53 protein-coding genes, 1 pseudogene and 2 riboswitches (1 of these 56 running past the window's edge) are annotated in these 57,671 nt (G+C 37.7%); of the genes and pseudogenes, 31 read left to right on the plus strand and 23 right to left on the minus strand.

Annotated elements, in window-relative coordinates:
• Nucleotides 1–248 precede the first annotated feature (248 nt).
• Complete coding sequence (helD, locus tag V7122_RS05090; protein WP_335525976.1) at nucleotides 249–2,513, plus strand: RNA polymerase recycling motor HelD; 2,265 nt, start codon at nucleotides 249–251, stop codon at nucleotides 2,511–2,513.
• A gap of 110 nt (nucleotides 2,514–2,623) precedes the next feature.
• Here the strand turns inward: helD and V7122_RS05095 are convergent, their stop codons facing one another.
• The 7 genes from V7122_RS05095 to V7122_RS05125 all read right to left on the minus strand — a co-directional run bounded on the left by V7122_RS05095 (nucleotide 2,624) and on the right by V7122_RS05125 (nucleotide 6,021).
• A complete protein-coding gene (locus tag V7122_RS05095) occupies nucleotides 2,624–3,016 on the minus strand; it encodes a VOC family protein (RefSeq protein ID WP_335525977.1) in 393 nt (130 codons plus the stop codon).
• 18 nt (nucleotides 3,017–3,034) lie between these two features.
• Complete coding sequence (locus V7122_RS05100) at nucleotides 3,035–3,208, minus strand: hypothetical protein (protein ID WP_335348446.1); 174 nt, start codon at nucleotides 3,206–3,208, stop codon at nucleotides 3,035–3,037.
• A 36-nt stretch (nucleotides 3,209–3,244) separates the two neighbouring features.
• The gene (locus tag V7122_RS05105; protein WP_335525978.1) at nucleotides 3,245–3,478 is read right to left on the minus strand and encodes a hypothetical protein; all 234 of its coding nucleotides are present in this window, start codon (nucleotides 3,476–3,478) and stop codon (nucleotides 3,245–3,247) included.
• A gap of 4 nt (nucleotides 3,479–3,482) precedes the next feature.
• Nucleotides 3,483–3,839, minus strand: coding sequence for a VOC family protein (locus V7122_RS05110; protein WP_335525979.1), 357 nt, complete (start codon nucleotides 3,837–3,839; stop codon nucleotides 3,483–3,485).
• Nucleotides 3,840–3,886: 47 nt separating this feature from the next.
• Complete coding sequence (locus V7122_RS05115) at nucleotides 3,887–4,660, minus strand: helix-turn-helix transcriptional regulator (RefSeq protein ID WP_335486125.1); 774 nt, start codon at nucleotides 4,658–4,660, stop codon at nucleotides 3,887–3,889.
• A gap of 20 nt (nucleotides 4,661–4,680) precedes the next feature.
• The gene (gene fosM / locus V7122_RS05120) at nucleotides 4,681–5,097 is read right to left on the minus strand and encodes a FosM family fosfomycin resistance protein (protein ID WP_438824767.1); all 417 of its coding nucleotides are present in this window, start codon (nucleotides 5,095–5,097) and stop codon (nucleotides 4,681–4,683) included.
• Between the two features lie 171 nt (nucleotides 5,098–5,268).
• Nucleotides 5,269–6,021: a vWA domain-containing protein gene (locus V7122_RS05125; RefSeq protein ID WP_335348025.1), complete on the minus strand. Its 753-nt coding sequence runs from the start codon at nucleotides 6,019–6,021 to the stop codon at nucleotides 5,269–5,271.
• 189 nt (nucleotides 6,022–6,210) lie between these two features.
• Between V7122_RS05125 and V7122_RS05130 the strand changes: the two genes are divergently transcribed.
• On the plus strand, nucleotides 6,211–7,368 hold the full coding sequence (locus V7122_RS05130) for a pyridoxal-phosphate-dependent aminotransferase family protein (RefSeq protein ID WP_335348026.1): 1,158 nt from the start codon (nucleotides 6,211–6,213) through the stop codon (nucleotides 7,366–7,368).
• A gap of 46 nt (nucleotides 7,369–7,414) precedes the next feature.
• Here V7122_RS05130 and V7122_RS05135 read toward each other — a convergent pair whose 3' ends face one another.
• Nucleotides 7,415–8,131, minus strand: coding sequence for a mechanosensitive ion channel family protein (locus V7122_RS05135; protein ID WP_335348027.1), 717 nt, complete (start codon nucleotides 8,129–8,131; stop codon nucleotides 7,415–7,417).
• A 487-nt stretch (nucleotides 8,132–8,618) separates the two neighbouring features.
• Between V7122_RS05135 and V7122_RS05140 the strand changes: the two genes are divergently transcribed.
• From V7122_RS05140 to V7122_RS05150, 3 genes are all read left to right on the plus strand, one after another.
• A complete protein-coding gene (locus V7122_RS05140; protein ID WP_335346231.1) occupies nucleotides 8,619–9,494 on the plus strand; it encodes a CAP domain-containing protein in 876 nt (291 codons plus the stop codon).
• 224 nt (nucleotides 9,495–9,718) lie between these two features.
• The gene (locus V7122_RS05145; RefSeq protein WP_335346232.1) at nucleotides 9,719–10,939 is read left to right on the plus strand and encodes an ATP-grasp domain-containing protein; all 1,221 of its coding nucleotides are present in this window, start codon (nucleotides 9,719–9,721) and stop codon (nucleotides 10,937–10,939) included.
• 204 nt (nucleotides 10,940–11,143) lie between these two features.
• The gene (locus V7122_RS05150; protein WP_335346233.1) at nucleotides 11,144–11,599 is read left to right on the plus strand and encodes a CotY/CotZ family spore coat protein; all 456 of its coding nucleotides are present in this window, start codon (nucleotides 11,144–11,146) and stop codon (nucleotides 11,597–11,599) included.
• Nucleotides 11,600–11,861: 262 nt separating this feature from the next.
• Here V7122_RS05150 and V7122_RS05155 read toward each other — a convergent pair whose 3' ends face one another.
• Nucleotides 11,862–12,623, minus strand: a complete 762-nt coding sequence (locus V7122_RS05155) for a YheC/YheD family protein (protein ID WP_335354380.1) — start codon at nucleotides 12,621–12,623, stop codon at nucleotides 11,862–11,864.
• 243 nt (nucleotides 12,624–12,866) lie between these two features.
• Between V7122_RS05155 and V7122_RS05160 the strand changes: the two genes are divergently transcribed.
• Nucleotides 12,867–15,041 carry a YheC/YheD family protein gene (locus V7122_RS05160; RefSeq protein ID WP_335346235.1) on the plus strand — a complete coding sequence of 725 codons (2,175 nt, stop codon included), beginning with the start codon at nucleotides 12,867–12,869 and terminating at the stop codon, nucleotides 15,039–15,041.
• A 79-nt stretch (nucleotides 15,042–15,120) separates the two neighbouring features.
• Here the strand turns inward: V7122_RS05160 and V7122_RS05165 are convergent, their stop codons facing one another.
• Nucleotides 15,121–16,338, minus strand: a complete 1,218-nt coding sequence (locus tag V7122_RS05165) for an ATP-grasp domain-containing protein (protein WP_438824719.1) — start codon at nucleotides 16,336–16,338, stop codon at nucleotides 15,121–15,123.
• Between the two features lie 752 nt (nucleotides 16,339–17,090).
• Here V7122_RS05165 and V7122_RS25710 point away from each other — a divergent pair.
• The 4 genes from V7122_RS25710 to V7122_RS05185 all read left to right on the plus strand — a co-directional run bounded on the left by V7122_RS25710 (nucleotide 17,091) and on the right by V7122_RS05185 (nucleotide 20,405).
• A complete protein-coding gene (locus tag V7122_RS25710) occupies nucleotides 17,091–17,465 on the plus strand; it encodes a glutamate ligase domain-containing protein (protein WP_438824162.1) in 375 nt (124 codons plus the stop codon).
• Nucleotides 17,466–17,560: 95 nt separating this feature from the next.
• Nucleotides 17,561–18,037 (plus strand): hypothetical protein, encoded by a 477-nt coding sequence (locus V7122_RS05175; RefSeq protein WP_335348328.1) that lies wholly within the window; start codon nucleotides 17,561–17,563, stop codon nucleotides 18,035–18,037.
• Nucleotides 18,038–18,211: 174 nt separating this feature from the next.
• Nucleotides 18,212–19,534 (plus strand): YheC/YheD family protein, encoded by a 1,323-nt coding sequence (locus V7122_RS05180; RefSeq protein ID WP_335354382.1) that lies wholly within the window; start codon nucleotides 18,212–18,214, stop codon nucleotides 19,532–19,534.
• Between the two features lie 94 nt (nucleotides 19,535–19,628).
• Entirely contained in the window at nucleotides 19,629–20,405 is a 777-nt protein-coding gene (locus V7122_RS05185; protein ID WP_335348190.1) for a YheC/YheD family protein, read from the plus strand.
• 143 nt (nucleotides 20,406–20,548) lie between these two features.
• On the opposite strand, the gene V7122_RS05190 is transcribed toward V7122_RS05185, so the two are convergent.
• Both V7122_RS05190 and V7122_RS05195 read right to left on the minus strand, forming a co-directional pair.
• On the minus strand, nucleotides 20,549–21,973 hold the full coding sequence (locus V7122_RS05190) for a C40 family peptidase (RefSeq protein WP_335348191.1): 1,425 nt from the start codon (nucleotides 21,971–21,973) through the stop codon (nucleotides 20,549–20,551).
• Between the two features lie 325 nt (nucleotides 21,974–22,298).
• Complete coding sequence (locus tag V7122_RS05195) at nucleotides 22,299–23,639, minus strand: YheC/YheD family endospore coat-associated protein (RefSeq protein WP_335486162.1); 1,341 nt, start codon at nucleotides 23,637–23,639, stop codon at nucleotides 22,299–22,301.
• Between the two features lie 310 nt (nucleotides 23,640–23,949).
• On the opposite strand from V7122_RS05195, the gene V7122_RS05200 reads away from it, so the two are divergent.
• Nucleotides 23,950–24,723 (plus strand): YheC/YheD family protein, encoded by a 774-nt coding sequence (locus tag V7122_RS05200; protein WP_335525999.1) that lies wholly within the window; start codon nucleotides 23,950–23,952, stop codon nucleotides 24,721–24,723.
• Between the two features lie 130 nt (nucleotides 24,724–24,853).
• On the opposite strand, the gene V7122_RS05205 is transcribed toward V7122_RS05200, so the two are convergent.
• Nucleotides 24,854–25,840: a C40 family peptidase gene (locus V7122_RS05205; RefSeq protein WP_335353379.1), complete on the minus strand. Its 987-nt coding sequence runs from the start codon at nucleotides 25,838–25,840 to the stop codon at nucleotides 24,854–24,856.
• Between the two features lie 763 nt (nucleotides 25,841–26,603).
• On the opposite strand from V7122_RS05205, the gene V7122_RS05210 reads away from it, so the two are divergent.
• Together V7122_RS05210 and V7122_RS05215 are read left to right on the plus strand one after the other, a co-directional pair.
• Nucleotides 26,604–27,554 carry a dimethylarginine dimethylaminohydrolase family protein gene (locus V7122_RS05210; RefSeq protein ID WP_335346617.1) on the plus strand — a complete coding sequence of 317 codons (951 nt, stop codon included), beginning with the start codon at nucleotides 26,604–26,606 and terminating at the stop codon, nucleotides 27,552–27,554.
• On the plus strand, nucleotides 27,551–28,513 hold the full coding sequence (locus V7122_RS05215; RefSeq protein ID WP_335346616.1) for a glycosyltransferase: 963 nt from the start codon (nucleotides 27,551–27,553) through the stop codon (nucleotides 28,511–28,513). The genes V7122_RS05210 and V7122_RS05215 overlap by 4 nt, the downstream gene beginning before the upstream one ends.
• 303 nt (nucleotides 28,514–28,816) lie before the next feature.
• Here the strand turns inward: V7122_RS05215 and V7122_RS05220 are convergent, their stop codons facing one another.
• On the minus strand, nucleotides 28,817–30,223 hold the full coding sequence (locus V7122_RS05220) for a UDP-N-acetylmuramoyl-tripeptide--D-alanyl-D-alanine ligase (protein ID WP_335353377.1): 1,407 nt from the start codon (nucleotides 30,221–30,223) through the stop codon (nucleotides 28,817–28,819).
• A 180-nt stretch (nucleotides 30,224–30,403) separates the two neighbouring features.
• Between V7122_RS05220 and V7122_RS05225 the strand changes: the two genes are divergently transcribed.
• From V7122_RS05225 to V7122_RS05240, 4 genes and pseudogenes are all read left to right on the plus strand, one after another.
• Complete coding sequence (locus V7122_RS05225) at nucleotides 30,404–30,889, plus strand: low molecular weight protein-tyrosine-phosphatase (RefSeq protein WP_335346614.1); 486 nt, start codon at nucleotides 30,404–30,406, stop codon at nucleotides 30,887–30,889.
• A gap of 17 nt (nucleotides 30,890–30,906) precedes the next feature.
• Nucleotides 30,907–31,845 carry a glycosyltransferase family protein gene (locus V7122_RS05230; protein WP_335353376.1) on the plus strand — a complete coding sequence of 313 codons (939 nt, stop codon included), beginning with the start codon at nucleotides 30,907–30,909 and terminating at the stop codon, nucleotides 31,843–31,845.
• Nucleotides 31,846–32,465: 620 nt separating this feature from the next.
• A pseudogene (locus tag V7122_RS05235) lies at nucleotides 32,466–32,636 on the plus strand (isocitrate lyase/phosphoenolpyruvate mutase family protein); the annotation flags it as partial.
• Nucleotides 32,637–32,649: 13 nt separating this feature from the next.
• A complete protein-coding gene (locus V7122_RS05240; RefSeq protein ID WP_335346612.1) occupies nucleotides 32,650–33,402 on the plus strand; it encodes a YheC/YheD family protein in 753 nt (250 codons plus the stop codon).
• Between the two features lie 112 nt (nucleotides 33,403–33,514).
• Here V7122_RS05240 and V7122_RS05245 read toward each other — a convergent pair whose 3' ends face one another.
• A complete protein-coding gene (locus V7122_RS05245) occupies nucleotides 33,515–34,036 on the minus strand; it encodes a YbaK/EbsC family protein (RefSeq protein ID WP_335346611.1) in 522 nt (173 codons plus the stop codon).
• Between the two features lie 526 nt (nucleotides 34,037–34,562).
• On the minus strand, nucleotides 34,563–35,711 hold the full coding sequence (locus V7122_RS05250) for an acyl-CoA dehydrogenase family protein (protein WP_335346610.1): 1,149 nt from the start codon (nucleotides 35,709–35,711) through the stop codon (nucleotides 34,563–34,565).
• A gap of 365 nt (nucleotides 35,712–36,076) precedes the next feature.
• Here V7122_RS05250 and V7122_RS05255 point away from each other — a divergent pair, with 365 nt between their 5' ends.
• From V7122_RS05255 to V7122_RS05270, 4 genes are all read left to right on the plus strand, one after another.
• Nucleotides 36,077–36,829: an amino acid ABC transporter ATP-binding protein gene (locus V7122_RS05255; protein ID WP_335353375.1), complete on the plus strand. Its 753-nt coding sequence runs from the start codon at nucleotides 36,077–36,079 to the stop codon at nucleotides 36,827–36,829.
• Between the two features lie 17 nt (nucleotides 36,830–36,846).
• Nucleotides 36,847–37,692, plus strand: coding sequence for a transporter substrate-binding domain-containing protein (locus V7122_RS05260; protein ID WP_335525981.1), 846 nt, complete (start codon nucleotides 36,847–36,849; stop codon nucleotides 37,690–37,692).
• A 71-nt stretch (nucleotides 37,693–37,763) separates the two neighbouring features.
• Nucleotides 37,764–38,465, plus strand: a complete 702-nt coding sequence (locus V7122_RS05265) for an amino acid ABC transporter permease (RefSeq protein WP_335353373.1) — start codon at nucleotides 37,764–37,766, stop codon at nucleotides 38,463–38,465.
• A 23-nt stretch (nucleotides 38,466–38,488) separates the two neighbouring features.
• Nucleotides 38,489–39,214: an amino acid ABC transporter permease gene (locus V7122_RS05270; RefSeq protein WP_335525982.1), complete on the plus strand. Its 726-nt coding sequence runs from the start codon at nucleotides 38,489–38,491 to the stop codon at nucleotides 39,212–39,214.
• Nucleotides 39,215–39,545: 331 nt separating this feature from the next.
• Here V7122_RS05270 and V7122_RS05275 read toward each other — a convergent pair whose 3' ends face one another.
• The 6 genes from V7122_RS05275 to mtnK all read right to left on the minus strand — a co-directional run bounded on the left by V7122_RS05275 (nucleotide 39,546) and on the right by mtnK (nucleotide 46,523).
• Complete coding sequence (locus V7122_RS05275) at nucleotides 39,546–40,388, minus strand: YitT family protein (protein ID WP_335525983.1); 843 nt, start codon at nucleotides 40,386–40,388, stop codon at nucleotides 39,546–39,548.
• A gap of 132 nt (nucleotides 40,389–40,520) precedes the next feature.
• Nucleotides 40,521–41,510, minus strand: a complete 990-nt coding sequence (locus V7122_RS05280; protein WP_335347549.1) for an ABC transporter permease — start codon at nucleotides 41,508–41,510, stop codon at nucleotides 40,521–40,523.
• Nucleotides 41,479–43,017: a sugar ABC transporter ATP-binding protein gene (locus V7122_RS05285; protein ID WP_335525984.1), complete on the minus strand. Its 1,539-nt coding sequence runs from the start codon at nucleotides 43,015–43,017 to the stop codon at nucleotides 41,479–41,481. Before V7122_RS05285 ends, V7122_RS05280 begins: the two co-directional genes overlap by 32 nt.
• Nucleotides 43,018–43,180: 163 nt before the next feature.
• Complete coding sequence (locus V7122_RS05290; protein ID WP_335347547.1) at nucleotides 43,181–44,278, minus strand: sugar ABC transporter substrate-binding protein; 1,098 nt, start codon at nucleotides 44,276–44,278, stop codon at nucleotides 43,181–43,183.
• On the minus strand, nucleotides 44,278–45,336 hold the full coding sequence (gene mtnA, locus V7122_RS05295; protein WP_335486202.1) for an S-methyl-5-thioribose-1-phosphate isomerase: 1,059 nt from the start codon (nucleotides 45,334–45,336) through the stop codon (nucleotides 44,278–44,280). Before mtnA ends, V7122_RS05290 begins: the two co-directional genes overlap by 1 nt.
• The gene (mtnK, locus tag V7122_RS05300; RefSeq protein ID WP_335525985.1) at nucleotides 45,333–46,523 is read right to left on the minus strand and encodes an S-methyl-5-thioribose kinase; all 1,191 of its coding nucleotides are present in this window, start codon (nucleotides 46,521–46,523) and stop codon (nucleotides 45,333–45,335) included. The genes mtnA and mtnK overlap by 4 nt, the downstream gene beginning before the upstream one ends.
• Before the next feature lie 78 nt (nucleotides 46,524–46,601).
• A riboswitch (SAM riboswitch) is annotated at nucleotides 46,602–46,754 on the minus strand.
• A gap of 615 nt (nucleotides 46,755–47,369) precedes the next feature.
• Nucleotides 47,370–47,475, plus strand: a riboswitch (SAM riboswitch).
• Nucleotides 47,476–47,562: 87 nt separating this feature from the next.
• On the opposite strand from mtnK, the gene mtnW reads away from it, so the two are divergent.
• The 5 genes from mtnW (at nucleotide 47,563) to V7122_RS05325 (ending at nucleotide 52,024) form a co-directional block, all read left to right on the plus strand.
• On the plus strand, nucleotides 47,563–48,786 hold the full coding sequence (mtnW, locus tag V7122_RS05305; RefSeq protein WP_335354763.1) for a 2,3-diketo-5-methylthiopentyl-1-phosphate enolase: 1,224 nt from the start codon (nucleotides 47,563–47,565) through the stop codon (nucleotides 48,784–48,786).
• Nucleotides 48,783–49,448 carry a 2-hydroxy-3-keto-5-methylthiopentenyl-1-phosphate phosphatase gene (locus V7122_RS05310; protein ID WP_335354764.1) on the plus strand — a complete coding sequence of 222 codons (666 nt, stop codon included), beginning with the start codon at nucleotides 48,783–48,785 and terminating at the stop codon, nucleotides 49,446–49,448. The genes mtnW and V7122_RS05310 overlap by 4 nt, the downstream gene beginning before the upstream one ends.
• A complete protein-coding gene (locus tag V7122_RS05315; RefSeq protein ID WP_335354765.1) occupies nucleotides 49,445–50,068 on the plus strand; it encodes a methylthioribulose 1-phosphate dehydratase in 624 nt (207 codons plus the stop codon). Before V7122_RS05310 ends, V7122_RS05315 begins: the two co-directional genes overlap by 4 nt.
• A 16-nt stretch (nucleotides 50,069–50,084) precedes the next feature.
• Nucleotides 50,085–50,618 (plus strand): 1,2-dihydroxy-3-keto-5-methylthiopentene dioxygenase, encoded by a 534-nt coding sequence (locus V7122_RS05320; protein WP_335525986.1) that lies wholly within the window; start codon nucleotides 50,085–50,087, stop codon nucleotides 50,616–50,618.
• 179 nt (nucleotides 50,619–50,797) lie between these two features.
• Entirely contained in the window at nucleotides 50,798–52,024 is a 1,227-nt protein-coding gene (locus V7122_RS05325; protein ID WP_335354767.1) for a TraB/GumN family protein, read from the plus strand.
• A gap of 123 nt (nucleotides 52,025–52,147) precedes the next feature.
• Here V7122_RS05325 and V7122_RS05330 read toward each other — a convergent pair whose 3' ends face one another.
• Nucleotides 52,148–53,728, minus strand: coding sequence for a bifunctional metallophosphatase/5'-nucleotidase (locus V7122_RS05330; RefSeq protein WP_335354772.1), 1,581 nt, complete (start codon nucleotides 53,726–53,728; stop codon nucleotides 52,148–52,150).
• 189 nt (nucleotides 53,729–53,917) lie between these two features.
• On the opposite strand from V7122_RS05330, the gene V7122_RS05335 reads away from it, so the two are divergent.
• The 5 genes from V7122_RS05335 to V7122_RS05355 form a co-directional block, all read left to right on the plus strand.
• A complete protein-coding gene (locus V7122_RS05335) occupies nucleotides 53,918–54,835 on the plus strand; it encodes a phosphate/phosphite/phosphonate ABC transporter substrate-binding protein (RefSeq protein WP_335354768.1) in 918 nt (305 codons plus the stop codon).
• 84 nt (nucleotides 54,836–54,919) lie between these two features.
• Nucleotides 54,920–55,693 (plus strand): phosphonate ABC transporter ATP-binding protein, encoded by a 774-nt coding sequence (gene phnC / locus V7122_RS05340; protein WP_335525987.1) that lies wholly within the window; start codon nucleotides 54,920–54,922, stop codon nucleotides 55,691–55,693.
• A complete protein-coding gene (gene phnE / locus V7122_RS05345) occupies nucleotides 55,687–56,481 on the plus strand; it encodes a phosphonate ABC transporter, permease protein PhnE (RefSeq protein ID WP_335525988.1) in 795 nt (264 codons plus the stop codon). The genes phnC and phnE (V7122_RS05345) overlap by 7 nt, the downstream gene beginning before the upstream one ends.
• Nucleotides 56,478–57,281 (plus strand): phosphonate ABC transporter, permease protein PhnE, encoded by an 804-nt coding sequence (phnE, locus tag V7122_RS05350; protein WP_335347009.1) that lies wholly within the window; start codon nucleotides 56,478–56,480, stop codon nucleotides 57,279–57,281. Before phnE (V7122_RS05345) ends, phnE (V7122_RS05350) begins: the two co-directional genes overlap by 4 nt.
• A gap of 96 nt (nucleotides 57,282–57,377) precedes the next feature.
• Nucleotides 57,378–57,671 carry the 5' portion of a putative ABC transporter permease gene (locus tag V7122_RS05355; protein WP_335347010.1) on the plus strand. It continues 264 nt past the right edge of the window, so the window shows 294 of its 558 coding nt (coding positions 1–294); it begins with the start codon at nucleotides 57,378–57,380; the stop codon falls past the right edge of the window.

Raw genomic sequence — 57,671 nt, forward strand, 5'->3', positions numbered from 1 at the left:
CTTTTTCGGTAAATGAACAGCTCTTTCTTTTACCGCGGGATTCTTCTTTTTCTTTCTTCGGTAAATGAACAACCTTTTCTTTTTACGTAATTCCGTTATTTGTTACTGTGATCTTTCCAATTACGATCATCGCAATCATTGGAAAAATATTGCTTCCTATGGATTTTTCTGATAATATAAATTTCTTATCACTCATGCTCCAACGTACTTCCCCATTGCGGCTGAAAATGAAATGGGAGGAAGATTGAATGTCATCTCAACAACACCCCGATTTTCTAGCAGAAATTCAACGATTAGATTTTACGAAAAAGTATATGGATGTCGTCATCAAGACCGCTGAATCAAGTAAAGACCAGTTTCAAGAAAACATGAAGGAGGCTTTCCAAGATGTAGATTGGCTGGAATCGAGCTTAAGCTATTCTTCGCTATTAACGAATGCCAGATTTTTCGAAATGTCTCGTGATGAATTAAAAAGCTTAAAAAACGCTCGAAACAAACCTTATTTTTCCAGAATTGATTTTCAAAGACAGGATCTTAAAGACGAGGAAATTCTCTACATCGGAAAGACTTCCTTATATTCAAGGGAAAATCAGGAGCAAATCATTGTGGATTGGAGATCACCGATTGCCAATCTTTATTATGAAGGCAGACTTGGCGAGGTGCATTACGATTCTTACGAGGAAAGCTTTAACGGCTATTTATCTTTAAAGCGGCAATTTATGATTGAGGAAGGAAAGCTCGAAGAAATTCGTGATATTGATTTAACGACAACTGATGAATTGCTTCAAGAATCGCTTTCCAAAAGCTCAAGCAACCGCCTTACAGAAATTATCTCAACGATACAGGAAGAGCAAAATCGAATTATCCGGGCCGACTTAAACAAGCCCATTATTGTTCAAGGGGCTGCCGGCAGCGGAAAAACAACGATTGCCCTCCACCGGATCAGTTATTTTATTTATCAGTACAAGGAAAACTTTGCACCTGAGCAGCTGATGATCTTAGCGCCAAGCCGCTTGTTTATAGATTACATATCTGAAGCGCTGCCCGAGCTGGGTGTTGAGAGAGTTCGGCAAACTACTTATCAGGAATATGTGCAAGTATGCCTTGGTCAAAAGCTTAATATGGTCAATAATAATAAATTGGTTCGGCTGCTGGAAGAGCCCGAAAGCAAAGATTGCCAAATTTCAGCATGGATTTCATCAGCAAAGGGATCTCCAGTTTTTCATGTAATTCTATCCAATTACCTAACAAGCATTTATAAAACATTTTTTCCTACAGAAGATTTCATGGTCGATAAATTTCGCCTATTCAGCTACAAGAAGTTTATTCATCTCTTTAAGACCGACTATAACTATCTTCCACTTTTTAAAAGGCTGGATAAACTAAAGGCCGTCTTGCAAAATGACGTGGCGAAAAAGAAGAAAAATTTAATTAGCAAAATCGAAACCTTTTATGATGAACGAATAGAAAGTGCTCTTTATCGTGGAAAGGATCCGGAGAGAAGGAGACAGTATGTTTCTTATGCACTAGACAAAAAAGCGCTAAGGCTTGAGGAAATTAAAAAGGCCATTCGTAATGCTGTCCCTGCATATATGAAACAGTTCCCGAAAAAAACGCTCCTGCAGTATTATCACGAGCTTTTTAGTGATCCTATTAAGCTTTGCCAATGGGCCGAGGGCGGTCTCTCCGAACAGGAAGCAGAATTGTTATGTGAATATAGCCAGACCCTTTTTGCAAAAAAGAAATATGAAAGAGAAGATCTTGCTCTGTTGCTTTATTTGCAGGTAAACCTTTTTGGCATTCCAAAAGAGTTTAAAGCCAAAAATATTGTCATTGACGAAGCACAGGATTACAGCTTCATGGAGCTGCTATCCCTTAAGAAAGCACTTGATACTGATATGTTTACGCTAGTGGGTGATCTTGCACAAGGAATTCATTCCTATAGAGGCTTAACATCGTGGAATGGAGTTTTAGAGGACATTTTTCCGCGAGCTACCTACACAGAATTGCAAAAAAGCTACCGAACAACCGTTGAGATTATGGAGAAAGCAAACGAGCTGTTAAAGCTTCTTCCCTACTCTTTTCCGAAAGTTGAACCCGTTGTCCGGCATGGAGAACAGCCTAGGATTATAAAAAGAAAAAACGGAAAAGAACTTGTTCAGCAAATTGAAGAGCAAGTAACTAGTCTGAAAGAGGAAAACTATAAAACTTTCGCGGTCATCGGCAAAACCATGAAAGATTGTCAGCTTCTTTATTCGCTTTTCGAGGAGCATTCAGATGAACCTGTCACACTGCTCGCAGAACAAACAAAGATCCCGAAAGATGAAATTGTGATTGTTCCTTCTTTTTTGGCAAAGGGGTTGGAGTTTGACGTTGTTATCATAATTTCACTTGAAGAATCATTCTGTCGCGACTCTGAACTAGATATTAAGCTTCTTTATGTGGCCATGACAAGACCACTGCATCGGTTGTATTTTTATGGAGAAAGGGATGGGGATTTTATTATTGCGTAAATTAATCTGAACTTTTTTCAAAATTGAACAAAATTTAGAACAGGAAAAATCAGGACTTCTATTGATTGGAGTCCTGACTTTTAGCTTTCCCTTCGTTTTTTGCTCATTTTCTAAACATCACCTAAGATCGATTTTATCTTTTCTTGCTTCTCATTCTCATCCAAATACTCAAATAAGCCCAATTGGTTTCCCCATGAGTCTTTAAAGGTCCCCCATTTAGCAGGAACACCTTCCCTTTCGAATATCTCAAATTCCTCTATTTTTAATTCCTTCACTAATCTATCTCTTTCTTTTTCCAGATTTGAAACACCTAATCGGATCGGGCCGCTCCCCTCTGCAGGAAATCCTTCTGCCACTTGCAGCCAACAGCCGGGAATGACCTCCCATTCGGCAAAGCCTTGATGAGGACTAAAATCAGGTTGCCTATTTAATAATGTTTGGTACCATGTTTGGCCTTTTTCGAAATCATTCACTCTGATTTGAATCGTTATTTCATAAACCAATCTACTAGCCCCCTCAACCTAAAAGCGATAATCCTCTTTGCACACAATACCATACTCAAGGTACATCTTTAACAAAGCCAGTGCTTCTCCCCATCCAACTGCACAGCCTATACAAGCTGAAAGATCGGTGGAAGATGTGGAATAGCCAGCCTCTTCTAAAAGTAAAAGTGTTCCTTCTTGATAAGGCTGCATTTCAAACTTTACAGTAGTTGGATTTTTGCCAGGGGACTATTGAAAAGAAAACAATCTATTCGGAACGGCAGCCAAAATATCCCCGCCGTCTTCAATATCCTCTTTATTTACACCGTAGTTGGACCATCTTAAGGTTATTATCCCTTCCCCATTCTCATCCAAGTGTAAAACTGTATGATCTGTAAACCATGCATTCCAGCCCTCTGCCGTAGTTAAAGTTTCATAAACCTTATCTAAGGAAGCCTTTATGTATGTTTGATGATTAATCATTATCTCACTCGGAAAATTCTACAATTTCAATTTGGTTCCCCACAGGGTCTTCAATGATCGTGTAACGGCCAGGGGGGCAAGGTCTTGGTTCATCAAACAAAATTTTCATACCTTTAGATTTAAAATCAGCGATATCCTTGTCAAGATCCTTTGACAGTACACCTAATAGTACATTTTGCTTTGGCTCCTGATAAGCCTCCTCGTCTTCCTCTAACACAACTGGTATTTCATCATGTTTAAGACTAACAATCTTATCTCCATAATATTTTGAAACTTCGAAACCTAATACATTAGTATAAAAATCAACGGACTCTTGAAGATTTTTGACACGAACAGTAAGCACACAAACTTTATTTAACATGACATCTCCTCCTTCTTTAAACACCATTTTACCGAAAAATTAATCATTTAATTTCTTCTAGATTGCTCATTTTCAAATAAAAGCATTGGCAAATTAATTAAAATAGGCGGGTCATAAGGCATTGGTTCTCTTAAATTAATAGTTACTTCCGCTATCGTTTCTTTTTTAACTTTAATTGCATGATCAAATTTCCCTCGCAGTGATTTATTCAGTACGAAATAATCTTTCGGGTTTTTGCTCCAATGAATGGCAGCAGCCAATATGTAAAAGGTGCCTTCCGGAACTTTGGAAAAAATATATGTTCCTCCATTATTCAAAACACCTCCCAAAATCGGCCTTTGGTCAGGTATTGGGCGTGGAAACAGTCCAACAAAAATTAATCCTTTAAATGTTGGGGGTGAGTTTATATGACAAGTGATTGTTGAGGATACTGTTAGTTGGGATGGATAACCGCTCTTCTCATTGTATTGATGAATATAGTGATATAAAAAATCCGATTTGGTCTTAAATTGGTTTGGAGATTGTCCTACAAATTGTTTAAAACGCGAACTAAAAGACCCAATACTTTTATAGCCTACGCTTAATAAAGATTTTAGTATCGAGTTCGATGGGCTTGATAAAATCTCCTTGCATGCCTCAATCCGTAATGCAGATAAAAAATGTCTAGGTGTTACCCCTGTCACTTCCTTAAAACCTCTTAAGAAATGATAAGTACTATAGCCGAATTTAGCAGCTAACTCTTCTGAAGTAATTTCTTCCTCCAAGTGATTTTTCATATATTCAATCGACTGCTCAACAGCATTAAAAAGTTCCTTATCCATTCCTCTCACCCTATTTCATTTTAGAGAAATTCCATATGCCTTTTTTCTTTCTTGTAATATTCCAATCTATCCTGCAAAGTCCCTGTATGTAACTCAAATTTATGACCGTCTGGATCTGTAAAATAAATTGATTTCTTATCCTTTTCGTCTCTTGGACGACTAGGAAGGATATTCACGTTTAGCTCTGTTAATTTTTTATACATAACTTCGAAGTCTTTTTCTTCAATGGTAAAAGCAATATGCGTATAGGAATGGGCTATTTCATTTCTAGGAATATCCTTCTCCACATTTAACGCCAGCCACATTCCATTAAAATCAATGTAGGCAGTGTTTCTCCCCTTCACTAATAGCTTGGCATCAAAAACTTTCTGATAAAATTCAATAGACTTTTCTAAATCTGAAACCGAGAATAAAAAGTGATTTAAACCCTTAATCATCAAGAAATCACCTACTCTTGCAAAATTTATATTAAAGCTGACTATATATTCAGCTATCAGATACTTGTTTGGGTTGGCATTTTAGTATTTGTCAGCCAATTCGACCTGTTTGTCAGCCAAATAAGATACTTTATCAGCCAACCGCTCAAATTCAATGAAACGAACCCCTATCTACCTATTAAATAACCTGTTCCAAAACCCCTTCTTTTCTGGCTCTTTTTGCACTGGCTCATTTAACTGCGGCTCTGTGCGATTATCTACCAAAATACCTTTTTCCTTCGCTTCCTTCAGCCAGCTTGGAAACTCATTTAATAGTGAATAATAGAGTTGATCATCAGACATTTTATCAATTTCCTCAATATGCAGGAAATTAGCGTTATCCACAATACGGCCTTCCATTGAATCAATTTGCTTTAGAAAGTCAAAATTCCCATTTCCTATCCCAACAAACTGCCAGAATACCGGATGTTTTGCAGAGCTTTCAATAATGGGCTTGATCGTTTTCTTACAGCCGCCATCATTAATAAAGACAATAAAGGCTGGATCCATGCTCGGTTCTTCATCGATATATTTTTTTATTACATCCTTCATAACAGGAGGTTCGTCATTTCGGCCAAATTTATGGATCAAGTCATTTTCCAAAATAATTCGATTAACATACCCATCAAAATCTCGTTCCGTTACCGGCTTTAATCTTGAGAATTCATTATCATACACCCAAACATCCAGCATTCCGTCATCATCAAACTGTGAGGCAATCGCTAATATTCGTTCAACCACCTTCTGCACTGTTCCATTTTTATACAATGTTCTCATTGATCCGGTGATGTCTAGAACTAAACCAACTCGCGCGGTTACCGTTGTTAAATTCTTCTTTTCTAACACAATCTTTACACTTTTTTTCTGCAAATCTATTGTAGCCATTAGACCCCTCCTGTTTTATTAAATAAATTTCTTAACCTTAACTAACTTTTACCAATATGGTACTATTATAATTAGAAAATTAGAAATATGGTAACAATATAAGCTTTAATAGAGGTAATCATAATAGTGGTTAACCTCGCGCCTTTAGGCTAAAATACTCAATAAATAATCTTTACTGGAGGGAAAATTATGTATAAAAACATTTTAAGGCACCCAGGACCTACACCTATTCCAAAAAAAGTTCAACTAGCCATGGCTGAAGATATCATTAGCCATCGTAGTGAAGAGTTTGTTCAGTTATATCGTACAACAACCAATCGTGTGAAGACAGTTTTTGGTACGGAACAAGATATTTTTCTGCTGCCGTCTGGCGGTACTGCTGCTTTAGAGGCTGCGGCAGTTAACACGGTCTCGGCTGGAGAAAACGTTGTTGTTATTACAGTTGGGGCATTCGGGGACTACTTCGTTTCGATTTGTGAAAAATACGGATTTAATGTGCATAAGCTTGAAAAAGAATGGGGCCAGGCTTGTACAGAGGAAGATCTAGCGGAATTCCTAAAGCCCTTGAAAGATGTGAAAGCTGTTTTTGCTACATACAACGAAACATCAACAGGTATTTTGAACCCAATCGAAAAGCTAGCGACTGCTGTTCGTACACATTCAGATGCACTTTTTATCGTTGATGGGGTTAGCTGTATTGGCGGAGCACCCGCGGAAATGGATAAATGGGGCATTGATATACTCGTAACAGGTTCTCAAAAAGCAATGATGCTGCCGCCTGGACTGGCTCTCTTAAGCGTCAGCGACAGAGCTTGGAAAGTTATCGAGAATAATAAAACCCCAGCATATTACTTAAATTTGCTGAGCTATCGCGATTGGGCAGCAAAAGGCATGACACCTAACACTCCTGCGGTTACTCTTATTTATGGATTAGCTGCTGTCTGTGACCTTATCGAAGAAGAAGGAGGATTTGCACAAACCGTTGCCAGACATGAGCTTATGAAAAATATGGTTCGTGAAGCCATGAAGGCGCTAAACATAGAGCTATTAACGAGCGATGAATATGCATCACCAACCATTACGGCGATCCGCACCCCTGAAGGTCTGGATCTGGCACAGTTTCTTAAGCACCTAAAGCAAAAGTACCATTTAGATTTTGCTGGCGGGCTTGGACACCTGCAAGGAGAAATTTTCAGGTTCGGCCATATGGGCTATTGCTTCCCAAGTGATGTTCTCCAAGCCGTTTCCTTAATGGAGGCCGCATTACAAGACTTCTCTTACTCCTTTGAACCAGGAGCTGGGATAAAAGCGGCACAGGAAGTATTTTTGACTGCTAACCAAAAATAGATATATTGAAAAAGTCTGCTTCTAAATGAAACAGACTTTTTCCCATTTATGCCTGGCTCTCCGCCAATGATTTCTCTTGTTCGAGAATGTCCATGATTTTGTAATTGAACACTTCTTTGATCTTTAAATACTCTCCCCATTCAACTGTAACTGTAAAAAAGTTTATAAAGATCTCCATTTCCTTATATTGGTCAAAGGTAACGTAGATTGTGTCCTGATGAATATCCGGGTTATTTTTTAGGTAGTTTTCAATTTGCTTGACAACAGATTTTAATTTTTCCTGTGAAGTATCCTGTGGCAGCTTTAAATTAAAGGTAATCTGCCTCTTCCCTGCTTTGCTCCAGTTCATAATTGCCTCATTCGCCAAAGTAGCATTCGGAACAGTCACAAGCGCCTGAGCAAAGGTCCGTACCTTTGTACTTCTAAAGCTTATATCCTCTACAATTCCTTCCACACTGTTTGTCTTAATCCAATCACCTATTGAAAAAGGTTTTTCCGTAATAATTATGATCCCGCCGAATAAATTACCGATCGCATCCTTTGCAGCTAATGCAAAGGCTAATCCACCTAAGCCTAACCCCGCAACAAAGCCATTGACATCGTAATTAAACTCCTGGGCAATCACGCTTATACTGATCGCCACAATCAAAAATTGCAATGCCTTAGATAAAAATGGAATCAGAATTTCATCAAATTCAATATTATATTTAGAGGCATTTATCTTTTTAAAAAGCAATGAAGAGGACGAAGAAAGATTAAGCAACCCCCAGCTAATAATCAATATAATCGATGATCTGATAATTTTTAAAAATAATGGATTTGCATGATTGAAATAAGGAAAATACTGCACAGAAAAGTAAAGCCCTGTAATAATAAATAGCCACTGAGCAGGTTTTTCAAAGGCTATAAGAATTTGGGATAAAAATTCACCAGGCGCTATTCTCCCTATCCTTACCAAAAATGCAAAAACGTATTTTACGAAAATTTTCCTAAAAAGAAGAAATAGCAAAAAAATCCCGATAGATATCACAATTGCCTTTAGATTTTCGTATGAGGTAAATATCTCCAAGAACATAATTCAGTCGAACCTCCTAACAAAAAATACTTTTTTATATTAACAATACAAGTCTTATTAAGAAAGTGTGAAGAGTCCCGAGTTTATATTTTCCGATTATTTTCCATCAATATTTTTTAAAGAAAAATCAAAAATATAAGAGGAAGGAGTTTTTCAAAAAAAGGAGGCATTTCAATTGATAAACAAAAAAATGGGTATACTCCTAACATCTACCCTGATGTTAGGGCTTGTTGCATGTAATACTGATACAAATAATGGTAATAAGCCTGGGAATGGAAACGATAATAACATCTCTAGTATGACTACAACAATGTCCAGTGATAATTACCCTCATACCAGAGCGGTATTGACTCAAGATGCAAAATATCAGTTTACTCCATTAAATCCTGGGGAGGATGTAAATTTTCAAGCAGAACTCCCTCAATTGAATTATGGCCAAGCACCAATCCAGCAGCAAGATCAAGCTGGTCAGCCAGAACCAAACTGGAACCAAAGACAAGCTGCTCAACCACCAAATTATGGACAAGCACAACCACAGCAAAATAGAGAATTTGCAAAAGCACCAGCTCAGCAGCAAGCACCTACGCAGCAACAAAGACAGACTGCTGAAGGGCCAGGTCAACAACCAGCACCCGCACAGAAAGGACAAGCTCAAACACAAGCACCACAAAACATTAGTCAGGCTGCACAACAGGTTATTGATTTAACGAATGCACAACGCAGACAAAATGGCCTGTCCGATTTAAAAGCAGATACTCAATTAAGTGGTGTTGCTCAAAAGAAGTCTGAAGACATGCAGCAAAATAATTACTTCTCACATACAAGTCCTAACTATGGGTCACCGTTCGATATGATGAGAGACTTTGGTGTGACATATACAAGTGCAGGTGAAAACATTGCACAGGGTCAACAAACACCCCAAGAAGTCGTTCAAGCATGGATGAATAGTGAAGGTCACAGAAAGAACATTCTAAGTAATAATTTTACCCATATTGGAGTAGGATTTGAGCAAAACGGTAAACATTGGACTCAAATGTTTATTGGTAAGTAATTTATTTTAAAATATATCAAGTCCTAAAATAATGCATATTATTTTAGGGCTTATATATTTTTATTCATAATTCTCATTGATTTAGTAACTTTCATTTCCAAATACGATTGAATCTTTCCGTGCCAGACTCTACACGCGTTTATACCAACCGTGTTTTGGGTCTGGCACCTATTGTTATTTCTTATCATAAGATAATAGACCATGTGAAGCAGGAAGGTTGGATCATGAAAACAATTGTCTTTATCGGAAGTAATCAGTTTGGAACGAGTAATGAAGCTCTGAGGGCGGCGAAGGAAATGGGATACTGCGTCATTTTATTTACGGATAAACGCCGGCACCTCCAGCATAATAAATTCCCCGTTGTGGATCAAATCGTATATTTCCAAAATTTATTAGATAAAATACGGGTTTTAGAGGAACTTGAAGCCCTTAAGACATCAGGGAAACATCTTTGTGCCTGTGTAAGTTTTATCGATCCCTTTGTTTCTTATACAGCACGGTTAGCAAAGGAGCTTGGTTTATTTCAGTTATCGGCAGACGCTTTAGCGATTATGGAAAATAAAATTAAAGTGAGGAATCAGTTAAAAGGCCACCCCACCTCCTCTTTTTATGACGTATACGACTCTCATACTTCTATTAAAGACTTCACAAAGAAGCATGAATTATCTGTTCCGTTAATTATTAAATCCCCGGTCTCCAACGGTTCAAAAGATGTATTTTTAGCTGAAACTGCTGATGAATTTAAAAAAACTCTTCAATCTTTACATGATCAAACCTCCGATCTCCCTATATTAATTGAAGAATATTTAATAGGGCCCCAATACTTAGTTGAAGTGCTAGTACAAAACAGAAAAATTGAAATCGTCGGTGTCATTGAGCAAGAAACGACGTACGAAGATATATTTATCGTCGTTGGCTATCAATTTCCAGCTCAATTAAAGAATGATGAATATAAGAGTCTCATAAAATCAGTTACAGAAATCGTCCAACAACTCGGACTAAAAAACGGATCCTGTCATTTAGAATTGAGAAATGTTCAAGGAGTATGGAAACTGGTAGAGATTAATCCAAGAATGTCCGGCGGCGCCATGAATCGGATTATTGAGGAAGGGACAGGTATTAACCTTATAAAGGAAATATTGAAACTGAATGTTGGAGAGGAAGTAACATTGACTAAGATACGTGAGGTTCACGTCTATGCCAAATATTTAACGTTTGAGACAAGCGGAGAATTACTTTACGTTACAGGCGAAGATCTTGCTTGGGAACATGATGGTGTTAAATATGTGTACGTTAAACCTTTATTAGGTAAAACCGTCACAGCTCCTTATTCAATGGGTAATCGCTATGCTTGTGTTATTGCAGCGGCAGATTCTGCTGAAAATGCTAAAACAACGGCGATTTCCGCCGCACAGGAACTGAAGTTTTACTTAGAACCTTATTGAAAATTCCTGCCAAGAAAAAAAACGAGCTTTAAGCTGTGGAATCTTTCGACGAACGGGATGCAGCCTCCAAGCAGCAGTCTTAAAACCTATCATCTGCATAATTGGGTTCTTTGGACAGGTCTATTTTCGCTTTCCATCCGCACAATCCCTAATTACTTGCAATAATATAATAGCAAAAGGACAGACGGGGGGAGGAAAGCAAAAATGAACGACATAGAGCAGGGACATAGTCACTGTATATGTGAAGCACTCATTGAATTAAAGTCCTTACAAGATATTTTAATGAATTCCTCAACTAAATATTTTGGACCGCTGCTATCCAAAATTGCCGGAGTCGATACGATCCCCTTTCTATTACTAAAAAAGAATGGACTATTATCTCATCTATTGACCGAAATAAATGAGAAAAACGGGAAACACGAGTGCATTGAGTCCAATTTTTTTCGAATCGAATCTATAGATAAGGAAAAATGTGTTGCGATTGTTTCAATACTGCGCCCTTTTGATATTAAAGGAAATCATACAAACTCAGTAGGCAAGGTCATGAAATTAATCAAAACACCTGCTCGTAAAGAGGTTGATTTATCTTCCATTTGCGCCATACAAGTTCTAGATACCGAATTATTGAAAAGAAGAATTGTCATTGAGCCAAAATGGTAAAAACAGGGGACCGGGCACACGCCTGGTCTTTCTGTTTATTATTCCTGAACCAATTGGACGAAAAGCTAGCTGTAGTGTTTTTCTTTTAGAAAGGCTAAATGTGACAAGCATTTCATCAATGATTTTCCATAGATCAAGGTCTGATTTAGAAATAACAAATTAACCCCGGTCAATTACCGGAGTCATTTGATAGCAACTTAGGCTATAGGTCTTTTTTACTTTCCATTTTGTAGAGTATAGATGGCATGTGAGTGGGGACTTATCATTTATTTCTCATTTTTTCATTATAGTCAAGATACCATGTTATTGCGTCCGACTTGAATGGATTTTTTGAATCGAGGAAAACATCTACCATGGGAGCTGCATTAGCTTCAATCAGCCAAATATCCCCACATTCATCAACAGCCAAATCATAACCCCATATATTTTGATTTTTGAATTTGTCAGTATAGCAAAGTGAGGCTGCTAATGCTAATTCATCTAAAGCAGCCAATGTCTTTTTTAAGTTCAAATTGTTAATATTTGAGTTTAACAGCGCCTCCTCTACCGTTACTACAGTTCCATCATTTAGGACATTAGTTGTAACATAACCATTTTTGGCAACTTTCCCGCACCTCGCAGTAATCACCCATGTTTTATCCCCATGTTTTCGCTGCACAATATACCGAAAATCGATCAGATTTCCATTCACTTTTGCAAGGGGGATACAATATTGAATAAGAAACTTCCTCTCCTTTATTCTTTCCTGTAATAAACGTTCAAGTCCGTTCTTATCAACAATTACATTTTTCGATTTCTGAAGGTGAACCTCATATTTTTCTCCACCGACTTTTGATACTTTTATGATTCTCTTTCCCCCATTTCCCAATGCAGGCTTTAAGATAATTTCCTTATTTCGACTCATCATCTCCCAAAATTTTTCAATTGTAAATAGATGGGTCTCAGGTAAAAACTCGACTAGATTCTTACATTCCAATAAAAGCTGATGTTTGTCCCATTTATTCATTTTTGATTTTTTCCTCATTGCATCCACTCCATATTCTTAAGGTCCCCTTCAGTATATGAATAAGATTACTAATGGCTTGTTGCATTGCCTAAAAGAAAGATTTCCCCTTAATTACTCCCTGTTTTGTCCTTCATTTTTCCTTTGCCCTAAATGGTCAACTATTAAAATTTGATCTAAAAATAAACGTTTGTCCGGTTCAAAAGCTTAACTAATTGAATGTAATATAAATAGGTTGTTAGATAAGTAAAAGGAGTTTATGCTATGACACTTATAGGAATGCTGCACCATCGAAAAGATCCATCAAAGGTAAGAAAGACTTATGCTTTTGCTGCGGTCGCTAAAGCTGAAGGCGCAGATTTTTTTTACTTTTCTCCTAGTACAGTAAATTTCTCAAAAAAGTCAATAAAAGGGAAAGTGTATGAGAATGGCTCATGGGTTGAACGAAACATGCCCTTCCCGGACGTCATTTATAATGCTGGTGACCCTAATAAATTGGCAAAGTCGGAAAAGGTTATTCAAAAATTAAAGGAAATGATCCCTTTTACGACAAATTCCATCGGGAACAAGTGGAGTGTTTACGAGAGGCTTAAAAGAGGAAAGGAGTTTTCTCACTATTTAATTCCCTCCGAAAAAATTTCAAATGATTCAGATGAATTTTTCCGATTTTTATACGCATTTGAAAAGATTGTTTTTAAACCTTATGATGGGAGAAAAGGAAAAGGGATCTACTTTATTTCATTGAAGAAAAACAACAAAGAAGAATTTCTTGTAACGCAAGATTCACATTCAAGTTCTTATTCAAGGAATCAATTAAAGGATCTAATAGAAGAAAAGCTTTCAACGGGAACCTATATTATGCAACCTTATATAACATCTATTACCAAGTCTGGACAAGTTTACGACTTCAGACTTCATGTTCAAAAAAGTGGAGAAGGAGAATGGGTCATCACCGCTATTTACCCAAGAATAGCCCCTAAGGGATCCATTATTCCTAATATTAATAATGGGGGATTCACCAATTATTTAGAACCATTTTTAAAACAAGAATTTAAAGAAGAAGCAATGAATATTAAAGGGACTCTTGAACACTTTTCATTGACTTTAGCCCAGCATCTTGATGAGCTCCAGATGCAGCTATATGGAGAAGTTATTGATGAAATGGGAATCGATATTGGATTAGACGAGAATAAAAAAATATGGATCTATGAAGTTAACTGGCTGCCAGGCTGTCCTCCTACGTTTTATCTAGAGATGGATGTTGTCATAAATTCCATTAGATATGCTATGTATCTGGCAAAAAACCAACAGGCAATAAAAGCTAAGATCCAAAAAGTTAAAAGAATGAATACAGCAAAAGGCGAAATCCCAATTATAGCCATAACGGGCAGCGCCGGTAAAACTACGACTAAAGCATTTCTAGCCTCAATCCTTTCGAAAAAATGGAATACCTTTGAATCAAAGGACTATTGGAATACCGCCCAACATACTGAAATTCATGCTTCTGAAATCAATAAATCCCACGAAGCCATTGTCCTAGAATATGGAATGGCCTCCCCTGGAACGATAACTAAACACTGCAGCATTATTAAACCGAATATTAGTATTGTGACAAACATCGGACTGGCACATGTAGGCTATTTCAATGACGATATTAGGGGAATAGCTAAGGCTAAATCTGAATTAATACACGGGATGGATCAAGACGGCTTGCTCGTTATGAATAAAGATGACCGTAATTCTCTCCTTTTAGAGACAGATAAGTTTAGAGGTAAGATCATTACAATCGGTATTAAGTCAGACGCTGACTATAAAGCCTTTGATGTGAAATATTCAGAAAATGGAATGTCTTTCAAAACGATGTTGCATGGACATAAAGAGAAGTTTTTCATCCCTATTTTCGGTGAACATCATGTATATAATGCCTTAAATGCTATTGCTGTGGCGGACCACTTAGGTCTAACTCCAATTGAAATCCAAGCCGGATTATTATTTAGAAAGCCGCCAAGAAGATTAACGGTTTATAATCAGAAAAACAATATTATTCTAATTGATGATACTGTTCATTCTCATCCTGAAGGAGTAAGAGCTGCCATTGATGTACTTGCAAATATCGGAAAACACCGCAAAATAGCAGTAATTGGAGAAATAAGAGCACTCGGGAATTTAAGAGAGGCAGAATATCGAAAAATAGGAGAATATGTCTACGATAAAAAAATTGACCTTTTTATCACTTATGGTGATCAAACAGAAACAATGGGCGATCAAGCTAAAATAAAAGGCTTTCCTGCCAAAAATGTATACCACTTTGACGATAGAAATCAGTTACATGAGTTTCTAAAGAGAATTATTAAAAAGAATGACACCATTTTAGTTAAAGGTGCTAGCCGAGCAAACATGTATGAAACGATTAAATTCTTAAAAAAAACATTTAAATAATAAAAATGACCCTGGATAAAGAATCCAGGGTCATTTTTATAATAGATTTTAATGTTAATAACACAATGCTAGAAAATTATTATTTCTTTAAGTGGAACTTAATTTCGTTTACAGCATTTTTAGCAAAACTCTTTGCTTCCTCCATGCTTTCCCCCGCAGCAATTACATAGGCATATCTATGCCCCATCGATAGAGGAGGAATCAGCAGCGTTCCTTTTCTCGGTTTTACATATACATCAACGACTCCAGGGGATTTTCTAGCTCTACCCTTCCCAGACACTCTTTCTAAAATTCCCTTTTCTGAAACAATAAGGTATTGGGTGAACACGAATTTCTTATGTTTCGGTACTAAGGAAGGGCTGCCCCCTAATTGTAATAACAGTGTTTCTTTAACTAAATTAAAGCCAAAAGCAGCTTGTATCATTTTATTCATTGCGCCTCCGGAAATTCTCGGATTGATTTCAATGAGCTTCCACCCATTCTTACTACGTCTCAATTCCAGATGCAAGGCTCCATTGACAATTCCAAATTGATTAACAATAGACTGAAGAACCCTAGCTATTCCCTTTTCAATTTCGTCAGGTATTTTCGCCATTACCCCATAGCCCGTAATAATAAATCTCTTCCCCTTCGTAATTTCTTGCTCAATAATGCCAGCTATCATCACCTTACTTTTGTAAACGACTGCCTCTACCAAATACTGGTTTCCATCAATATATTCCTCTATAATAATGGACTCTTTCGGCTCTCTTTCTCGCAACATGAGTGTATGCTTTTTTAATTTCTCTTCATTTTCGGCTAGCAGTGCATCTTTTGAACCCGTCGAGTTTGGCGATTTGACCATGACGGGAAAATTAAGCTTTGATAGGATTGATTTGAAAGAGATCTCCTCTCCGGGTTTAATGATGATAAATTTAGGCGTGTAAGACTTGTTCATTAAAAATGATCTTGTTTCTTCCTTGCTATTCATCTTTTGAATAGCTGTTGACGAAAAATAGTTCTTACAAAATTCATCACAAAGAAGGGAGGCAATATGAACATATGAATCTATAAAACTGACAATCGTTTTTAATTCCATCCCTTCTGATTTTAATCGCTTTATTTCCTCCTTCATTTCAGAAAGATTATCCGTATCAATAAAGATCATTTTATGAACATCCGTGTACTCTTCCCTCTGCTGCATTTGCTTTTCGTTTTTAGTAAAAACAACGGTGAAGAAACCTAGGCTCTTAGCTGCCCCTATGGCATCTCTGCTTGAACCCGATTTATTCGTGCCTATAAAAAGTATCGTCTTCAAAAGGCCCACTCCCTATAAAAATTTAAATCAAACTATCTCGATATATATGTTTATGAAACTTACACAAATTTGTATGGTTATCTATACTATACAAGCAATTTATTATATAAAAGCTGCTTTACCTTAGAATCAAACTGAATAGCCGATATGTGTGATAACGCTCAAAACACTAAAAAATCACTAGTTATCTGCACAAGCAATGTAAGTGACTGAACATAGTATATTAGTAAGGAAAGGAGTGAAATTTACAATGAATCGCCTCTCTGTGAAGGAAATCAGAACGATTATAGACGGGAAATTAATCAAGGGTTCTGATCATGTAGAAGTCCAGTATGGCGCCTAACGGCTTAAACATATAAAGAAAAAAATACAATCTTATTTGCAAAATATAAAATAAGAAATTGGGATGATCTAAAAGAGTTTTTTCCGTTAGTACTTGTCACACATAAAAAGTACGAGAATAATTGCCATTTGGATAATCTAACCATTTTTCCAAGTGGAATCTGCAGAAAAGGCATACTGGGAGTTTCTAAATTATTACCGAAACCAGTTTGACATTCCTATTGTTGCCGTAACCGGGACTTGGTTAGCACCAAGTTTATAATGCGTTGGCTGCTCTCGCCGCTGTCCATGAAATGGGTATGGATCTTCAAGAAGCTGCTAATCGCTTGAAATCATTTCGAAAATTTGATAGACAGCTCCAAGTGGTTGAAGGGATAAATGGATCGACACTGATAGATGATACATAGAGCATAACTTCCACTTCTTTAGAAGCAGCAGTAAAAGTATTAACACAGCTTGGGCAAGACAAGAAAAAAGTCGCAGTAATTGGAAGCATTCTTGGATTAGGGCCTTGGGGTGAACCTATTAATAAGCAGGCAGGAGAAATGATTGCCATACATGATGTCGATATTCTAATTGCAATTGGGAATAATTTAGCACGTATAATGGCAGATCAAGCAGAGAAAACCAACCCGAAAATGCAGGTCTACACTTTTAACAGTAATAGGGACACTTATCGCCTATTAAAAAAGATTGTAGATGAAAATTCAATTGTTCTATTTAAAGGAAATATGTATGCCAATGACATAATTGAATTGGCAGCAAAATTTCGGAAGGAACAGTAAATGTAAATCGGACTTTAAATTAGGACAAACACTGTGCCACTTCTCTTAAATCATTAATAAACTACAATATTCCAAATAGAAAGGGGGGGAAATAAATGGGTGTAATTTGTACGTGTGGAGTTTTGGTTCAAAATCCTCAAAACCCAAATGATGAAGCTGTTTCAAATAATAATAATGTTAGATTCGTGGGACAAACAGGAACAGTAAACGGTAACTTGTTTTACATGGCAGATGTTTGTGTCACAAGATTAGCAACTTCATCTCTATCTTTAAGATTTGAAGAAAACGTAACCACACCACCTGGACCAAACAACTTCACGTTTACTGCAACTTCCATTACTTCTGTTGTGTGTAATCAGGAAGGCCAAAACTGCAGCATCACTGTAACTGGTACTGGGACAGTCAGTGGTCAATCAGGAACCTTTGCTTTTGAAGCAGTGTTTAGAGACATGGTTGGACAAGCACAGGTTGATAATGTTCAAAGTTTTGTAATTACAGGTTTCTTTAATCAAACTGGCGCCGCTCCTATTGATCAAGGCTCTATTATTGCTCAAGGCTGTCAAGAATTGTAACAGCCTTAGAACTCTCGGCATTTATGCCGGGAGTTTTTTCTAGACTATTAGGAAAGTCTAAGTGTATTAAAGTAATATTGAATTTAAAATCATGTTTCTGCTTAGGATATCGCATAAGAAAAAACTCTTTGTCTGAATAAAATAATGTATTAACAATTTTGGGAGATGGGAACATTGAAGCCCAGCAAAGGTCGAATGAGTCAATATAGAATATTAAATTCAGATGAAAGCCTCTCTAAGTATCTTTTAGAAACTGATTTATTTTCTGAAGCATCATTATTTTCATTTTTAGAAAAGTATAAGTCGATTGTCATTAAACCTGCTTTTGGCTTAGGGGAAGTCTTTGTTATCTCTGAAAACAATAAGTTTAAGATTTTCTCAGAAGTGAATGAGGATACATTGATCAATAGAGAAGATCTTTATCAGTTTATTAAACTAAATAAATTAAAATATAAGAATAATATTATTCAGCTATCAAGACCTCAATCAGGTTTATTTCAAAGTCCATTCCACCATTATGTAACTGTTCACCGAAAATCACCTACAGCAGAGTGGCTATATATATCTACAACAGAGAAATTTCGTACTATCTTCGATAAGTATTTTTATATGTTTTTCATCAAAAAAATGAAAAATTTGTCCCTACAGGCAGCAAAAAAACTAGGAGAGTCCTTTCCTGATTGTCATACCGTTGTCATTGATATTATATATGATCTGAAAGGACGGATATGGATTCAAGATACAATGCTGCATTTTCAAAAAAGTAAATGGAACCAGTTCCAAATACTCTCTAAAAATCATACAATTTCTCCATTTGTACCGAAAACGGACTTACTTACAAAAGTCACCTTTAATGAATACCTTAATAAATATAATGATATTATCATTAAGCCTTGTGTTGGCCAACAAGGTTTAGGAATTGTAAAAATTACTAAGACAGATCCTCATACCTTTGAAATCCACTCAGGAAGAACAAAGCAAACAAAATCAAGCATGGATGAAACCTTTGATTTTATTCATACAAAATATCATTCAAAGAAACCTTATCTTGTTCAGGAAAGATTAGCTTTATCAGAAATAAACGGATGTCCAATAGATATTAGAGTCATTGCCCAGAAGGTGGATTCATCCTGGAAAGTAACCGGAAAAATCGTAAAGGTTGCTGGAGAAGGTTTCTTTATAACCAATGCTGCACAGAAGCTATTGAATTTTGATCAAGCACTCCAAAACTCAAACTTATCAACGACAAATATGAATCAATTAGAAGATGAAATAGACAGAATCTGTATTTCTGCAAGCAAACAGTTTGAAGAAAACCATCCTAATATTCATATAATTGGGTTTGACATTGGGATTAGCTCCCAAGGGGATATTTGGATTATTGAAGGAAACTATAATCCAGACCTATCCATGTTTTCGGGACTAGAGGATAAAGATACGTATATGTATATAAGGAAAATCATCAAGCGTCAAAGAAAACATACTGACTTAAAATAAAAGATATTTTTTTCTAATTCACTTACCCAATCGGGATTACTGTTATATCCATACAATAAGTGTATAACCATAACATATAAATGAGGTGTGTGTATTGAAGGAACGTCTTGGAAAATGGAGGCAATATTCGCTATTAAGTAAACATCCTTTACTCAATAAGTACATTCCCGAAACAAAGCAATTTACAATTAAAAACCTATCTGAGTTACTGGAACGTTTTGAATATGTCTATTTAAAAAATGATAGAGGCGGGCAAGGGAAAGGAATTTTTAAAGTTAATAAAAGGAAAGATGGGCCCTACTGTTTCAATGGCTATACACTTAATGGTAAAAAAATACAAATGGAAGTTAAAAAGATCGAAGATTTCCTCCCTGTACTGCATCCAATTGAGAGATTCGGGGGATATATTGTTCAAGAAGGTGTCCATAGCTTAACCCAAGATGGGTTCCCGTTATCCATTCGGGTACATGTTCAAATTCTCAAAAGAAAATGGCTTGTTGGAGGGTTGTATGGAAAGATTGGGACAGAAGAAACCAATGAGAATGGAGTCATCAATACAAACCGCGGGGCTCAAATTATGACAATAGATTCATTATTATCGACACACCTAAAGATGCACAAAACAGAGAGGGAAGAAATGATTAATTGTATAAAGGAAGCTTCTGTTATAGCTGCCGAAATAGCTGCAGCGGCATTTCCACAAATAGAGTATGGAATTGATTTTGGTATTAGCAATTACAAGGATCCTATTATATTTGAAATAAATACAAGCCCTGGAGTCGGGAATTTTTCCAAAATTGGTGATGGGGAAATGCGAAAGCGAATTAAAGAGATCAGGAGAATGCACCTAGAAGGGAATTTTGGCATTTAGACATATATTTTTAATTTAAATCGAAGTCAGGATCTTTCAAATATAGTAAGAAGCATTCGCAGCCATTTCGCAAACGAATGCTTCTCTTTATTTTTTCCTTAAAGTCATGTACAATTTAGAATCCAACCGAGTATTTCATTCGATTAGAGTACACGCTTAGCTGTTACAAAGTTACTTTTAGACCAATTAGATTCTAAGCTTTCTTTCACAACTGAACCTGATTTAGATAAATACACATATTCATTATTTCCAATATAAATAGCGGCATACTTAATTTTGCTTCCCCCGCTTTGCTTTAGGAAAATAAGGTCACCCTTTTGCAATTTATCTTTTGGAACTTGTACACCGTTCACTGATTGCTGACTCGCTACTTTTGTTTTCAGGTCAACACCATGCTGTTTAAAAATGTAATAGGTGAAGCCTGCATTTGTGAAGGTTAAAGATTTTTCATCGTAAACATTTAATTGGTGTTTCACTTTATTCATTATGCTTAATGTATAGTCTACAATATTATCTTCTTTTTTAGATATAACTGGTGTCTGAACTATTTTGTTTTCATCTGTTTTAGGTATAACTGGTGACTGAACTACTTTGTTTTCATCTGTTTTAGGTATAACTGGTGACTGAACTACTTTGTTTTCATCTTTAAAAACGCGCTTTGCCGTAATATAACGCTGATCATAATAATCAGATAAAAGGACTCTCGAACTAATTCCTTCCGAACTAAGAACAAGCATACGATGTTCCCCTGTGTAAATAGCTACTCTTGAAGGTGTGCTCGACCCTGCAGAAGTGCTAAAGAATATCAAATCGCCTTTTCGTAAATCTTTCCGTGCTACCTTTTCACCTAAGTTCATCAAATCTTTGACATAGTTTCCTTTTACTTCAACGCCATTTTTTCCATAAACGTATTTTACGAATCCAGTACTCGTAAATTGCATTGCTTTTTCGTTATTAACCTTGCCCATTGTCACTTTATTCATTAAATTGTAGGAGAGGTCAGCAATATTATCTCCTTTTGTTGCTGGGTCTGAAGGAAGTAAAGCAGGGATTACTCTTCTCGCAGTCATATAATTATCTCGATAATAGGACGTGCTATTTAGATCAGAAATAACAACATCTAGTTCTGCGTTTGCCATATGTATAATTTTATTATCTCCAATATACAACCCTACATGATTTGGGTTTTTTGATGATGGGTTATTTTTGAAGAAAACTAAGTCGCCTTTTTGCAATTCATTTTTCGGAACGTATGTCCCTTGGTGAACCATATAAGCTTCGTCACGATTACCTAGATCTATCCCATTATTCTCAAAAATAAACGCGATGAACGAAGCACATCTAAACTGGAGTGTTTCATAGTTGTGTTTTGAGGCATATGTTGCTTTTCCTATTAAACTCTTAGCGAGACTAATTATGTCATCTGCCTTTTTCTCAACCACTTTTTGGCTCTGCTGTGTGGTTGTTGCGGCTGAGACTGTGACTGGATCCATCATGATCGGGGCTGTCGCAAAAGTACTTAATCCAATCGTGAATGCTAATGTAGTTGTAACTAGACGCTTGTTCATTTTTATCCTCCTGATGTAGTTATTATTCTCGAATACAAATTTTATCATATAGGGAAATTGTCACACGTGGTAAAACTTAACATTATCCAACATGCCCCCTACGAGGCCTAGACATTATTGGGTTATGGAGAAACTTTACATTTCCATTACAAGTGTTACGTCAAATATTGATTGCCACTTTTCAATATTTGTGATTGAAAAAATAGATTAATAAGCAAAAAGCGTCAGAAACCGAGGAAACCTCTACCCTCGGTTTCTGACACCATGTTCTTACTGCCCGTTAATGCGAGATAAATTCGGTTTGAAAATGAAAAGCCCATCTCGATCATTCCAAATGATCCCCGAAACCTGCTACCCACTTTGAATAGTGTAAGGCGGCTGCTTGCGTATGGTAATAAAGCTGAAAATCATTGACATCCAGAGCAATGCTCATATCTGGATACCGATTATTTATTTCAATAATCCAGAGGTTTTTATCTTCATCCATGCCAATATCAACACCTATATATGCTAAATGTATCTCTTTCTTCTCCAAAAATTTACAGCATAAAATAGATAATTGCTCAATTTCTTTATACTTTTTAAATGCCTCATTGAAATCATTGTTATAAATTCCAACTAAAGTATTCCACGTTTTCTCCGCTGAACCTCCGCTTGATATGTTGCTGACTATACTTTCTTTAACTCCATACCTTGTTATCATACCAGGGACAACCCAGGATCCGTATTGGTCTTTAACAACAATTACCCGAAAATCTATAATCCGATTATTAGATTTTAGTAAGGGGATCCTTTTTTGAAAAATATATTTTTTTAGATCCAATTCTGTCACCAAATAATTTATCACTGCATCCCAGTTATCTAAAATCGTGGTCATGTTTATTCCATTTAACCGGTAATTTAATTTATATTTTTCCCCATTTTTCTCCAACTGATAAATTCCCTTTCCCTGACTTCCTGAAATAGGCTTTAAGTAAATACATCCGCTTTCATCTATTAGCTTCTTTACTTCCTTGAGATTCACCGCTAAACCAGTCTCAGGCAGGCTTCGGCTTAATTTATCACTCATAGAAAGCCATTGCCATATTTCCCATTTATTAATAACATGGGAGTTAAAGTATTTAGATCCTACTAAATTCTGTATTATCATCCTGTCAGCTTCCTTTAACGTCTTCCTGCAAAATAAAACTGAAGGAAATGGAAAAGTCCCTTTCGTAAATTCATTTTCAATTGGATTATAGGCAAAACCATTAACAATCTTGTTCTTTTCGTCAATCCCATCATAAGTTACCAATAAAATGAGACCGTTTATATGCTGGTAATCAATTAAATATTTTTTAAAGTGATCTATATTTCTCTTAGTCATTTCATTTACTTTCCCTTTTATAAAAAGCCCAATAATAGGGCCGATTAATAGTGTCTCTTCCCCGACTATTACTTCATAGTCAATAGAATCTGGAAGCGAAAAACCTGCTACAAGGTCAGCTGATATATGAATAACCGCTTTATCTTGCTGATGCTTTCTTAAGGTTACCCCAGGTTTTTCTATAATCCCTATTTTTACATTAATCACCTGAAGCTTAGAGATTGATAGCTTTTTTAATACAGTCGAATGAAGTGAGATTGAATGGCTAGTTGTGTGATCAGTTATGATGGTAAACTTCATCTAATCCCTCCCTCTAAGCGTAATAAGAATAATTTCTTCTTTCGCGTTGGAAAGATTATCCTCATCAATAAAAATGATCGTTTTAAAAAGACCCACGCCTACAACAATTTAATTAAATCCAACTCGATATATATTATGAGATTTTTTTATTTTTGTATGGTTATCTATCCTAAATCAAGCTACTAAACAAAAAGCAGCGTTTGTATGGCCTGAATCATTTTAATAATGCCTAAAAAAAGCTCATTAGTTATCAGTACAAGCAATGTTGATATATTGAACATAGGATGTTCCAAAGGAGGTGTATTTATTGATGGAAAGATTAAGAAAATGGGATCAATATATACTGTTAGGTAATCATCCCTTAATCTCAAAACACCTTCCAGAAACAAAGCTTTATACGATCGAAAACCTATCTGATTTACTAAAACGTTATGAATATATCTATTTAAAAAATAATAGAGGTGGTCGAGGGAAAGGGATTTATAAAGTTTCTAAAAATAGCGATGGGCTCTACTGTTTTAAAGGCTATACCCTAAATGGTGAAAAAATTCAAAAAGACGTCGCCAAGATTGAAGATTTCCACCCCGTACTACATCCAATTGAGAGATTTGGAGGATATATTGTTCAGGAGGGTATTCAGAGCTTGACTCCGGATGGGTATCCTCTATCTATTCGAGTTCATGTTCAAACTCTTAAGGGAAAATGGCTTGTTGGAGGAATGTACGGAATGATTGCAACGGGGAAAACAATGGAAAATGGAATAATTAATATGGACCGCGGAGCCCAAGCTATGAAGGTAGATAAATTGTTATCGGTACATTTGAAGATGGATGAAACAGTGAAGAGTAAAATAATAAATAGTCTAAAGAACCTCTCCACTTTAGCAGCTGAAGTGGTCTCATCAGAAGTTCCAGATATAGAATTTGGAGTTGATTTTGGTATCAGTCAAAGTGGGAATCTGATTATATTTGAAATAAATACAAGCCCAGCTGTCGGCCTTTTTTCCAAGATTGGAAAAGGGAAAATGGGGAAACGCATTAAAGCTATTCGGAAAATGCACAAAGAAAGCCAAAACGACATTTAGGCAGATTTTTTTTGCATTTTCTAAAGGAATTAAAAAGAAGCATTCGCAGCCATTTCGCAAACGAATGCTTCCTGTATTTTTTCTAAATGTACACAAGTGATCCTATCCTACGTATTTTAGTTTTTTTCTATTAATACACGCGCTTAGCATACATATAGTGGCTGTTATAATAATCGGATAACAGAACTCTCGAGCTAATTCCATCTGAGCTTGGCACAATTATACGGTGTTCACCTGCATAAATGGCTACCCTAGACGGTGTGCTAGAACCTACTGTACTATTAAAGAAAATTAGATCACCTTTTTTTAAGTTTGAGCGCGATACTTTTGTACCTAATTTTGATAAGTCTCTTACTGAAGTTTTTCCTAAGCTAACACCATTTAATTTGTAAATATAGTTAACGTAGCCCGCTCCAGTAAATTTCATGGATCTTTCATCATTAACACTGCCCATTTTTACATTATCCATAAGATCATAAGCATCTTCAATAATGTTATCTGATTTAGTTGGCGGGTTAGATGGCATTAAAGACGGCAGGACTCTACGTGCAGTCATATAATTATTTTTATAGTAGGAAGTACTATCTAAATCGGAAATAGTGATGTTTAATTTTGTATTTGCCATATGAATTATTTTATTATCTCCAATATAGATCCCAGCATGGTTTGGAACGGTTGCTGTAGCTGACCTTCTAAAGAAAACTAAATCGCCTTTTTGAAGTTGACTTCTAGGCACATACGTCCCTTGCTTAATCATATAATCTTCATCACGGCTGCCTAGATGAACACCTTTAGATTGAAAAACAAAGTCTATAAAAGATGCACATTTAAATTGGTATGGATAAGTATAGCTGTAATCTCCTCCATATGTCGCTTTCCCTATTAAACTCTTAGCAAATTTTATAATTTCATCAGCCTTTGCTGCAGAAGCTTGCTGATTACTCGTAGAACTAACTGTTGCTGCAGAAGCTTCTATCGGCTGGAAAGGCGACGGAGCTTTCATTGCATCTACTGTTCCTGCAGAAACATTCATCGGCTGCATAACGGATGGAAAGGCACCTAAAGAACTTACTCCTAGCGCAACTGCGAGTGTTGTTGTAACTAAACGCTTATTCATATGTTACCTCCTGGTGTGTGTTTTGTATGACTTGTCCTGATTTTATCATGGAAACGAAAGTGGCTTTTACCACCAAATATTTCCGGTTGGAAATATTACAGACTTCAAACCTTGTCCCCATGGGGTTTACCGGAGTTATTTACAGTTTAGTTACAACCAAAGTAACATTGGAATCCTACGGAAATAACCATATATTTCAAATAAAAAAAATCCATGTACAAAGCATCGGATGTTCGCTAAACAAAAAAAGGGCCGGGCGGTTTTGCCTGGTTTTTCTTATTTAGATGCAAATAAATGTAACATATTTCATAATTTTTAATAAAATTGGAATAAGGGATTGGAATTGCAAATTGGATTGGAGGGTAGCCTATGTGCAAATCTGAGTCTAGTATGGAAACCAACATGTGCCTGATACTACGCCAATTCATCGTCCTATCCATCAACCATCCGACAATTTTTCGGGAATACAAATCCATCACACCTGCTAAATAAAGCCATCCCTCATATTTAGAAATAGGACAAATTGTTCTATATATTATGTAATTAGCCTATTTAACCTCTCCCCAATTGTCGTCTATACTTCAGAGGATTTCTACCGTATGGAATTAAAGAAGCTTAATGGAATTCCCAACCAATTAAAGCAAATTCTTAAAATTGTTTTAACCAATTTAGATCTCAAAACTAAATTAATATTAACTAGTAAACTTAAGAAAATAGATTATTCAACAGTTACAATATATTTTATCAGAAAGGATGATAATTTTTGAAAAGTATTGTTGACTCTGCACATGGCGGCGAGGGTTGGGTAGGACGCAAAGAATATCATACAGAAGAGATTGGAACAATATGGAACGAATTTGGGTTATCTTCAGAGACGGATGTATTAAAGCATGTATTACTACGCAGACCTGGAAAAGAGATTGAAAACATTGAAGAGCCTAATTCAGTACTTTGGACATCCATTATGGATGTTGAAAAAGCTCGATTTCAACATGACCAACTTGCTCAGGTTTATAGGGAAAATGGTGTCAAGGTTGACTATATCATTGATGATAAAGCAAATTACTTCCCCAATATAATATTTGTTAGGGATACATTTACAATGACATCAGAAGGTGCTATTCTTTCTCGATTAGCTTCTCAAGTTCGAGCTGGTGAAGAGCAAATATTAGCGAAAACAGTATCTCAACTTGGCATACCAATTATTGCGAGCGCTCACAATAATATGATTTTAGAAGGCCCTGACATAGTTATAGTTAACCCAGACTTAGCGTTTTTAGGTATTGGATTACGTACAAATGATGAAGCTGTTAAGTTTGTATATAATTTACTTAAATTACAAGGGATTACAGAAATTAAAGTCATCCAGACTACCTACGGGTGTGGACACCTTGATGGTGTCTTTAATCTAATCAATTCAAAAAATGCTGCTTTAGTTCCGAGAAGGGCATCATATGAAATTTATTCTACTTTAAAACGCCATGGGTATACCATTATTGAACTCACAAATCTTACAGAGGTAGATGAGAAAATGTCAATTAATTTCATTACCCTTAATGACGAGGCAATAGTGATCAATAAAGGTGCAAAAGATAGTATTGGTAAATATAGATCTTGCGGAGTAAATTGTATTGAAGTTGATTTAACTGAGCTTATGAAAGGAGGAGGTTCAGTACATTGTCTGACTGGTGTAATCAGGAGGGAATGTAAATGAAGATATCTATATTAATACCAATCAAATTACAATATAATGAAAAGAATCTTAGTGACTTTGTGAATCATATAGCCTCTTTGGCGGTCGCATTAAAGGAGGATGATTGCCAAATTGTGATTGCAGATGAAAGTAACTGCAAAGTCTATCGTTATATAAATAATAAACTGAAATTTTTTAACAATGTTAAACATTTTATTCCTAGTGAAGATCTTCGTACTGGTGATAATGATAAACTGAACGGAATCTATGCAGGATTAAATTATGTAATTTATGATAAAGTATTGTTAATTGATGACCATTATCGAATAACGAGGGAAACTCTAGCGAAAATATCCAAATACTTCGATGAGTATGACTGCTTTAAGATGATGCCAAAGTTCGATAAATTCCCTTTCACTGTCCTTATCGACATGTGTGGAATGTTTATTATTAATATACTAGATAGACGGAAACAGTATTGTGGACATTTAGCATTCAGGAAGGAGCACATTTCAAAAACAGGCTTCCCAAACCGGGATGGTTTATTTGATGAGTTTATTCTCGAAGAAAAATTACGTAATTCTGGTTACTCGATTGGTTTTGTTAAAGATGCTTCTTTAGAAGCGACTCAAGACATTCCATTTAATAAATTTCTAGAGCAAAGAGTTCGTTACGCTTATGAAAATTTGGCCATGCCATTTCGCTTTACTCTGTATGCACTTGTATTACCTATTATTTTACTTTTACTTATCATTTCTCCAAAGGTAGCTGGTCTATTTTGTATAACTATAACAATCATTGTTCTATTATTAGCTTGTATAGGTCAAATTCTATATGGTGCTAAAATTCTTCCATTTTTCACATTTTTATTAAGTCCTCTATGGTTCTGGTTTTATCCATTTACGACTTGGATTGCAGTCTGGAAGTATTACTCAGGGGGGGTTAAGTTTGGTGGAAAAAAGGTTAGAAAAGCAAAATGAATTAAAGCATATTTCATTTCCATTAACTCATTTATTTCCGTTCTTAATCTCTCAATAGTAGCTTCCATTTCCGCAATCCCATTCTCTAATTGCTCATAATACTGGGCACTTTCTCTTTTACAGTTCATTTATCACCCGATTAATATGGGATTCTCCCACAATTTTATTCCCTTAAAAAAGGACGTATTATTTTTAATGTCACACGGAAGAATCCATAAGCATAAATAACTCTATTAAACAAATGAAAAAGACAAACCAATAGGTCTGCCTTTTTCATTTGAATGGTTTTATAACCCCTTGTCCCTATTTTCTTTTCAACAAATTAATGAGTGATTCTAAGTCACAATATTTACCGGAGGCTTTGAAGATAACGATTGATTTAGGCGGTACAATTTGAAGCAAATCCTTTTTAGCTTCATCTGCATGTTTATAGTAAGATAATTTATCAGGGGAGATGCCCTTTGATTTAGCTCCATGACAATATTCTTTCGCCCATTTTCCGATCGCTACCAATTTTTCAATCGATAAGTCGCCGATTATTTCCCCTGTTTGATAATGGACTTTTTTGGCGTATGTTTCATTGGTATGAGGCTTCTCCATATCTCCTAAAACGAGAATAATGGGTCTCTTAGGCAAATATGGGACTTGGTTCAATAATAGGTTAGTGGAATCTGGATTAGCATTTACATTATCATGGATGACCGTAATATCATTTGGGCAAGAAAGTATCTGCAGCCTGCCCTTTACTGGGAAAAATTCAGCAATCCCCTGTTGAATCTTCTTAATTGGTACTTTAAGCTCTACCCCTACGGCAATTGCCGCTAATGCATTCATAATATTATAACTGCCAAATGTATTCATCATACAGTCAAATTCAAAGCCTTTTCCCTTTACAGTAAAGAAGCTTTGAAAATTTTCATAATATACATTTGTTGCTCGAATAGTATTCCCTTCAGAAAAACCAAAAGTAATAATTTTCCCCGGATACTTAATTTCTTTTAAATATTCCGCGCAGTTAGGATCATCTCCATTTATCACAAGGATACCCTTTGGAGATAAATACTCACCCATTTCCACCTTAGCTTTAATAATGTTTTCTATTGTACCAAGACGGGGTAAATGTGCCCGATGAATGCATGTAACTACTCCAATTTGGGGTTGAATCATTTGGCTGGATAATCTCATCGTACCGAACCCCTTCATCCCAGCTTCGAGAACAGCCGCTTCATGTCTTTCTTCCAATTTCGATAGGTTAAATGCGACCCCATCTGGAGAATTATAATTGCCTGCACCTATTAAAGTGGAATATTCCTGTTTAAGAACGCTGCCGATTAATTCCTTCGTGGTTGTTTTCCCTGAGCTTCCAGTCACCTGTGTAATCGGAATAGTAAATTGCCTACGGTATAATCTGGCCATATTTCGATATGCTTTTTTTCTATTATTTACTTCAAGAACACCAATTCCTGCTTGAGCAAATTTATCGATTTGGAATTTGTGTTGTCTGCTAACAATAATACCAGTGGCTTTTCCCTTAACCAACCTTTCAATCAAGCTATCCTCATTCAAATCGTGGCGAAATAAGAATACTAGACTAAAAGGAGAAGGGTTTTTATGACGATTTGTAAAGCCTTTAATCGGTTTTTTAGTCTTCCAACTTGCGATTTTACACTGTATAACCGATGCAATTTCCTCGATCGTAAAATCATGCACTAATACTCATTCCTTTCTGTCTTGTCCTTTACCATCATATGTTTTAAGGAATATTTTGATTTGGGGATTTGAACCAATTTACTCCCATTATTGGTAATGGCCTATTTATCAATAAACATATTAAAACTTCTGACATACCATATAATGTGTCTTTCAAAACTTAGTATAAAGGAGTTAGAAATGATTAAAGTACTTTTTATATGTGCAGCAAATATCAATCGATCGCCAATGGCTGAGGCTATATTTTGCCAGTTAATCAAAACGAAAGGGCTAGATAGAAAATTTACTGTAGATTCAGCAGCAACTAATAAATTCCACGTGGGAAGGCGCCCATCTAAATCCACTCGTAAGTTTCTAGGTAAAATGAATATTCCCTATCAATGGATTCGTTCGCGCCAAGTGACTGCAAATGATCTTTCAGCCTTTGACTATATTGTTATTATGGACGAAGAAAATTTAAGCGTTTTAACGGATCGTTTTGGACAAACTAGCCAAATCCAATTTTTGCTCGATTATCTTCCTGAAGTGAAAAATAAAAATGTCCCTGACCCTTCAGTGACAGGCAACCACATGGTGACTTATAACTTACTATTGAAAAGCTGCGAAAAGCTATTGTTTCACATTATAAAACGTGAGGGGTTAGATATAGATAATGCAAATGTCTAAGAGAAATAGGAGGCTATATGAATAAATTAAAACTTCTATTTATTACTCGAGATTTTAGTCAATATGTTGAACGGAATACATTTTATTTAACGAATGAATTACGTAAATTGGTAGATGTAATAGAGTGGTTCAAACCTGGGGATATCCGTGAAATTCTAAAGAGCATACCTCAACAGCCCGATTTCATCTTGTTAAATGATTTGAAAGATACCAGATGCCCGACAATTACCGGGCTATCAACGCTAAAGATCCCTTTTGGCATTATTATGCATGATCTTCATTTGGAAATAGAGAAGCGAAAGCAATTTATAGAAGAGACAAATGTTAAATATATATTCAGCATATATAGAGATGCTTTTTTAAATGACTTCCGAAAATATAAGGATCGGATGTATTGGCTCCCGCACTTTGTTAATCCTTCAATCTTTAAGGATTACAGGCTAGAGAAAGATATTGATTATCTTCTGTTAGGTAAAGTTGCGTGGTATTACCCATTGAGAAAGAGGATAGTGAAAACAATGAGGAAGATACCTGGATTTGTTTACCGCATGCATCCAGGCTATCGCAATATTGGTGTAGCGGAAGAAAAAGTTTTTGTCGGCGAAAGCTATGCGAAGGAAATCAATCGGGCAAAAGTCTTTTTTACATGTGATTCGAGCCTTCATTATCCGATTATCAAGTATTATGAAGTCCTTGCATGCAACACCTTATTACTTGCCCCTTCCTTAAAGGAATTAAGGGATTTAGGCTTTATTCCCGGACAGCATTTTGTGGAAATTAACGGAAAAAACTTTTTAAAAATGGCCAGGTATTATTTAGAGCATGAAGACGAAAGAAAAAAAATTGCCCAACAAGGATATGAGATGGTTCATAAAAAACATACTGTCACCATTCGTGCGGCTCAGCTAGTTTCATATATTAAGGAAATACTGGACGATAGCACCATGAAAACCTAATTCATAAAAAATCACCTCCCTCTCCTTGATTCAGGGAAGTAATTTTTCACAATGCTTGAGTAGCGAAGAAAAATAAAACGGGAGTTGATCATATCTCTATGTTTAATCCGCAAAGGGCTATGGGAGAAAGTTAAACAAATAAGGATTATACGCTTGAAATAAAAAGGAAATCAAATCAATTAACGACCGCAGCATGGGAGAGAATGCAAAATTGATCACAAAAGAAAGCAGAGAATATCGTTAAAAATGTTGTCGGAAAATGTACGAAATGGCGATATTATTCTCATTCATTCTGTTTCAAAAATGACGGAGACAAAAAAAGCCCTTCCTATAATGATCAAAGCCCTTCAGGAAAGAAATTTTGACATAGTTGACCTGGAAACTTTATTGCAAATAAAAGCTTATAAATAAAAATGAGCATTTGGGAGCCCTTTTTAATTTTTATCTAGTTAAAATTTCTTTTATTTGTCCTATTCTTTAATGAAAAGCAAGTAATTCTAGGCAACATGACTCATTTTTGTTTGTTTGATATCAAAAAACCTTACTCTTACATAACTTAATAGGACAATAAGATACGTATATGTTGAAATGTTAACATCGTTGTAAAGTGAGGGATAACCATGAAGAAAACGACTAAATTAAAAAATTTGCTTAATTCCCAAAAACCTGAGTTTTTAATGGAGGCCCATAACGGTCTTTCCGCAAAGATCGTAGAGGAAGTGGGTTTTAAAGGGATCTGGGCTAGTGGACTATCGATTTCTGCATCAATGGGTGTTAGAGATAATATAGAAGGATTGATGAAAAGTGAAATATCTCGGTAATAACAAATGGACAAAGTACTCAATTATGATGGAAAATAAAGCCTTACAAAATCATCTGCCCGAAACAAGTAATTTTTCGGAAAGTGGCTTATGGGATTTGGTCGATAAGTATAGTACAGTCATTTTAAAGCCATCTAGCGGGAAAAGGGGAAGAAACATTTTCAAACTATCTTCATTGGGGGAGGGCAGGTACGAAATACATTATGAAGATAAAATAGATCTCTTTTTTGGAAGGAATAAAACCATCGACTATCTAAATAACAAGATCGACTTCCGTTCTTATCTAATACAACGTTTCATTCCCCTTTTAACAATTAACGGATCTCCATTCGATATGCGTGTGATTACCCAAAGGTACAATGATTCAAATACATGGTTTGTGACCGGCAAGGTTGCAAAAGTGGCAGGGAAAGGATTTATTGTTACCAATAATGAACTTAGTGGCGGGTCAGTGCTCCATGTTAAACAAGCTATACAAAATTCCCACTTAACTAATTCACCTGATAAAATTGACTTCTTACTTTCCGAAATTGATCGTGTTGCATTATTGGGAACCAATTGTCTAGCAGGCTACTACAAAGAGAAGTGTATTTTCGGATTCGATATTGGTATAGATCAACTGGGTCATATTTGGATCATTGAGGGAAATTCTCGTCCGTCATTGTCCCATTTTTATAAATTAGGGGATAAAGCCACATATCGGACAATAAGGGAAATCCAAAAGAAAAATCTGTAGACAAGGTAGACCCCAAGTTCATACGTTCTTTTTATAAAAGATGTTTGAGACGGTTGCCCATTTCAAACATCTTTTTAGCATCCCCTTGAAAAAAATCCAATATTGTTTTTTATTAATTTTTCTCAAGAGCCCCGACTGCCTCAATTACCTGAGCGTCCTCAGAGACCCACCCTTTACAAACATCTACCCATTGTTTAGCCGAGGAGTATTCAAATATTTCCTCACACGTTAGCTCAATGGCCGAGTTTGTGCTTCCGCAGGCAGGAAAAATCGTATTAAAGCGCTTCATAGAAACATCTAAATATATGCCTAATTCATTGGCTAATCCGAAGGGGCAAACTCCGCCAATTACATGTCCCGTTTGCTCCACTACTTCTTCAGCAGAAAGCATTCGGGCTTTAAAGCCAAACGTTTCACGGAATTTCTTGTTATCGATTTTGGCATCCCCTGCTGCGACTACTAAAATGGCTTGATCCCCTTCCCCGCGGAACGATAAGGTTTTGGCAATCCGCGCCGGAATGACGCCAATCGCTTCTGCTGCCATATCAACCGTTGCACTCGATACGTCGAATTCCATAATATCGGCTGCACGATTCCATTTTTTAAAATGATTTTTCACACTTTCTAAAGACATCTTTTTCTTCCTTTCTTTTCATAAATTAGGTAAATCATAACACCCTTTAACACTGTAAAGCAAAAGGAATGATTTTATTTCTTCAGAATTTACTTACTCTTCTTTTGTGGGAATTTATAAAAATCATATATTGAACCACTACAACTACGTAGTAGTTATTTTTCTTTTTCTTTTTCTTTTTGTCCCATTATCGTGGACGTATCGTCTGAACCAGATTGGAAAATTAATAAAGAAAAATTAGCCCATGACTCGTATCGTTTTCTACATTTTCCCTCCCCCTTTCCTAGGTTCTCAAAAGTCGATTCACCTTTTATATATAGATTAGCTTTAAAAAAGGACACGTTTTTTTAAATCTACATAAAAAGCCTATCACCGTTTATGATGATAAGCTAAATATGTGGAACAACGGTTGTCCATCTTTCAGTGTGTGTTTTCAAAAATGTGCAGATAATTATCTGCTTTTAATCCATTTTTGCAAACAAAAGAGCGTCAATTGAATGGACGCTCTTTTTAAAATTAATCAAGGCTATTTGTTCAAAGCCGTTAATGCCAGCTTCCGAATCGTGACATCATCCATAGGCGGATTATGAAGGCCTGCCCTTACATCCCTATAATATCTTTGAAGCGGATTTTTACGCTGCAAGCTTTTTGCTCCCACAACCCTCATCGCCTTATCAACAATGGAAATGGCGGAATTCGTCACCGTATGCTTCACGGCGCCAAGCTCATTCGTTATATAGCTGCGTCTGTCTTCATCATCATATGCTGCCGCTGCACTATATAAAAAATGTCTTGCTTGCATAAGCTCAAGCTCGATTTGACCGATTAAATTTTGGACATTTGGCAGCTGGCTTATAGGTCCGTTTAAACTATTAGGCGAATATTCATTAGCAAATTGGATAGCGTAGTCGCGTGCTGCTTGTGCAATCCCAAGGTAGCAGGCAGGAATATGAATCGTCCAGCCATTTAGCTGATCGCCTCTTGGGCCTTGGTTGATTTCAACTAGCTTTGATTCCTCGACAATAACCTTCTCAAGTACAAGGTCATGACTTTCTGTTCCCCTCATCGAAATAACATCCCATGTTTCCTCGATGCTTAACCCTTCTAAATCCTTGTGCAGCAAAAAGAACCCGATTGCTTGCTTATCCTCCATCCAAGCAGAAACAAGAAAATGCGTTAAAACCGGGGACATGGTTGTGAAGTTTTTCCTCCCTGTAATCTCCCAACGCCCATTCTTTTTTATCGCATAGGTGCCTGGGCGGCCTCCTCTAGTCGGACTTCCTGTTTGTGCTTCACTAACGGCACGGTTGACTAATGCTCCTTTAAGCACCTCATCAGCAAAGAAGTTTAATTTTTCGTCAGCCCAAAGCTTTTTCTCATAGATTTCACCGACTACTCCCATATGCCAGCCAATAGAGAGAGCTGTTGCTCCATCGAAGCTGGCTAATGTTTCTTGGAGCAGGACCATATCATACGTACTTAAACCACCTCCGCCATAAGCCGCTGGTAAGGTTTGTGTTGTATATCCCATTTCAATTAATCTATGAATATTCTCTTTAGGAAACTTTGATTGTTCATCATATTCAGCGGATTTACTTTTAAATTGAGCTTCTTTTTCATGCAGCTTTTGAAGCCAAATTCTTTGAGTGTCATTTTTTATAAATAAATCTAACATTTTCTTCACACATCCTTAACCAGAATGATTTTTCACGCATACATTATTCCTATAATTCCGATTATTATTATTGGCTTTGATAATAACGAAATTCCATAACAACGTCAAGAATTTTTATTATTTTTTATCAGCTTATTATTAATAATTCCTTTGGTTTAGCATATTACAAAAATTTTAAAGATACTTTAAATCCTACTTTACAGATGCGATTAATGATGATAATGTTTGGATTATGATATTTGAACATTCTAAATAGTGTTAACTATTTTTTCCCAATGTCTAGCTTCAGCGAATGAACATCGCAGGAACAATTGTCCTTTGATTGTTCCGAAGGCGCTTGCACTTTTCTAACAAGGAGGGGGAATATGATCGAGTTAAAAAATATCCAAAAGCATTTTAAAAAAAATCATGTATTAAAAGGGATCGACCTCGAAGTTAATAAAGGGGATGTTGTAGCCATTATTGGCCCGAGCGGATCAGGAAAAACTACACTCCTCAGATGCATCAACTACTTGGAGCGCCCGGATGATGGACTAATAAGTGTTGACGGGTTTACCGTTCAAGGAAAGCATCCCCCCAAGCAGGATATTCTTACATTAAGAAGAAAAACCGCCATGGTTTTTCAGCACTATAACCTGTTCAAGAATAAAACGGTTCTGGAAAATGTGATGGAAGGGCTCATAGTAGCTAAAAAACTGCCTAAAGCCGAAGCAAAGGATATCAGTCTATCTCTCCTTCAGAAGGTAGGGCTGGCTGAAAAAGTAAATGATTATCCTTCACAGCTTTCTGGTGGTCAACAGCAGCGGGTTGGCATAGCACGGGCGCTTGCATTAAATCCATCGGTCATTTTATTTGATGAGCCCACTTCCGCTCTCGACCCAGAAATGGTTGGAGAAGTGCTGTCAATTATTAAGCAAATAGCAGGTGAAGGCATCACCATGGTGATCGTGACACATGAAATTGATTTCGCCAGAGAAGTAGCGAATCGAGTTGTCTTTATGGACGAAGGCGTCATTGTGGAACAAGGGCATCCCCAGGATGTACTCATTCATCCAAAACACGAGCGGATGAAGCAGTTTCTAAAACGGCTAGTCCGTGAACCAGAATATCTAATTTAAAGCAGGAGGTCGTTTTAATGAAAGGTTTAATTAATACAGCGATTCTAGCATTTGTGCTTATACTTAGCCTCGCAGGCTGCTCGCAAAGCACAGGCTCAGGAAAAGACGATGGAAAAATAGTTGTAAAGGTAGCCTTAAGCGATGAAGTCAATCCCCCATTCTTGTATACAGATGAAAATAACAATCCAATTGGCTATGACATGGACTATATGAAGGAAATCGAGAAAAAGCTTCCTGAATATAAATTCGAATATCTTTTTGGAGAAGAAGAAGCCAATTTAGTTGGTGTTGATACAGGTAAATACACATTCGCGATTAATTGGTTCTTTAAAAATCCTGAAAGACAAGAGAAGTTTCTTTTTCCTGAACAAGAATTCGGATATTCCCTTACTTCGCTCGTGACAAAGAAGGATCGCAATGATATTAAATCTTTGGATGACATGGTCGGCAAAAAGTTCCCGCCAATGGCACCGAGCGGCGGATTACGTACTATTCTTAATTCATACAACGATAAACACAAAGATAACCCGTTAACACTCGATACCATTGAGCACGCTTCAAATGCTGATAATTTAAAAAGAGTAGCTGAAGGTAAGGCTGATGCTATATTCCTAAATGTAACAACCTTTAATGAAATGCAGAAACAAATGAATCTTGATTTAAAAGTTAGCGGAATCGTTTCAAAGGAACCAATTTGGGTTGTTTTCAATAAAAAGGAAACCGAGCTTGCACAGAAGATGGATAAAGCGACTGCTGAATTAATTGAAGACGGCACCCTTTCAAAGCTGTCTGAAAAATGGTTCGATGTCGACTTCTTTAAGGATTTGGAATTTATCAATCAAGAAGGCTTTAAATTTGAGTAATAGTTTTATAGATTGACTCCGACGGCAGCGATGAACGTTGGAGTCATTTTTACAGCAGGCGGTGAAATAAAATGATTAGTTCGGGATTCTCCGATTGGCTGGACTTATTAATGAGAGTATTAAATAAGCTCCCGCTTACTTTACTTATGTTAGGTGTTTCACTTTTCTTTTCTTTAATTATCGGTGTTATTGTCGCCATTGTCCGGATTCAAAAAAAACCGATTTCATATGCAGTTGCAACATTTTATTTGTCTTTCATGCGTTGTACGCCATTATTAGTTCAGCTATTCCTCGTTTATTTTGGACTCCCGCAGCTACTGTTGCTTGTAAATATTGATATTAATGGCTGGGATCGTTTTGTATTTGTTGTAATTGCCTTTTCTTTATATACAGGCGCCTACCTTTCTGAAGTGATTAGATCCGCCTATATGGCAGTCGGAAGGGACCAATTGGAGGCTGCCTACAGTATAGGAATGAGCTACTCACAGGCTTTGCGGAGAATCATTCTGCCTCAGGCGTTTTTAGTGGCCTTACCGGATCTCGGGAATAATATTATTGAATTGCTGAAGGATACCTCCCTTGCCTTTACGATTGGCATCATTGATATTATGGGGCAGGTTCGGATTATTCTAGGAAATAACTACGGAATCGGCATGTTCGAAGTGTACTTTACCATTTCGTTAGTGTATTGGGGCACATGTATTGTAATAGAAAATTTGATTGCACTTTTAGAAAAGGGATTAAAAAAGGGCCGTGTCAGCATTGCAGATTAATTTTTTAAAGGTAGTGATCTCTCTTGACTTTTATCGACTTTGACTTTGCATTAAAGCAATTTCCAGAGGTGCTGAAAGGTGTACCTTTAACTCTGATTATTGCGGTTATTTCTATGATCCTCGGAATCATGTTTGGCCTTTTGATTGCATTATGCCGAATTTATAAAGTGCCCGTTTTGCATCGAATCGCTATGTTGTACGTCTCCTTTATTAGAGGCGTGCCGATGATTGTACTCCTTTTCGTATTATTCTATGGGATACCCGCTCTGTTTGATCTCATAAATAAACAGCTTGGATGGAGTCTGGATGCTGATCAAATTTCACCTGTTGTGTATGCCTTAATCGCCTATACCCTGAATACAGCGGCTTACCAGTCCGAAATTTTCCGCGCATCCATCAATGCCACCCATGCCGGCCAAATGGAAGCTGCCTATTCAGTGGGCATGACGACAGCTCAAGGCTTACGAAGAATTATTTTGCCGCAAGCAATGGTCCTTTCTCTACCTAATCTAGGCAATACATTTATTGGTCTCATAAAGGCAACTTCTCTTGCTTTTGCGGTTAAGGTCATTGAAATCATGGGCATGGCGAAAATTATTGCGAATGATGGCTATAAGTATTTGGAAATGTATTTAGTGGCAGCTTTGGTTTATTGGATTCTCTGTTTTGTCTTTGAAGTTCTTTTTGCACAGCTTGAGAAAAGAATGAGGCGCTACGAGGCGAGGATGGATGAGGGGATGTCTGTTTAAAGCAGAGGGCATGATTTGATGGACAGGTTTTTGCCGTAACTCGAAAACCTGTCCAATAAACTTGGTTTGGTGGACAGCTTTTTGCCGTAACTCGGAAACCTGTCCAATAAGCTTGGTTTGGTGGACAGCTTTTTGCCGATACCCGGGAACCTGTCCAATAAGCTTGGGTTTTCGGACAGGTTTTGGCAAAAACCCGGGAACCTGTCCAATAAATCTTCACTAGCTGGATGAACCTATTCATCACACCAAATGACAGTAAGCCACAAAATAAGGATGTTTGAAAGGGGAACTAGGCCCCATTTCAAACATCCTTTTCAACTTTCTTCTTGTATTAATCCGCTTTTGAAATCTCCCCAAAGCCTAATCCAAACACGTCTCGGACATCATGAATGGCAATAAATGCATGGGAGTCTGCTTCTTTCACAATTTTCTTCAGCTTCACAATTTCCTGGCTGCTTATGACTATATAGAGGATATCCTTTTGCGCTTTTGTGTAATAGCCGCTTCCGGAAAAGACAGTCACACCTCTATGCATCTCCTCATTCACCTTCTGCGCAATTTGATCAGGCTCTGTTGAAATGATTGTTACCGCTTTTTTCGTGTTAATCCCCTCAATAACGAATTCCATTACCTTTGTTGCAATATACAGCATTAAAATCGTCAGCATCAGCTTCTCAGCGCCAATGATAAAATAGGAAGAAAACGCAACAATTAAATCAAAAAATAATAAGCCATAGGCTAAATTCCAGCCAAGATATTTCTGGGTGATTCTAGCTAAGATGGTCGATCCGGCTGTTGTCCCGCCTACGCGAATGATTAACCCAATCCCCACACCAATAATAACAGCTCCAAAAATAGTGGAGACGACAATTTCATTGGAATCAATCGTCCAGCCTTCTGTCAAATGCAAAAATATAGAATTCAATACAACCGCAATAATCGTATAAATCGTTGTCATTTTACTCAAAAATTTATATCCAACCATTAACAAAATTGAATTTAGAACAAAGTTAACGAGACCCGGCGACCATTGCCAGAGGTAGTAAGCGATAATGGTAATCCCAGTTACCCCTCCCTCGCCTAGCTCATTCGGGATAATAAATACATTAACCCCTATTGCAAATAGAAAAGCTCCAATAAAAATATATACAATATCTACAATCCTTTTTTTCATATATGTACCATCCTTGTACCTGTAGAATCATCCCATTATACTTTGATAGAATGTACTTTTCAACCTATTAAGAGGAAAAAAATGCCTGACCCCATATGCGTCAATTCCAACGCACCGAAGCTCAGGCACCCTTTAATGAGAGAATTTATTTTTCGCGTGCATATAAGTGACAGCCAATGCCAGCACTAATACAGAACCTTTTACAATATCAAAAGCATAATAAGGGAGATTCAAAATGGTCAGTCCGTTTAGCAAAATTCCAATAACGGCTGCACCAAAAAATGTCCCGATTGCATTTGGTTTACCAGCACCAAGCACGGAATAACCAACAAATACGGCGGCAACTGCCTCCATTAAAAGGGGTGCGCCGGCATCAATTTGCCCAGATCCCACACGCGCTGTAAATAATATTCCTGCGATTGAAGCAAAAATGCCAGAGACGACATAGGAAGCAAACTTTACCTTCTTAACGTTTACTCCGGATAAAGTGGCTGCTTCCGCATTGCCCCCCGTCATATATAAAATTCGACCCCATCTCGTATGATTTAACACTAGAAAAGTAACAATCACTAACAACAGCATAATCCACACAGGAACCGGAAGTCCGAGCATTTTCCCTTGTCCGATCCAGAGGAAGGCACTTGAAAATTCACCAATCGCAGTTCCTCCTGAGGTTAAGGGCATATGATTATAAATCGAATAGCCCTCCGTATACGTTCGGTGAAGCCCCGCAACAATATACATCGTGCTTAATGTTGCAAGCAAATCAGGAATCCCAATGACGACAATTAATAACGTATTGAAAACCCCAACAAGGACACCTACAAGGATGGGCAAAATCAGCACAAGCCAGAGCGGCATATCATACCAGACCATTAATGAGGCTGTAACAACTGTTGACAATGACATCGTTGATCCAACTGACAAGTCAAAACCGTTAACGACTAAAGTGAATGTTACTCCTAAAGCCAGTACCGTAACGATGGAAATCGAGCGCAGAATGTCGGCAAAATTCCCATATGTGAAAAATGCATCGCTAATCAAACTAAAGTAAAGGATAATAAATATCATTAGGGCAATGGCACCGTATTTAAATAGAAACTGAATGCTTTTCTCTTTCATGCTGCTCTTCCTTTCCGCCGCTTGCATACAGCAAAATCTTCTCTTGTGTGGCTTCGTTACGGGAAAACTCCTTCACGATTTTACCATCGTACATGACAAGAATTCGATCTGATATTCCAAGGATTTCATGAATTTCACTAGAAAAATAGATAACCCCTTTTTGCTTTTCTGAGATTTGCCGGATGAGTTTAAAAATATCAACCTTTGCACCAATATCTACACCCTTCGTTGGCTCATCGAATAAATAAATGCTGGAATCCAGCGAGGTCCACTTTCCTATCGCGACCTTCTGCTGATTCCCACCGCTTAAATGTACAAGCGGGGTTTCGGTATTATTTGTCTTTATTTGGAGACTGGCGATGATTTGGTTGGTAAAGGCTGTTTCAGATGGCTTATGCATAAAAAAGCCCCGCGTGAATTTTCGTAGATTTGGAAAGGTGGAATTGATTCTTAGAGATTCATGAACAAACAGACCTTCTTTCCGTCGTTCTTCTGGAACAAGGGCAATACCCGCTTTAATGGCATCGGATGGATGGTGAATTTTTGCCTCTTTCTTGTTGAGTGAAATTTTCCCTTGCTTAGCCGGAGTCACCCCGAATAAAGTCTTCGCAAGCTCTGTCTTACCAGCACCAACTAAACCAACAACCCCAACAATTTCTCCTTTAGAAACAGAAAAAGAAATATGATGAAGCTTATGGCCATCAGTTAATTCTGATACTTCTAGTAATGTTGAACCGATGTGCTTCTCATGCTTTCCAAGTTCACTAGTAAAAGCGTCACCGAGCATATCCTCAATAACCTGGTCTTGGGTAGTTAAAGCCGTTTCTGAAGTACTCACTGTTTTCCCTTCCCGCATCACAGTTACTCGATCACAAATTTCAAATACTTCCGGAAGCCGGTGTGAAATAAACACACAGCCTACACCTTGATTTTTTAATTTTTCCATCACGGAAAACAGCATCTCCGATTCATGAACAGATAGTGGGGCAGTCGGTTCATCGAAAATAATAATTTTTGCCGAGTGAACTAATGCCCGTGCGATTAAAACAATCTGTTTTTCAGCAAGCGTTAGCTCTAGGGCTTGCTTTTGTACGGAAATATGCTCGGACTGAAGCTGTTTCAATGCCTCTTTTGCTCTTTCGTTGATCTTTTTTTTAGAAATGAAGAGAGTTTTTTGAGAGGCAAATGTATCAAGCATAATATTTTCAGCAACAGAAAGTTCAGGTACAATGGCTGTATCGACCTCTTGGTAAACACAATATACTCCCTGTTCCTTTGCTGCTTTAGGTGACTGGAACCGAATCTCCTTTCCATCAAGGAGAATTTCTCCGCCGTCATGCTCATACACGCCGGACAGAATTTTCATGAGCGTACTTTTCCCGGCGCCATTCGCACCAAGCAGTGCATGGATTTCTCCCTTTTTAAGCTGAAAAGAAGCATCATTCAGTGCCGATACTTTCCCAAATTGTTTTTGTATTTTCCCCATCGCAAGCAGCGTATCCGCCATGAAAATACCTCCTTTCTAAACTGGACATTCGTTGTTTCCACTTTTCTCGCCTTTTCGGGAAAAACGGGAAACTTCCTAGACTTTCATTCTATTTTTCTCGTGTTTCCCCAGAAAAACGGGAAACTATTCAACAGTTGGTTTCCCGTTCAATCTCTTTCGTTGCTTATTTAAGCTGTCCCTCTAATTCCTTTAATGCATCGTTATAGCCTTGTTCACTCGCTCCCCAGCCTTCGATGTATTCGCTAAGCTCGTTTGTAGTGACTTGTTGATCAGGAAGTTTGGCTTTGTCTACAAATACTGGGTTAAGGACAATTTTTTGCTCCGGATTTTCGCCATTGATTTTTTGGTATAAATATCGCACTTGGATGCGTCCGATATCCTTTGGATCAACTGCTGCAGAAGCAACCCATGGGCTATTTTCCTTTTGAATCATCTGTAGGTCTTCATCACTCATGTCGATGCTGTAAACTTTAATGTCCGTTCTTCCAGCTTGCTCAATGGCACGAACAGCACCTTTAGCAAACTCATCCCAAGCTGCCCAGACAGCTGTTATTTGTCCTTCCTTCGGATATTGCTTCAAAATTGCTTCCATTTGTGCCTGTGTATCTAATGCTGTATTAGCTGTAGCTGCTCCAAATGCAGCAATTTCTTTAATGCCAGGGTTGTTTTTCAAAAATGCTTCATAAGCTACTTGTCTTCTTTCCATTGGTGCAAAGCCAGCTACCCAAATTTTTACGATATTAGCTTCACCATTTGCATCTTCGCCTAGTTTATTCAACGTCATTTCGGCCATTTTCTGATCGCCTTGCTCTAACACAGGAACTCCTTCAACCTCAACACCAGCATCAAATGCAATGACCGGAATCCCCTTTTCTACAGCTTTTTCAACTCCGTTATTTAAAGCTTCTTTTGTTCCGTGATCGATTAATATCCCGTCAAAGCCTTGGTTAATGGCTGCATCCAGGTTAGAAGCCATTTTTGCTAAGTCCCCTTCAGATGTAAAAACATTTACCGTTCCGCCGAATTTTTCTACCTGCTCTTTTACACCTTCAATATATTGAGCTGAAAATGTCCCTAAGTTTTGCTGCATCACTAATGCAATTTTTTTATTAGCAAGCGGATGGTCTGATTTCTCTGCATTTTTTGGTGCATCCGATTCTTTTTGATCGGAAGTAGCCGTATTGCTTTTTGGCTGACATCCTACTAAAAATGCCGAAACTAGTAAAATAGCTAAAAGTAATATCGATAGTTGTTTTTTCATTATTTTTCTCCCTCTCTAACTAGCTCACCTAAAAGGCTTTTGATATTTTCATTGAAGTTTGGATAGATAATCCCTTTTTCCGTAATGATGGCCGTAATATATTCCGCAGGAGTGACGTCAAACGCCGGATTAAAAACATTTGTATTAAGTGGCGCTACTGGGATGCCGCCAATATGGGTAATTTCCTCAGCCTTTCGCTCTTCAATTGGAATCTCCATTCCACTCGAAATTGAAAGATCAAAGGTTGAAGCTGGAGCTGCTACATAAAATGGGATATTGAAATGTTTAGCTAAAATCGCCAAGCCCAGGGTACCGATTTTATTCGCTGTGTCTCCATTAGCAGCAATCCGGTCAGCCCCGACAATAATCGCTTCAATTCCCTTTGAGTGAATCGTATGGGCCGCCATGCTGTCCGTGATCAAAGTGACATCGACACCTGATTGCTGCAACTCCCAAACGGTTAGCCTTGAGCCTTGGAATACTGGACGCGTTTCACATGCATACACATGAAACTGTTTTTCTCGTTCAATGCCAAGATGGAAAGGCGCAAGTGCTGTCCCGTATTTTGCCGTTGCAATGGACCCTGCATTGCATATTGTCATCACATTCGTAAAGCTATTTAACAATGACAGGGCATGCTCGCCAATTTGTCTGCACGTTTCTTCATCTTCTACATGAATCTTAATTGCTTCTTCAAGAATAGTCGTTTTTGCTTCATTGACGCTTTTCGCTTCCTCCGCCACTGCTACAATTCTTTCAAGCGCCCAGAATAAATTGACTGCTGTTGGTCGTGAACCTGCTAGATAACGAAAATCCTTTTGAAGATGTTCGTGGAATTCCTTTAATTGTTTCGTTTCATATTGCTGCGCCGCGATCGCAAGTCCATATGCAGCAGTTATCCCAATTGCAGGCGCTCCACGGACTTTTAAAGTAACAATAGCATCGAATACTTCCTCAATCGTATCAAGCTGAAGATACTCAATTTGATGAGGGAGCTTTTGCTGATCAAGAATAATCAGATGTCCATCTTTCCATTCAATTGATGTTGGAACCTTCATGCCTTCCTCTCTCCTAACAGTGAAATAGCTTCACTTACTGAATTTAACACGTGACGATTTAAGATTAATGTTTCGCCTAATGCAAGTGCCCGTCTCTTAGCTGCAATTCTTTTCTCATGATCCTCAATACCGTCTAAATCCTTTACATGTGCAAGACCAATCGTCCTTCTAATCAACTCACAGCCAGCAAAGCCGAGTGTGTCAGAAAAGATTTTCTGTAAAATGTATTCTCTATAGCCTTCGACCTTTGTATAAACTTCCAGGTTTGACTCTTCCCATAATTCAGTAAATACTGAGCGAAAAACGGTCCAGGTATTCTCGATATGTTCAAAAATAACAGATCGATTCGCTTCCTCTCTTGAAATCCCATGAAGAAATAGATTTCCGATAAATAAACCAACATCAAATCCAATCGGGCCATAAAAAGCAAATTCAGGATCAATTACTTTCGTTTCTGTGCTGCTTGCAAAAATACTGCCAGTATGTAGATCCCCATGTAATAATGCTTCTGCTTCAGTTAAAAAGCTTAGCTTTAACTTAGCCGCTTCAAGCTTCAAAAGGCTATTATGCCAAATGGCTTCTACATCTGCACGCAATTCTGGTTCAAAATCATTTGTATCATGGTCGAAGAAAGGATCGGTAAAAATCAGATCTTCTGTAATTTTACAAAGCTCAGGATTTGAAAATTCAACTGCTAAACGTTTTTTCTCAAATGGATGCAAGGCAAAGTCCGATGTTGAAAATAGCGTTCTTGCTAAATATTCGCCAATATCGCTTGATAGCTTTGGATAAGATTCCCCTTTAATAAGTCCCTCACGAGCAATCGTTAAATGCGATAAATCTTCCATAACCGTAATAGCTAGGTCTTCATCAGCATGGTAAACCTCTGGCACAAGCTGAGGAACAAACTCACCATGCTTTTTCAGCGCATTCGTTTCGATCGTTGCCCGCTTTAATGTGAGCGGCCAGCTTTCCCCCACTACCTTTGCATAAGGGAGCGCTTGCTTGATAATAACGCCTTTTTCATTTATTGAGTCAGTTATATGGAATACATAATTCAGATTGCCATCTCCAATTTCGCGACAGTTCAATACTGAACCTTCAGAAAATAGATTTAGCTCTTTCGCAAGCTTCACCGCTGTCTCATCAGTCAACGGCTCATACTGTTTCTTTTGTAAAATTGTCATCTTTTCTCACCCTATCTATGAAAATATAAAAAGCCTCTTTCTCATCACGAAAGAGGCTTACGAATACAAATTCTCTGCCTCTTATCTCTCAGAAAGTTTCCTTTCCGTTGGAATTAGCACCGTGCCTTGCGGGAAAATCCCGGCGCCTAATAGCGCCCCGTTTCACAACGGTATTACGGTCGGTTGCTGGGCTTCATCGGGCCAAATCCCTCTGCCTGCTCATGATAAGAGTATTTAACATATTCACGTTAGTTTGCTTGAAATGAATGTTAGCATGCGATTCTGGAAAATGTCAACCACCTTTTTCTAAATTTATTTTATTATCTTGCATTACCCCGGATTAATTTTCATAACTACCGTATGCGTTGTTTTTTCTTGGTTAATGGCATTATAGAGCCTTTTTAACTACCTTAGCCATATTTTCACCTGTCGATAGGAGTTATGAATGCTCCTTAACTATCTTCAGCCATATTCTCACCTGATGATGGGCGTTATAAATACTTCTTAACTACCTCCAGCCATATTTTCACCTGTCGATGGGCGTTATAAAGACTTCTTAACTACCTTCTGCCACATTTTCACCTGTCGATTAGCGTTATAAAGACTTCTTAACTACCTTCACCCACATTTTCACCTGTCGATTGGCGTTATAAAGACTTCTTAACTACCTTTTGCCACATTCTCACCTGACAAATGGGGTTATATAGTTTTACGCCGAACTCCTCCCCACGACTTTTACGATAAAAATTAAAACTTGCACTTAAAATTATCCTATTGACAGAATTTTTAAGCGGTGCAATAATAAAAGGCAGTTACTTTTGAAATGTAAATTAATTGAATATATTTTTCTTATTAAGAGCAGGTGGAGGGACGAGCCCGATGAAACCCGGCAACCGATCAAACGATTTGACACGGTGCTAATTCTTGCAGCTTTCATGCTGAGAAATAAGAAGATGTTTGTCTATTGACCTCTTCTTATTTGAAGAGGTTTTATTTTTTTATAGAGAATACTAACTTTAAAAAGGAGGATGATTCGAATATGAGTGAAATCATCGCTACCTACCAGCTATTTGGCAAGCCAGGATCCTTTGAGAAAAAAGCGGAAGGGATTGCACTTGGCTTAACGATCGGCTCATGGACAGATTTGCCACTGCTTGAGCAGGAGCAGCTGAAGAAACATAAAGGACGCGTCATCTCAGTCGAGGAATTTTCGAACACGCGCCATCCTGTTAAACAAAATGATATTTTAAGCAAAGTAAAAATTGCTTATCCAAGTGCGAATTTTTCAGCAGATCTACCAGCTATTTTAACAACGGTTTTCGGAAAGCTTTCCTTAGATGGAGAAGTCAAATTGCTTGATTTAGAGTTTAGTTCAGACCTATTAAGCAGATTTCCTGGCCCGCGCTTTGGAATTGAAGGCATTCGGAAGACATTAAATGTTTATGATCGACCACTAACCATGAGTATTTTCAAGGGAGTTATCGGAAGAGACATCGAATATTTAACAGCTCAATTGAAGGAGCAGGCTCTTGGCGGAGTGGATCTTGTGAAGGATGATGAAATCCTATTTGAAAATCTACTAACTCCATTTGAACAAAGAATTTTAAGAAGTAAAGAGGTTTTACAGCAGGTCTATGAGGAAACTGGCCATCGTACCCTTTATGCCGTAAACCTGACAGGCCGGACTTCCGAATTAAGAGATAAAGCAAAAAGAGCTAAGGATCTTGGTGCTGATGCCCTTTTATTTAACGTTCATACGTATGGACTGGATGTCCTCCAGGAGCTTGCGGAGGATGAGGAGGTTCAGCTTCCGCTTATGGCACATCCAGCTTATAGCGGTGCCTTCACCTCATCAGCTTTTTACGGGGTAGCAAGTCAGCTTGTACTTGGTAAGCTAACACGATATGCGGGTGCTGACTTTTCCTTATTCCCTTCTCCGTATGGCAGTGTAGCTCTTGAAAAGAATGCTGCACTGGCAATCGGTGAGAAGCTGACTGAAGAAGCTGCTGTAAAACGGGCGTTTCCAGTACCATCTGCGGGCATCCATCCTGGGCTAGTGCCTCTGTTAATGGACGACTATGGAAAAGATTGCGTAATCAACGCTGGGGGCGGCGTCCACGGTCACCCTCACGGAGCAGCAGGCGGTGGAAAGGCATTTAGACAGGCAGTTGACGCTGTTCTAGCAGGTAAAAATTTGGCCAACGCTGCAGAAGAACATCAAGAATTGAAAATAGCCCTTGAGTTATGGGGAGGTTCAAAATGAAGAATCCAGTGATTTTCTGCGACTTCGATGGGACAATTACGAATAAAGATAACATCGTTAATATAATGAGAGAATTCGCCCCGCCGGAATGGGACGCCATCAAGGATGACATATTAGGTCAAAAGGTTTCCATTCAGGAAGGGGTCGGCAAGCTGTTCTCTCTTCTTCCCTCTTCGAAAAAAGAGGAAATCATCTCATTCGTACTGAAGGATGCTGTAATTCGAGAAGGCTTTGCTGAATTTGTTCAGTTTACTAGAGAAGCAAATATTCCACTTTATATTGTGAGCGGCGGGATCGATTTTTTCGTACATCCTGTCCTTGAGGCATTTGGACCTTTTGAAAAAATTTATTGTAATGAAGCTGATTTTTCCGGTGAAAACATTCGAATTGTATTCCCTCATGAGTGTGATGATGATTGCTCAAACAAAGGCTGTGGCTGCTGTAAGCCATCGATTATTCGAAATCTGGCATCCGGGGAAAACACGAGTATCGTGATCGGGGATTCCATCACGGATCTTGAAGCCGCGAAGCTTGCAGATGTTGTTATTGCCAGGGATTATCTCATTGAAAAGTGCAAGGAATTGAATATCCCTTACGAGCCTTTCGAGCGTTTCCAAGACTGTATTGACATCATTGAATCTCGATTGGATGTGAAAGTATGAGTGCGCTCGTATCTAAATGGAATGAATTAGCTGATATTAAGGATGAATTGGCTGCAAGGGACTGGTTCATGGGGACTAGCGGTAATCTTGCCATCAAGGTTAACGCTGATCCATTGCAGTTTCTCGTAACGGCAAGCGGGAAGGATAAAAGGAAAAGAACTCTCGAAGACTTCCTTCTAGTCGACCGAGATGGCAAAGCAGTTGAAGAAACACATCTGAAACCATCTGCCGAAACCCTATTGCATTGCGCTGTTTTTCAAAAAACTTTAGCGGGCTGCAGTCTTCATGTTCATACAGTAGCAAACAATGTCATCTCAGAGCTATATGGCGAAGAAGGGAAAGTAACCTTTCAATTTCAAGAATTAATCAAGGCGTTTGATCTCTGGGAAGAGGATGCTAAGCTAACCATCCCCATTATTCATAACCATGCCCATATTCCTGCTTTAGCGGAAGAATTCCAAGAGCATATTCATGCTGATAAAGGAGCCGTCCTTATTCGAAACCACGGCATTACCGTTTGGGGCAAGAACGGCTTTGAAGCTAAGAAACTATTAGAAGCATGTGAATTTCTATTTCAATATCAACTAGCATTGATTAATGCTAAATCAAATTTTAAATAAGAGAGGGAGATTTCAGATGGCAACAATTACAATTCAAGGTACAAATGAAGTAATTGAAAATCAAAACGAGGTTGCAGCATTTTTAGAGCAGCAAGAAGTTATTTACGAGCAGTGGGATATTGAAAAACTACCGGAAAATCTTCGTGAAAAATTTGATCTTAGCGAAGATGAGAAAAACGGAATTCTAAATGCCTTCAAGGCAGAAATCGACAGTATTTCAGAACGCCGAGGCTACAAAACATCTGATGTTATTTCATTATCTGATTCTAATCCTAAGCTTGATGAGCTTCTGAAAAACTTCCAAAGAGAACACCATCATACAGATGATGAAGTGCGCTTTATCGCAAGCGGACATGGAGTTTTCGTTATTCAAGGTAAGGATGAGCGCTTTTTTGAAGTGCATTTAAACCCTGGCGATTTGATCTCTGTTCCAGAAAATATTCGCCATTATTTCACACTTGCTGATGATAGAAAAGTAGTCGCTGTCCGTATTTTCGTAACAGAAGAGGGCTGGGTACCGGTTTATGAAAAGGAAAGTGTGCAAGGTTAATAGTAAATAATATTAAAAAAGCTTATAGACTCTTCCGAAAAGGACTTTATCTATAGGCTTTTTTACTTTGTTGAGTCACCTCCTAAATTAAGGTATTATTAATTTGTTAATAGTTTACTATACTACATATAATTGGTTTCTCTATTAACGAATACTTTATTAGAGAGGAGAGAAATACTTTGAAAAAGATATTTAAAAATGCGGCTATGCTTTTCATTGCTACATTGCTCGTAGTTTCATCCTTTTCAGTTAATACGGCTTTTGCGGCATCGGAGAGTAGTAAGGATTGTGTTCCTAAGAAGATTATGTGGGGGAAAACAGAACTTAAGAGTGGTCAACTAGGTAAAATCACCATCCTGAAAGAAGCTAAGTTATTCTCTTTGAAAGAAAATAAGCTTGAGACTCACAAGACACTACCTGTAAAGGGTGAATATAGAGTCTATTCCTTTAAGAACCATTCTGGTGGTGACATTTATGGAGTAGGTGGAGGCTATTATGTAAAAAAAGATAGTGCAATAAAATATGAGACCCCTTCCAAAAGGAAATTAGCTGAGGTTAAAGCGGCCAGCTGTGAAAAGGAACAGGTTGCGGAAAATGAGGGTGGATTCCTTTGGAAAGCAGAAAAAAGTGGCAACACTGTTTACATGCTAGGTTCAATTCATTTAGGTATTGAAGACTTTTATCCATTAAACTCGAAAATAATGAAGGCTTTTGATGAATCAAAATATTTAGTTGTTGAAGCAGATATTCTTAATTTAAATCCCCTTGAATTTCAACAATCCATCCTTGAAAAAGCTATCTATGCTGATGGTTCAACCATTGAGGATCATATTTCGGAGGAGCTTTACACGAAACTAAAAGATATATTTATTAGTTTGGGTGCCGATTTTAACGAACTCAAGCATTTTGAACCTTGGTATTTTAATATGATTTTAGAAAGTTTAAAAATAACTGATCCTAAATATAAACCTGAATTAGGAATTGATTTTTATTTCTTATCTAAAGCGGGTGGTAAAAAAATTATTGAGTTAGAGGGAGCAGAGTTCCAATTAAATATGATGGACAGCTTTTCTGAAAATGTGCAAATAAAACTGCTTGAAGATTCCCTAAAAGTTGATAGCAGCGGCGAACTAGAAGCCCTTATAAAAGCTTGGCAATATAGTGATGATGACGCAATTGAAAAAATGCTTTTTAACGTTCCAGACGATAGCCCAGAATACCAAACATATATGACTGAACTGCTTGATAATAGAAATATTGGAATGGCGAATAAAATTGAACAGTACTTAACAGGGAGTATGAAAGAAACTTATTTTGTCGTTGTAGGTGCAGGACATTACTTTGGCGATATGAGCGTTATCCAGTTACTTAAAAATAAAGGCTACAAGGTTGAAAAACTACAATAGAAGTATCACTATGCTACTTTTATGTATTTTAATACCGTGTCAGACTGTAGACAAACTCGGTAAAATCGAGCTTGTCTACAGTCTTTTAAATTCACAATATTTAACCGAGAAAGTTTCATCCTATCACCAAACAACCTTCCAATTATGATCACAGGAGGCATAGATCTTTTTCCTTTTCATCATATAGTTAGCAATTAGCTCTGTCATATCTGTCTGAATTTCTTTGATGACAGGCTTATCTTTGAACATATAGTAGTTGCCTCCCCCGCCTGCTCGATAGTTGTTCATGACGACATCATATTCACCTTTCATCTGAACAGGATCTCCCTTAATGCTTAATTTAACGACCCGCTCCCCAATAGGGTTTCTTATATCAAACTCATACTCAATGCCTTCCCACATATCGTAGTTATAGTGTTGGGGCTTTGGTTCTGCAAAGGCAGGATTAACCTGAATCTCACCATCTTTACCGAGCATAAAATACGATGCACAAATCTCCAAAGCATCCTTCATATCCTGCCCAGTGATTCGAATGAGCTTCAACGTGTTCGGATAAATATAATTTGAAACGATGTCCCTCATTGTCACCTGTTCCTGAAAACCACGAGAGCGATTATCAAATAAAGCAGTAGAGGAAATCCTTGCGCCTGATGCATCCATTTGCACATAATTAAAAAATTCAATAAGAGGATGATCTCCTAATCTTAATTCTAATGCGCCGGAAATCGTCATATCCCCTATTATTTTGGCAATTGGCTGATCAAGCCAAATTTGAGTGTCCTTCTCATACTCTTCAGTCATTTTCAAGATATGAGGATCTGCTTGAACAGAATGGTCAACCTCTATAAGCTGTGACGAGCAGCTTTTAAACACCCATTTTCCTTCGATTTTTTCAAAATAAGCTTTCACTTTACCTAAAGCCTGTCCATTGTAGCCGGGTTGAACGACTGTCACTCCGTTCAAAGTATCCGCAATCATTCGATGCTGGTGACCCGTCAGCAAAATATCAATTCCTTCAATTTCATGGCATATCGCATAAGCCTGATTTTCTCCAGTCATGGCTTCTTCAGGCTCCCCGTTGGATAGATCCCGTTCAAATCCTCCATGATAGGAAACGACAAGCAAATCATACTGTTCATGCTTTTGAATAAAATTAACCCACCTTTTTGCACTAGCTAACGCATCTTCAAATTGGAGTCCCACAATATGCCTTGGGTTTTCCCAATTCAGAATATAATGTGTCGTAATTCCTAGAACAGCAACACGCAGCCCATTTTCAAACTCCTTCACTATGTACGGAGGACCAAATGCACTTTCCTTCGTTCCTTCTCTTAATATATTGGCCGATAACCACGGGAACTGGGACTCGTCCACCGCTGCCTGTAATAGTTCGGAACCGTAATTAAACTCATGATTTCCAATTACAGCACAATCATAATTTAAATCATTTAGCAGGCTTATAAGCGGATTTATCTTTTCTGGAAGGAATTTTGCATAATAATATGTTAAAGGCGTCCCCTGAATGACATCCCCATTGTCTATTAAAAGGGAGTATTGATTGTTTTCTCTCTCACTTTTAATCAGTGCAGCAATCTTTGCTAGCCCTGCATTCACTTCTTCATTATCCCTGTAATTAATCGGGAACACATTTCCGTGCAGATCACTAGTTTCCATAATAATAAGCTCACAGCGTTCATTATCCATGGCTTCCACTTCACATCCCCTCTAATTACTTCCACTTTGATTATATAGGTAGTTCTTTCATGTAAATTTATTTTACAACAAACCACACCAAACATTTACATTATTTAACACCATATTTACAGAACTATCCATATCGTTTGCTATAATTCAAATCGTAAAATATTCTTTTTCCATTTGGAGGTAACTGAAATGTTTAAGAAATTGGCAACGATTGGCCTATCTCTTGCTCTAACAACGGCCATCTTGAGTGCATGCGGCTCAAACAAAACATCTAGCGGAGATTACACCCCTGAAAGCTTAACTGTTCAATTTGTACCATCGCAAAATGCAGACACATTAGAAGCAAAAGCTAAACCATTAGAAGGTTTGCTTAAGGACAAGCTAGGAATTCCTGTAACAGTAAGTGTATCAACTAACTACAACACGATTGTTGAAGCAATGGCATCGAAAAAAGTAGACGTTGGCTTTTTGCCTCCAACGGCATATGTACAAGCCCATGAAAAAGAGGCTGCAAATGTTATTTTGCAAGCACAACGCTTCGGTGTTGACGATGAAACGGGTGCACCTAATGATAAATTAGTGGATTTCTATAAATCTATGTTTATTGTAAAAGCAGATTCTGATATCAAAAGCGTGAAAGATTTAAAAGGAAAGAAAATTGCTTTCCAAGACGTTACATCTTCAGCAGGTTATGTTTGGCCCGCAGCTGCCTTAATGGATGAAAAAATTGACCCGCTTACGGACGTTGAGGGGATCACAGTGAAGGGACATGACCAAGCTGTGATTGCATTACTAAACGGTGATGTTGATGCAGCGGTTATTTTCCAAGATGCACGTAATATTGTAAAAGGCGATTATCCAAGTGTATTCGAAGAGACAAAAGTTCTTCATTTCACAGAACCAATTCCAAACGATACGATTTCAATCCGCTCCGATATGAGTGAAGAATGGACAAAAAAAATTCAGGATGCCTTTATTGAAATTGGCAAGGATGAAGAAGGCCATGCCATCATTAAAGACATTTACTCCCATGAAGGCTATACACCATCTGAAGATAAAGTGTTTGATATTGTTCGCGATTATGCAGAAAGAGTGAAAACCGAGTAATATAGGAAGCCAAAAATGCCAGCCAGTGAAGGGTTAAGAACTGGTATGGCATTTTTTGATTAAATAACCAAAGGTGGAATAAAAGTGATTGAATTTAAGAATGTCTCCAAGACATACCATAATGGTGTGAAAGGGTTAAACAATATTGATTTAAAGATTCATGAAGGTGAGTTTGTCGTCATCGTTGGCTTGTCGGGAGCAGGAAAATCAACCCTACTGCGTTCAATTAATCGTTTGATTGATATATCTGAAGGCGAAATTTTTATCAATAACAAATCGATTACGACAGCAACGGGATCTGATTTACGACGAATCCGCCGTGACATCGGCATGATTTTTCAAAGCTTTAATTTAGTGAAGCGTTCTTCGGTATTGAGAAATGTACTTTCGGGGCGTGTTGGCTATCATTCAACTTGGCGTACGATTCTCGGGCTTTTTCCAAAAGCAGATGTAAATCTGGCATTCGATGCTTTAGAACGCGTCAATATTCTTGAAAAAGCTTATTCCCGAGCAACGGATCTTTCCGGTGGACAGCAGCAGCGTGTCTCCATTGCCCGTGCGTTAGCTCAGGAAGCAAAAATCATTTTGGCAGATGAGCCTGTAGCCTCGCTTGACCCGTTAACAACTAAGCAAGTCATGGATGATCTGAAAAGAATTAACCAGGAATTAGGAATAACGACCATTGTGAATCTTCATTTTATTGATTTAGCAAGAGAATACGCAACAAGAATTATCGGATTACGGGCAGGAGAGGTTGTATTTGACGGGCCTGTTGAAAAGGCGACTGATGAAGGATTCTCGGAAATTTATGGCCGCTCTATTAAGAAGGATGAACTATTAGAGGTAAATGTATGCTGAGTCAGCCACAGAAGAGGGTCCTGCCTGAGCCTCCACGTAAACTAAAAACCTATTTAACCATTTTTATTATTATTTTGCTGCTTTTCGGAAGTGCAGTCCAAACAAATTCAACCATTACTGAGCTCATCATCGGTGCTCCTAACATGGTCGAGCTGCTTGCGCAAATGCTTCCTCCAAACTGGTCTTACTTCGGAAAAATTGTCGAGCCAATGCTTGAAACGATTCGAATGGCTTTAATTGGGACAACCTTTGGTGCCCTCATCGCCATTCCGATTGCGATTTTTTCTGCGAGCAACATTGTTCGTAACATATGGTTATACCATCCTATTCGTTTTGTCCTGAATCTAATTCGGACGATTCCTGACCTGCTGTTAGCAGCCATTTTCGTGTCTATTTTCGGCTTAGGACCACTTCCAGGTATTTTAGCGTTGACGATTTTCTCAATTGGCCTAGTGGCAAAATTAACATATGAAGCGATTGAGGCCATTGATCCTGGGCCACTTGAAGCCATGACTGCTGTTGGCGCAAACAAGGTTCAATGGATCTTTTTTGGTGTCGTTCCACAAGTTCTTCCCTATTATATTTCCTATGTGCTTTATACATTTGAGGTAAACATTCGGGCTGCAGCTGTATTGGGACTTGTCGGTGCCGGAGGAATTGGACTCTATTATGACCGCACACTCGGATTCTTTGAATATGATAAAACAAGCTCTATTATTATTTTCACATTAGTTGTTGTTTTAATAATCGACTACATGAGTACTAAATTACGGGAGAAATTAATATGAGCCAAACATCTAGAAACATTGTGAAGCCACCGAAAAAGAATATTCGTCTATGGATCATCTATCTCGCTTTAGCTCTTATTTATATTTGGGCTTTTTCCGGAATGCCGATTACAGGGGTAAAAGAAACAGCTGCTCAAGTATCGAAAGCCATTTTTTCAGGAATTTTCAGCCCCGATTGGGATTATGTCTATTTACCAGAGGGAGAGGATTTATTACGAGGGCTGCTTGATACACTCGCCATTGCGATTTTAGGAACATTTATTTCAGCCTTCCTCTGCGTTCCATTTGCTTTCTGGGCAGCCGCCAATATGAGCAAGGGGAAAAGTCTTTCTCATTCAGGTAAATTCATCCTCAGTTTTGTTAGGACATTTCCAGAGATCGTAATGGCGATTATGTTCATTAAAGCAGTTGGTCCAGGGTCCTTTGCTGGTGTACTCGCTTTAGGCCTGCACTCTATCGGGATGTTAGGAAAGCTTTTCTCGGAAGAAATCGAGAATATTGATCCAGGTCCCGCAGAAGCATTAACGGCTACAGGGGCAAACCGCATGCAAACTCTCTGGTTCGCCGTCCTTCCGCAAGTCATGCCTGGTTTCCTGTCCTATACTTTATATCGATTTGAAATTAACGTAAGATCTGCTGCAATCCTTGGCATTATTGGAGCAGGCGGGATCGGCACGCCACTTATTTTTGCACTAAGCTCCCGTGACTGGGATCGTGTTGGGATTATTCTATTAGGCATCATTGTCATGGTCACATGCATTGATCTTTTATCAGGCTATATTCGTAAGAAAATTATTTAAGGAAAAAGTTTTCAGCACTTTAGAAGAAATTGTATATTAAAGGAAATTTAGCGAAGCCTATAGGATGAATTTGTCATCTTGAAAGGGGTTTGCTAATTGGTAAATACGTTAGAAGTTTTTAGTGCTCATAGTCTTTTATTTTACTTTACGGTGTACTCATTTTTAGGCTGGCTGCTAGAAAACAGCTATAGCCTCGTTACAACGAGGAGATTTTTTAAAGTGGGGTTTTTCAGTGGCCCCTTTAAGCCTATGTATGGATTTGCACCAGTGCTTTTGGTTTTGTTAATTTCACAGGATACAAATTGGTTAATCGCTCTTTTTCTCTGTCTAGCCATTCCAACATTGATTGAGTATGTTAGCGGCTATTTACTTCATACTTACTTCCATCGC

Source organism: Bacillus sp. JJ1532 (genome assembly GCF_036965085.1).
Classification (GTDB): Bacteria; Bacillota; Bacilli; order Bacillales; family Cytobacillaceae; genus Cytobacillus.

Bases quoted from the DNA above. Each gene is read 5' to 3' on its own strand.
- helD (WP_335525976.1), top strand. From the start codon at position 249: ATGTCATCTCAACAACACCCCGATTTTCTAGCAGAAATTCAACGATTA.
- V7122_RS05100 (WP_335348446.1), bottom strand. From the start codon at position 3,208: ATGCAGCCTTATCAAGAAGGAACACTTTTACTTTTAGAAGAGGCTGGC.
- V7122_RS05105 (WP_335525978.1), bottom strand. From the start codon at position 3,478: ATGATTAATCATCAAACATACATAAAGGCTTCCTTAGATAAGGTTTAT.
- V7122_RS05110 (WP_335525979.1), bottom strand. From the start codon at position 3,839: ATGTTAAATAAAGTTTGTGTGCTTACTGTTCGTGTCAAAAATCTTCAA.
- V7122_RS05115 (WP_335486125.1), bottom strand. From the start codon at position 4,660: ATGGATAAGGAACTTTTTAATGCTGTTGAGCAGTCGATTGAATATATG.
- fosM (WP_438824767.1), bottom strand. From the start codon at position 5,097: ATGATTAAGGGTTTAAATCACTTTTTATTCTCGGTTTCAGATTTAGAA.
- V7122_RS05125 (WP_335348025.1), bottom strand. From the start codon at position 6,021: ATGGCTACAATAGATTTGCAGAAAAAAAGTGTAAAGATTGTGTTAGAA.
- V7122_RS05130 (WP_335348026.1), top strand. From the start codon at position 6,211: ATGTATAAAAACATTTTAAGGCACCCAGGACCTACACCTATTCCAAAA.
- V7122_RS05145 (WP_335346232.1), top strand. From the start codon at position 9,719: ATGAAAACAATTGTCTTTATCGGAAGTAATCAGTTTGGAACGAGTAAT.
- V7122_RS05150 (WP_335346233.1), top strand. From the start codon at position 11,144: ATGAACGACATAGAGCAGGGACATAGTCACTGTATATGTGAAGCACTC.
- V7122_RS05155 (WP_335354380.1), bottom strand. From the start codon at position 12,623: ATGAGGAAAAAATCAAAAATGAATAAATGGGACAAACATCAGCTTTTA.
- V7122_RS05160 (WP_335346235.1), top strand. From the start codon at position 12,867: ATGACACTTATAGGAATGCTGCACCATCGAAAAGATCCATCAAAGGTA.
- V7122_RS05175 (WP_335348328.1), top strand. From the start codon at position 17,561: ATGGGTGTAATTTGTACGTGTGGAGTTTTGGTTCAAAATCCTCAAAAC.
- V7122_RS05190 (WP_335348191.1), bottom strand. From the start codon at position 21,973: ATGAACAAGCGTCTAGTTACAACTACATTAGCATTCACGATTGGATTA.
- V7122_RS05195 (WP_335486162.1), bottom strand. From the start codon at position 23,639: ATGAAGTTTACCATCATAACTGATCACACAACTAGCCATTCAATCTCA.
- V7122_RS05200 (WP_335525999.1), top strand. From the start codon at position 23,950: ATGGAAAGATTAAGAAAATGGGATCAATATATACTGTTAGGTAATCAT.
- V7122_RS05205 (WP_335353379.1), bottom strand. From the start codon at position 25,840: ATGAATAAGCGTTTAGTTACAACAACACTCGCAGTTGCGCTAGGAGTA.
- V7122_RS05215 (WP_335346616.1), top strand. From the start codon at position 27,551: ATGAAGATATCTATATTAATACCAATCAAATTACAATATAATGAAAAG.
- V7122_RS05225 (WP_335346614.1), top strand. From the start codon at position 30,404: ATGATTAAAGTACTTTTTATATGTGCAGCAAATATCAATCGATCGCCA.
- V7122_RS05230 (WP_335353376.1), top strand. From the start codon at position 30,907: ATGAATAAATTAAAACTTCTATTTATTACTCGAGATTTTAGTCAATAT.
- V7122_RS05245 (WP_335346611.1), bottom strand. From the start codon at position 34,036: ATGTCTTTAGAAAGTGTGAAAAATCATTTTAAAAAATGGAATCGTGCA.
- V7122_RS05250 (WP_335346610.1), bottom strand. From the start codon at position 35,711: ATGTTAGATTTATTTATAAAAAATGACACTCAAAGAATTTGGCTTCAA.
- V7122_RS05255 (WP_335353375.1), top strand. From the start codon at position 36,077: ATGATCGAGTTAAAAAATATCCAAAAGCATTTTAAAAAAAATCATGTA.
- V7122_RS05260 (WP_335525981.1), top strand. From the start codon at position 36,847: ATGAAAGGTTTAATTAATACAGCGATTCTAGCATTTGTGCTTATACTT.
- V7122_RS05265 (WP_335353373.1), top strand. From the start codon at position 37,764: ATGATTAGTTCGGGATTCTCCGATTGGCTGGACTTATTAATGAGAGTA.
- V7122_RS05275 (WP_335525983.1), bottom strand. From the start codon at position 40,388: ATGAAAAAAAGGATTGTAGATATTGTATATATTTTTATTGGAGCTTTT.
- V7122_RS05280 (WP_335347549.1), bottom strand. From the start codon at position 41,510: ATGAAAGAGAAAAGCATTCAGTTTCTATTTAAATACGGTGCCATTGCC.
- V7122_RS05285 (WP_335525984.1), bottom strand. From the start codon at position 43,017: ATGGCGGATACGCTGCTTGCGATGGGGAAAATACAAAAACAATTTGGG.
- V7122_RS05290 (WP_335347547.1), bottom strand. From the start codon at position 44,278: ATGAAAAAACAACTATCGATATTACTTTTAGCTATTTTACTAGTTTCG.
- mtnA (WP_335486202.1), bottom strand. From the start codon at position 45,336: ATGAAGGTTCCAACATCAATTGAATGGAAAGATGGACATCTGATTATT.
- mtnK (WP_335525985.1), bottom strand. From the start codon at position 46,523: ATGACAATTTTACAAAAGAAACAGTATGAGCCGTTGACTGATGAGACA.
- mtnW (WP_335354763.1), top strand. From the start codon at position 47,563: ATGAGTGAAATCATCGCTACCTACCAGCTATTTGGCAAGCCAGGATCC.
- V7122_RS05310 (WP_335354764.1), top strand. From the start codon at position 48,783: ATGAAGAATCCAGTGATTTTCTGCGACTTCGATGGGACAATTACGAAT.
- V7122_RS05315 (WP_335354765.1), top strand. From the start codon at position 49,445: ATGAGTGCGCTCGTATCTAAATGGAATGAATTAGCTGATATTAAGGAT.
- V7122_RS05320 (WP_335525986.1), top strand. From the start codon at position 50,085: ATGGCAACAATTACAATTCAAGGTACAAATGAAGTAATTGAAAATCAA.
- V7122_RS05330 (WP_335354772.1), bottom strand. From the start codon at position 53,728: ATGGATAATGAACGCTGTGAGCTTATTATTATGGAAACTAGTGATCTG.
- V7122_RS05335 (WP_335354768.1), top strand. From the start codon at position 53,918: ATGTTTAAGAAATTGGCAACGATTGGCCTATCTCTTGCTCTAACAACG.
- phnE (WP_335525988.1), top strand. From the start codon at position 55,687: ATGCTGAGTCAGCCACAGAAGAGGGTCCTGCCTGAGCCTCCACGTAAA.
- phnE (WP_335347009.1), top strand. From the start codon at position 56,478: ATGAGCCAAACATCTAGAAACATTGTGAAGCCACCGAAAAAGAATATT.